The sequence below is a fragment of the Mangrovicoccus sp. HB161399 genome, assembly GCF_013184745.1.
Lineage (GTDB): Bacteria > Pseudomonadota > Alphaproteobacteria > Rhodobacterales > Rhodobacteraceae > Mangrovicoccus.
Map to the genome: position 1 here is coordinate 1 of NZ_JAATVU010000044.1, position 47,774 is coordinate 47,774.

51 protein-coding genes, 1 tRNA gene and 1 pseudogene are annotated in these 47,774 nt (G+C 68.0%); 14 read left to right on the top strand and 39 right to left on the bottom strand.

The window, feature by feature from the left end:
* Positions 1-442: 442 nt before the first annotated feature.
* The 27 genes from HCC78_RS20850 to alr all read right to left on the bottom strand — a co-directional run bounded on the left by HCC78_RS20850 (position 443) and on the right by alr (position 25,309).
* Entirely contained in the window at positions 443-772 is a 330-nt protein-coding gene (locus HCC78_RS20850) for a transposase (RefSeq protein WP_216671243.1), read from the bottom strand.
* Between the two features lie 410 nt (positions 773-1,182).
* A complete protein-coding gene (locus tag HCC78_RS20855; RefSeq protein WP_172330731.1) occupies positions 1,183-2,853 on the bottom strand; it encodes a ribonuclease J in 1,671 nt (556 codons plus the stop codon).
* Positions 2,850-3,653, bottom strand: a complete 804-nt coding sequence (locus tag HCC78_RS20860) for a type III pantothenate kinase (RefSeq protein WP_172330732.1) — start codon at positions 3,651-3,653, stop codon at positions 2,850-2,852. The genes HCC78_RS20855 and HCC78_RS20860 overlap by 4 nt, the downstream gene beginning before the upstream one ends.
* An 18-nt stretch (positions 3,654-3,671) precedes the next feature.
* Positions 3,672-4,433: a biotin--[acetyl-CoA-carboxylase] ligase gene (locus HCC78_RS20865; RefSeq protein ID WP_253949284.1), complete on the bottom strand. Its 762-nt coding sequence runs from the start codon at positions 4,431-4,433 to the stop codon at positions 3,672-3,674.
* Positions 4,423-5,862 (bottom strand): NADH-quinone oxidoreductase subunit NuoN, encoded by a 1,440-nt coding sequence (gene nuoN, locus HCC78_RS20870; RefSeq protein ID WP_172330733.1) that lies wholly within the window; start codon positions 5,860-5,862, stop codon positions 4,423-4,425. Before nuoN ends, HCC78_RS20865 begins: the two co-directional genes overlap by 11 nt.
* 12 nt (positions 5,863-5,874) lie before the next feature.
* The gene (locus HCC78_RS20875; RefSeq protein ID WP_172330734.1) at positions 5,875-7,446 is read right to left on the bottom strand and encodes an NADH-quinone oxidoreductase subunit M; all 1,572 of its coding nucleotides are present in this window, start codon (positions 7,444-7,446) and stop codon (positions 5,875-5,877) included.
* Positions 7,446-9,500, bottom strand: a complete 2,055-nt coding sequence (gene nuoL / locus HCC78_RS20880; protein ID WP_172330735.1) for an NADH-quinone oxidoreductase subunit L — start codon at positions 9,498-9,500, stop codon at positions 7,446-7,448. Before nuoL ends, HCC78_RS20875 begins: the two co-directional genes overlap by 1 nt.
* A 5-nt stretch (positions 9,501-9,505) precedes the next feature.
* Positions 9,506-9,811: an NADH-quinone oxidoreductase subunit NuoK gene (gene nuoK, locus HCC78_RS20885; RefSeq protein ID WP_172330736.1), complete on the bottom strand. Its 306-nt coding sequence runs from the start codon at positions 9,809-9,811 to the stop codon at positions 9,506-9,508.
* A gap of 136 nt (positions 9,812-9,947) precedes the next feature.
* On the bottom strand, positions 9,948-10,556 hold the full coding sequence (locus HCC78_RS20890) for an NADH-quinone oxidoreductase subunit J (RefSeq protein WP_172330737.1): 609 nt from the start codon (positions 10,554-10,556) through the stop codon (positions 9,948-9,950).
* Positions 10,557-10,577: 21 nt separating this feature from the next.
* Positions 10,578-11,072: an NADH-quinone oxidoreductase subunit NuoI gene (gene nuoI, locus HCC78_RS20895; protein ID WP_172330738.1), complete on the bottom strand. Its 495-nt coding sequence runs from the start codon at positions 11,070-11,072 to the stop codon at positions 10,578-10,580.
* Between the two features lies 1 nt (position 11,073).
* Complete coding sequence (nuoH, locus tag HCC78_RS20900; protein ID WP_172330739.1) at positions 11,074-12,111, bottom strand: NADH-quinone oxidoreductase subunit NuoH; 1,038 nt, start codon at positions 12,109-12,111, stop codon at positions 11,074-11,076.
* Positions 12,112-12,264: 153 nt separating this feature from the next.
* On the bottom strand, positions 12,265-14,286 hold the full coding sequence (gene nuoG, locus HCC78_RS20905) for an NADH-quinone oxidoreductase subunit NuoG (protein ID WP_172330740.1): 2,022 nt from the start codon (positions 14,284-14,286) through the stop codon (positions 12,265-12,267).
* A 4-nt stretch (positions 14,287-14,290) separates the two neighbouring features.
* On the bottom strand, positions 14,291-14,797 hold the full coding sequence (locus HCC78_RS20910; protein ID WP_172330741.1) for a DUF3291 domain-containing protein: 507 nt from the start codon (positions 14,795-14,797) through the stop codon (positions 14,291-14,293).
* Positions 14,794-15,312: a hypothetical protein gene (locus HCC78_RS20915; protein WP_172330742.1), complete on the bottom strand. Its 519-nt coding sequence runs from the start codon at positions 15,310-15,312 to the stop codon at positions 14,794-14,796. Before HCC78_RS20915 ends, HCC78_RS20910 begins: the two co-directional genes overlap by 4 nt.
* A complete protein-coding gene (locus tag HCC78_RS20920; RefSeq protein ID WP_172330743.1) occupies positions 15,309-15,731 on the bottom strand; it encodes a DUF5333 family protein in 423 nt (140 codons plus the stop codon). Before HCC78_RS20920 ends, HCC78_RS20915 begins: the two co-directional genes overlap by 4 nt.
* A complete protein-coding gene (locus tag HCC78_RS20925; protein ID WP_172330744.1) occupies positions 15,728-16,180 on the bottom strand; it encodes a hypothetical protein in 453 nt (150 codons plus the stop codon). The genes HCC78_RS20920 and HCC78_RS20925 overlap by 4 nt, the downstream gene beginning before the upstream one ends.
* Positions 16,177-17,475 (bottom strand): NADH-quinone oxidoreductase subunit NuoF, encoded by a 1,299-nt coding sequence (gene nuoF / locus HCC78_RS20930; protein WP_172330745.1) that lies wholly within the window; start codon positions 17,473-17,475, stop codon positions 16,177-16,179. Before nuoF ends, HCC78_RS20925 begins: the two co-directional genes overlap by 4 nt.
* A 3-nt stretch (positions 17,476-17,478) precedes the next feature.
* Positions 17,479-17,727, bottom strand: coding sequence for a DUF5337 domain-containing protein (locus tag HCC78_RS20935; protein ID WP_172330746.1), 249 nt, complete (start codon positions 17,725-17,727; stop codon positions 17,479-17,481).
* Between the two features lie 3 nt (positions 17,728-17,730).
* Positions 17,731-18,861, bottom strand: coding sequence for an NADH-quinone oxidoreductase subunit E (locus HCC78_RS20940; protein ID WP_172330747.1), 1,131 nt, complete (start codon positions 18,859-18,861; stop codon positions 17,731-17,733).
* A 287-nt stretch (positions 18,862-19,148) separates the two neighbouring features.
* Positions 19,149-19,718: a hypothetical protein gene (locus HCC78_RS20945; RefSeq protein ID WP_172330748.1), complete on the bottom strand. Its 570-nt coding sequence runs from the start codon at positions 19,716-19,718 to the stop codon at positions 19,149-19,151.
* Between the two features lie 115 nt (positions 19,719-19,833).
* On the bottom strand, positions 19,834-21,051 hold the full coding sequence (locus HCC78_RS20950) for an NADH-quinone oxidoreductase subunit D (protein WP_172330779.1): 1,218 nt from the start codon (positions 21,049-21,051) through the stop codon (positions 19,834-19,836).
* Complete coding sequence (locus HCC78_RS20955) at positions 21,051-22,064, bottom strand: sulfotransferase (protein WP_172330749.1); 1,014 nt, start codon at positions 22,062-22,064, stop codon at positions 21,051-21,053. Before HCC78_RS20955 ends, HCC78_RS20950 begins: the two co-directional genes overlap by 1 nt.
* Positions 22,061-22,480, bottom strand: a complete 420-nt coding sequence (locus HCC78_RS20960; protein ID WP_172330750.1) for a thioesterase family protein — start codon at positions 22,478-22,480, stop codon at positions 22,061-22,063. The genes HCC78_RS20955 and HCC78_RS20960 overlap by 4 nt, the downstream gene beginning before the upstream one ends.
* 3 nt (positions 22,481-22,483) lie before the next feature.
* The gene (locus HCC78_RS20965) at positions 22,484-23,086 is read right to left on the bottom strand and encodes an NADH-quinone oxidoreductase subunit C (protein ID WP_172330751.1); all 603 of its coding nucleotides are present in this window, start codon (positions 23,084-23,086) and stop codon (positions 22,484-22,486) included.
* Positions 23,087-23,095: 9 nt separating this feature from the next.
* On the bottom strand, positions 23,096-23,629 hold the full coding sequence (locus HCC78_RS20970; RefSeq protein WP_172330752.1) for an NADH-quinone oxidoreductase subunit B family protein: 534 nt from the start codon (positions 23,627-23,629) through the stop codon (positions 23,096-23,098).
* Positions 23,620-23,985 carry an NADH-quinone oxidoreductase subunit A gene (locus HCC78_RS20975; protein ID WP_172330753.1) on the bottom strand — a complete coding sequence of 122 codons (366 nt, stop codon included), beginning with the start codon at positions 23,983-23,985 and terminating at the stop codon, positions 23,620-23,622. Before HCC78_RS20975 ends, HCC78_RS20970 begins: the two co-directional genes overlap by 10 nt.
* A gap of 280 nt (positions 23,986-24,265) precedes the next feature.
* Positions 24,266-25,309 carry an alanine racemase gene (alr, locus tag HCC78_RS20980; protein WP_172330754.1) on the bottom strand — a complete coding sequence of 348 codons (1,044 nt, stop codon included), beginning with the start codon at positions 25,307-25,309 and terminating at the stop codon, positions 24,266-24,268.
* Positions 25,310-25,468: 159 nt separating this feature from the next.
* Between alr and HCC78_RS20985 the strand changes: the two genes are divergently transcribed.
* On the top strand, positions 25,469-26,299 hold the full coding sequence (locus tag HCC78_RS20985; protein ID WP_172330755.1) for a hypothetical protein: 831 nt from the start codon (positions 25,469-25,471) through the stop codon (positions 26,297-26,299).
* A 36-nt stretch (positions 26,300-26,335) separates the two neighbouring features.
* On the opposite strand, the gene HCC78_RS20990 is transcribed toward HCC78_RS20985, so the two are convergent.
* Positions 26,336-27,514, bottom strand: coding sequence for a MalY/PatB family protein (locus tag HCC78_RS20990; RefSeq protein ID WP_172330756.1), 1,179 nt, complete (start codon positions 27,512-27,514; stop codon positions 26,336-26,338).
* Between the two features lie 148 nt (positions 27,515-27,662).
* On the opposite strand from HCC78_RS20990, the gene def (HCC78_RS20995) reads away from it, so the two are divergent.
* The 4 genes from def (HCC78_RS20995) to HCC78_RS21010 all read left to right on the top strand — a co-directional run bounded on the left by def (HCC78_RS20995) (position 27,663) and on the right by HCC78_RS21010 (position 31,465).
* Entirely contained in the window at positions 27,663-28,190 is a 528-nt protein-coding gene (gene def, locus HCC78_RS20995) for a peptide deformylase (RefSeq protein ID WP_172330757.1), read from the top strand.
* Positions 28,187-28,681, top strand: coding sequence for a peptide deformylase (gene def / locus HCC78_RS21000; protein ID WP_172330758.1), 495 nt, complete (start codon positions 28,187-28,189; stop codon positions 28,679-28,681). Before def (HCC78_RS20995) ends, def (HCC78_RS21000) begins: the two co-directional genes overlap by 4 nt.
* Before the next feature lie 877 nt (positions 28,682-29,558).
* Positions 29,559-30,458: a methionyl-tRNA formyltransferase gene (gene fmt / locus HCC78_RS21005; RefSeq protein ID WP_172330759.1), complete on the top strand. Its 900-nt coding sequence runs from the start codon at positions 29,559-29,561 to the stop codon at positions 30,456-30,458.
* Positions 30,459-30,556: 98 nt separating this feature from the next.
* Positions 30,557-31,465 carry a DMT family transporter gene (locus HCC78_RS21010; RefSeq protein ID WP_172330760.1) on the top strand — a complete coding sequence of 303 codons (909 nt, stop codon included), beginning with the start codon at positions 30,557-30,559 and terminating at the stop codon, positions 31,463-31,465.
* A gap of 1,151 nt (positions 31,466-32,616) precedes the next feature.
* On the opposite strand, the gene rplT is transcribed toward HCC78_RS21010, so the two are convergent.
* Together rplT and rpmI are read right to left on the bottom strand one after the other, a co-directional pair.
* Positions 32,617-32,979 carry a 50S ribosomal protein L20 gene (gene rplT, locus HCC78_RS21015; protein ID WP_172330761.1) on the bottom strand — a complete coding sequence of 121 codons (363 nt, stop codon included), beginning with the start codon at positions 32,977-32,979 and terminating at the stop codon, positions 32,617-32,619.
* 12 nt (positions 32,980-32,991) lie between these two features.
* A complete protein-coding gene (gene rpmI, locus HCC78_RS21020) occupies positions 32,992-33,192 on the bottom strand; it encodes a 50S ribosomal protein L35 (protein WP_108259693.1) in 201 nt (66 codons plus the stop codon).
* Positions 33,193-33,443: 251 nt separating this feature from the next.
* On the opposite strand from rpmI, the gene HCC78_RS21025 reads away from it, so the two are divergent.
* Positions 33,444-34,211, top strand: coding sequence for a MauE/DoxX family redox-associated membrane protein (locus HCC78_RS21025; RefSeq protein WP_172330762.1), 768 nt, complete (start codon positions 33,444-33,446; stop codon positions 34,209-34,211).
* Positions 34,212-34,246: 35 nt separating this feature from the next.
* Here the strand turns inward: HCC78_RS21025 and HCC78_RS21030 are convergent, their stop codons facing one another.
* A complete protein-coding gene (locus HCC78_RS21030; RefSeq protein ID WP_172330763.1) occupies positions 34,247-34,783 on the bottom strand; it encodes a DUF1269 domain-containing protein in 537 nt (178 codons plus the stop codon).
* A 92-nt stretch (positions 34,784-34,875) separates the two neighbouring features.
* Positions 34,876-36,321 (bottom strand): pyruvate kinase, encoded by a 1,446-nt coding sequence (gene pyk / locus HCC78_RS21035; RefSeq protein WP_172330764.1) that lies wholly within the window; start codon positions 36,319-36,321, stop codon positions 34,876-34,878.
* A gap of 91 nt (positions 36,322-36,412) precedes the next feature.
* On the opposite strand from pyk, the gene HCC78_RS21040 reads away from it, so the two are divergent.
* Together HCC78_RS21040 and HCC78_RS21045 are read left to right on the top strand one after the other, a co-directional pair.
* Positions 36,413-37,201: an N-formylglutamate amidohydrolase gene (locus HCC78_RS21040; protein WP_172330765.1), complete on the top strand. Its 789-nt coding sequence runs from the start codon at positions 36,413-36,415 to the stop codon at positions 37,199-37,201.
* A 69-nt stretch (positions 37,202-37,270) separates the two neighbouring features.
* Positions 37,271-37,585, top strand: coding sequence for a DUF1244 domain-containing protein (locus HCC78_RS21045; RefSeq protein ID WP_216671245.1), 315 nt, complete (start codon positions 37,271-37,273; stop codon positions 37,583-37,585).
* Between the two features lie 15 nt (positions 37,586-37,600).
* Here the strand turns inward: HCC78_RS21045 and HCC78_RS21050 are convergent, their stop codons facing one another.
* Positions 37,601-37,828: a DUF6732 family protein gene (locus HCC78_RS21050; RefSeq protein WP_172330766.1), complete on the bottom strand. Its 228-nt coding sequence runs from the start codon at positions 37,826-37,828 to the stop codon at positions 37,601-37,603.
* Between the two features lie 82 nt (positions 37,829-37,910).
* Complete coding sequence (locus HCC78_RS21055) at positions 37,911-38,270, bottom strand: hypothetical protein (RefSeq protein WP_172330767.1); 360 nt, start codon at positions 38,268-38,270, stop codon at positions 37,911-37,913.
* A 335-nt stretch (positions 38,271-38,605) separates the two neighbouring features.
* On the opposite strand from HCC78_RS21055, the gene cbiB reads away from it, so the two are divergent.
* Positions 38,606-39,541 carry an adenosylcobinamide-phosphate synthase CbiB gene (gene cbiB, locus HCC78_RS21060; RefSeq protein ID WP_172330768.1) on the top strand — a complete coding sequence of 312 codons (936 nt, stop codon included), beginning with the start codon at positions 38,606-38,608 and terminating at the stop codon, positions 39,539-39,541.
* Positions 39,542-39,595: 54 nt separating this feature from the next.
* Complete coding sequence (locus HCC78_RS21065) at positions 39,596-40,759, top strand: lytic murein transglycosylase (RefSeq protein WP_172330769.1); 1,164 nt, start codon at positions 39,596-39,598, stop codon at positions 40,757-40,759.
* 417 nt (positions 40,760-41,176) lie between these two features.
* Here HCC78_RS21065 and HCC78_RS21070 read toward each other — a convergent pair.
* Positions 41,177-41,252: transfer RNA gene (locus tag HCC78_RS21070), tRNA-Lys, on the bottom strand.
* Positions 41,253-41,341: 89 nt separating this feature from the next.
* Positions 41,342-42,460 (bottom strand): anhydro-N-acetylmuramic acid kinase, encoded by a 1,119-nt coding sequence (locus HCC78_RS21075; RefSeq protein ID WP_172330770.1) that lies wholly within the window; start codon positions 42,458-42,460, stop codon positions 41,342-41,344.
* A 42-nt stretch (positions 42,461-42,502) separates the two neighbouring features.
* Between HCC78_RS21075 and tyrS the strand changes: the two genes are divergently transcribed.
* The gene (gene tyrS, locus HCC78_RS21080; RefSeq protein WP_172330771.1) at positions 42,503-43,780 is read left to right on the top strand and encodes a tyrosine--tRNA ligase; all 1,278 of its coding nucleotides are present in this window, start codon (positions 42,503-42,505) and stop codon (positions 43,778-43,780) included.
* 49 nt (positions 43,781-43,829) lie between these two features.
* Here tyrS and HCC78_RS21085 read toward each other — a convergent pair whose 3' ends face one another.
* Complete coding sequence (locus HCC78_RS21085) at positions 43,830-44,456, bottom strand: LysE family translocator (RefSeq protein WP_172330772.1); 627 nt, start codon at positions 44,454-44,456, stop codon at positions 43,830-43,832.
* Between the two features lie 229 nt (positions 44,457-44,685).
* Here HCC78_RS21085 and HCC78_RS21090 point away from each other — a divergent pair, with 229 nt between their 5' ends.
* On the top strand, positions 44,686-45,330 hold the full coding sequence (locus HCC78_RS21090; protein ID WP_172330773.1) for a MarC family protein: 645 nt from the start codon (positions 44,686-44,688) through the stop codon (positions 45,328-45,330).
* Positions 45,327-45,947 carry a class I SAM-dependent methyltransferase gene (locus HCC78_RS21095; protein WP_172330774.1) on the top strand — a complete coding sequence of 207 codons (621 nt, stop codon included), beginning with the start codon at positions 45,327-45,329 and terminating at the stop codon, positions 45,945-45,947. Before HCC78_RS21090 ends, HCC78_RS21095 begins: the two co-directional genes overlap by 4 nt.
* 229 nt (positions 45,948-46,176) lie before the next feature.
* On the opposite strand, the gene HCC78_RS21100 is transcribed toward HCC78_RS21095, so the two are convergent.
* Positions 46,177-47,097 carry a glycine--tRNA ligase subunit alpha gene (locus tag HCC78_RS21100; RefSeq protein WP_172330775.1) on the bottom strand — a complete coding sequence of 307 codons (921 nt, stop codon included), beginning with the start codon at positions 47,095-47,097 and terminating at the stop codon, positions 46,177-46,179.
* 190 nt (positions 47,098-47,287) lie between these two features.
* On the opposite strand from HCC78_RS21100, the pseudogene HCC78_RS33880 reads away from it, so the two are divergent.
* Positions 47,288-47,555 (top strand): annotated as a pseudogene (locus HCC78_RS33880) (transposase); the annotation flags it as partial.
* A 26-nt stretch (positions 47,556-47,581) separates the two neighbouring features.
* Here the strand turns inward: HCC78_RS33880 and HCC78_RS21110 are convergent.
* On the bottom strand, positions 47,582-47,774 hold a 193-nt coding region (locus HCC78_RS21110), incomplete at its 5' end, for a transposase (RefSeq protein WP_172330777.1).

Sequence of the window (47,774 nt, forward strand, 5' to 3'; positions counted from 1 at the left end):
TCTGCGCCTCCGGATCATCCGGCCCGCTGGCGCGGACCAGCTAGACCCCGAGATCGTGCCGGCTGTCCGTCGTCCGCGGAACGCGGCAGCCCCGGTGCAGCGGACGGATAGCGCCCGCCGGTGCCCCCGGAGCTGCCCATTGCGGCGCCATCGGTCCGAGCCCGATGGGCGGCGGCGCCGCGATGGCGGCTGCGCTGCGCGCCATAACGCCGATGGCTGGCCTCGAAGATCGCCCGCATCCCGGGAAGAAGGCCGTCCCGCGCGGCCTGGCGCGCCACGGCTGGAACCGGCCCGGGCGCACGGAAAGTACCCGGCACAGTGCGCCCCCGAGCGCGACCCATCCGGGCGGGCGGGCCGCACGAGGATGGGGTGGTCGGCGACGTGGGCGGGGATGGAGGCGAGCGTGTCCTTCACGGCTTCGCCGCCCGCTGCGCGGCGCCGGTCAGGTCGCGCAGCCGCCCATCGGGTTCGGACCGGTGGCGCCGCGATGGGCAGCTCCGAGGGACCTGGCCGACGCCGATGCCGTCCGCATGACCGCCGCCTCTTCTTTCGGGCGGCGGAGGTCGGACAGCTCGGCAGCCCCGGCCTGCTGCCTGCGGATCGCCCCGGCCGGGCCCGCGGCAGCGAGTTCGGGCCGCCAGCCCTTCAGCTGCGAAGCGGATACGCCGAGCTCGCGCGCGACGCCGGCCTGCGTGGCGCCCGGTCCGGACAGGCGCGCGACGGCCTGCTCCCTGAACCCGGCGGCGAAGCGGCGGCGGGGCTGGCGGCTCATGTAGGGTCCCTCTTTCTGGGAATCTGGGAAAAATGTAACTCCCAGTCCGGAAGCCGGGCGCAAGCTCTGGCATTTCTGTGAAGCACATCCCGATACGCGCTTCATGGACGCAACGGTAAAGCTTGTTGCCGTCCCCGCCACTGCGCGCATGACGGAAGAGTCGACCCTGGCGCAGGCCCGGCGCGGCAACCGCGCGGTTGCGCATCCCGGCGAAATGCCCCCCCGGGATCCGCGCGCGGCTCGAAAGCGAAACCGGCACGCCGCTCCCCGACGTGCCGGACATGTTTGCCTCTGCCCTGTCCGCCGACTCTGGCGGCGTACCAGCAGAGCCGGGGCTCGCCCGGACCGGCCTGCCGGATCAGTCCACGCTGAACGCGCTGTTTCCCTGACCGGCCGGGATCGGCCGCCCGTCATTCTGACAGGCGGCTGATCACCACGGTGACCTCGGGCTTCTTGCCGATCTCGTTCTGCGCGCTGTTGCGCACCGTGCGCCGCATGATCTCGGTCAGCTTGTCGTCGTCGATCAGCACGTCATCATCGGCCCGGCCCAGAACCTGGGCAAGATCGTCTTCAAGCACCTCGGCCAGCGGCGCGCGCGAACGTCCGTTCGCCGGAAGGCCCATGATCTCGCACCAGGGCTCGCCCAGCGGATCGTCGTTCTCGTCGATGATCAGCGTCACCAGCACATGGCCGTTCAGCGCCATGCGGATCCGGTCCCGCACCACGCCGTCCATCGCGCCTATCAGCGACGAGCCGTCCAGGTAGGTTCGGCCGGTCTCGACATAGCCGACGACCTTGGGCTCGTTTCCGGTCAGCTGCACCATCGTGCCGTTCGGCGCCAGGATGCCCTTCAGGCCGTTCTGCGCAGCCAGCTTGACATGCTCGCGCAGGTGGCGGTGTTCGCCATGCATCGGCACGACCAGCTGCGGCCGCACCAGGTTGTGGATCTCGGCGAGGTCCGGACGATTCGCATGCCCCGAGACGTGGTACAGCCCCGAATTGTCGTCGATGACGTCGATGCCCATCTCGGAGAACTGGTTCACGATGCGGAAGACGCCGCGTTCATTGCCCGGGATGATCTTCGAGGAGAACAGGAACGTGTCGCCCGGCTTCATCTCGATGCCCAGGTACTTGCCGCGCGCCAGCTGCGCCGAGGCAGCGCGCCGCTCGCCCTGGCTGCCGGTGACCAGCAGCATCAGGTTCTCGCGCGGGATCTGCGAGGCGTCCTCGACCGCGACGGTGGAGGGGAAGTCCTTCAGCACGCCGGTCTCGACCGCTTCCTGCACCATGCGCCGCATGGCCCGGCCGAGCAGCACGACCGAGCGGCCTGCATCGCGGCCGGCTTCGGCCAGGGTCTTGAGCCGCGCGATGTTCGACGCGAAGGTGGTCGCCACGACCATGCCGCTGCAGCCCTCCACCAGCTTGCGGATCTCGGGTCCCACCAGAACCTCGGACCGCCCGGGATTCGGGTTGAATACGTTGGTGGAATCGCAGGCCAGCGCCAGGACGCCCGGCGCGGCCACCTCGGCCCAGAGCTCGGGATCGTAGGGCTCGCCCACCCCGGGCTCGCGGTCGAGCTTGAAGTCGCCGGTATGCAGGATGCGGCCCTTCGGCGTGTCGATCACCAGCGCCGAGCTTTCCGGGATGGAATGGCTCATCGGCAGGTAGGCAACCTCGAACGGGCCGGCCTTGACCATGTGCGGCCAGGGATCGACCGTCGTCACCTCGGTCTCGGGCGCGTCGGCCTCGATCATCTTGCGCCGCGCAACGGCCGCCGTGAACGGCCGGGCATAGACCGGGCATTTCAGCCGCGACCACAGCCGGCCGACACCGCCGACATGGTCCTCGTGGGCATGGGTGACGAAGACCGCCTCGATCCGGTCGCGGCGCTCTTCGAGCCAGGCGATGTCCGGAAAGATCAGGTCGACGCCGGGAGTCGAATCCATGTCCGGAAAGGCGACGCCCAGATCGATCACGATCAGCCGCTCCCTGTCCTTCGGCCCGTAGCCGTAGACATAGCAATTCATTCCGATCTCGCCTGCCCCGCCGAGGGGCAGGTAGATCACTTCATCCGTACTCATTCCGGTACCGCCATTTCATCCGGACCGCCGACGCGATCCTTGTTGTAATTGTAGATGACGGTCAGCCCGTGCATCGTCAGATCTTCTTCGAAAACGTCGAATAGCTCATCGCCCTGCTGAAACAAAGGGGCCAGCCCGCCCGTGCCGATGACTTTCATGGGACGGCCGCGCTCCGCCTTGATCTGGCTAACGATCCCCGCGACCAGCCCGACATAGCCCCAGAACACGCCGGACTGCATGCAGGCCACCGTATTCGTGCCGATCACCTTCTCTGGCTTGGTCACGTCGACATGCGGCAGCGCCGCCGCCGCCTGGTGCAGCGCCTCGAGGCTGAGGTTCACGCCAGGCGCGATCACGCCGCCGATATAGGCCCCGTCCTCGCCCACCACGTCGAAGGTCGTGGCCGTGCCGAAGTCCACCACGATCAGGTCGCCGCCATAGAGGTCGTAGCCCGCCACGGTGTTGACCAGCCGGTCGGGACCGACCTGGGTGCCGGGATCGACCCGCGGCTCGACCGGCAGGTCGCAGCCCGGCTTGCCCACCACCATCGGGCGGCAGTTGAAATAGCGGTTCGCCAGGACGCGCAGGTTGAAGACCACGCGCGGCACGGTGGAGGAGATGATCACCGCGTTGATCGGAGCATCGAGCTTCTCGTGCAGCAGCAGCGTCGACAGCCAGACATGGTATTCGTCCGCGGTCCGGCTGTGATTGGTGGAGATCCGCCATCGGCCGAGCAGCTGGCGCCCGTCCCAGATGGCGAAGACGGTGTTGGTGTTCCCGCAGTCGATGGCAAGCAGCATGGTGGCGTCCGGTCAGAATCAGAAGAAAACGTCGGCGGCGGAAATGCGGTGCAGCCCGTCGCTGCAGCGCAGCAGGAGGTGCCCTGTCCCGTCCACTGTATCGAATGTGCCGTGAAAGGTCTCGCGTGCCGTGCGGGCGCGGATCGGTTCGCCCAGGCGCGCCGCCTGCGACAGCCAGCGTTCCCGGATCGGCGCGAAGCCCTCGGCGCGGAACTCCGCCTCGCGCGCGGCATAGGCGCGGGCCAGCGCCAGCAGCATGTCGTCGCGGTCCAGCTTGCGCCCCAGCACCTCGGCCAGCGAGATCGGCAGCGTGGCACCCGCCTCCACGGCCGCCAGATCGGGCGCCGAGGCGAGGTTGATGCCGATGCCGATGGCCAGATGGTCGAGCCGTCCGGCCTGCCCCGCGCTTTCCAGCAGGATGCCCGCGGCCTTGCAGTCGTAGAGCAGCACGTCGTTCGGCCATTTCAGAGAGATCGCGCGGGGCTCCACGCCGACCGCCTGGAACGCCTCGGCCAGCGCCACGGCGGCGACGAAGCTGCGCAGGGCGGCGGTTTCGGGCGGTTCTTCCGGCTTCAGCAGCAGCGTGGCGGCCAGCGCGCCCTCCGGGCTGGCCCAGGCGCGGCCGCGGCGCCCGCGTCCGGCCGTCTGGCGCAGGGCCGTTATCCAGACCGGCGCATGGCAAGAGGCGGCCATGCGGGCCGCCTCGGCATTCGTGCTGTCGGTTTCCGGGAGGCTGCGCAGGCCGTAACCCTGCGGCCAGCCCCCGCCGTCACGGGACAAGCGCCATCGCAGCCGAAGCCGCGAGCGAGTCGACGCCGAAGAAGTTGAAGATGCCGACGATCATCACCAGCGCGGTGGCAACGACGAAGCTGCGCAGCACCGGCGCGCGGTCGGCATCGAGCGGCTCGATCGGCGCGCCGAAATACATCAGGTAGACGATCCGGATGTAGTAGTAGGCCGCGACCACCGACGTGATGACGCCGGCGATGGCCAGCCAGTAGAGCCCGGCCTGCACCGCAGAGAACAGCACGCCCCACTTGGCGAAGAAGCCCAGCATCGGCGGCACGCCCGCCATGGAGAACAGCAGCACCATGAAGGCCATCGCCCGCACCGGATCGCGCGCCGACAGCATCGACAGCGACGCGATGTCGAGCACCGGACGGCCGTCCCGCTCCATCGACATGATGAAGGCGAAGCTGCCCAGGTTCATGGTGATGTAGATCGACATGTAGAGCAGCATCGACTGCACGCCGTCCGCCGTCCCCGCCGCCAGGCCCATCAGGGCAAAGCCCATGTGGGTGATGGAGGAATAGGCCATCAGCCGCTTGATGTTGGTCTGGGTGATCGCGGCGACCGAACCGATGGCCATGGAGGCAATCGAGATCAGCTGCAGCACCTGCTGCCAGTCCGCGATCGAGTTGCCGAAGGCGCCGTGCAGCACCCGCGCGAACAGCGCCATGGCGGCCACTTTCGGCGCGGTGGCGAAGAAGGTCGTGACCGGCGTCGGCGAGCCCTCGTAGACGTCCGGCGTCCACATGTGGAAGGGTGCCGCCGAGACCTTGAAGGCCAGGCCCGCGCAGATGAAGGCGAGACCGAAGACCAGGCCGATCGGCGCGCGCTCCTCGCCCACTGCGGACATCAGCCCGGCAAAGTCTGTGGTCCCGGCAAAGCCGTAGGCCAGCGAGCAGCCATAGAGCAGCATCCCCGAGCTCAGCGACCCCAGGACGAAGTATTTCAGGCCGGCCTCGGTCGATTTCACGCTGTCGCGCCGCAGCGAGGCGATGATGTAGAGCGCCAGCGACTGCAGTTCGAGCCCCAGGTAGAGCGACATCAGGTTGCCCGCGGAGACCATGATCATCATGCCGACCACCGACAGGGTGATCAGCACCGGGTATTCGAAGCGCAGGAGGTCGCGCCGCTCCATGTAGGCCTCGGACATGACCAGCACGGCCGCGGCCGAGAGCAGGATCATCACCTTGGCAAAGCGCGCGAAGCCGTCATCGACGACCATGCCGCCGAAGCCCGGCGTGGTGCCGCCGCCGTTCAGACCGATCCAGAAGGCTATGAGCGTGAAGATGGCCGCCGTCACCCAGGTCAGCACCGGGGCGTAGCGGTCCTTGCCGGTATAGACCACCGCGACCAGCGCCAGGAGGGCGAAGAGCGCCAGCACGAATTCCGGCAGGACGGTGGACAGATCGGATGCCGTCATCTCGGTCGCTCCTCAGTGGCTTGCATTTTCGGCGACCTCGACCCCGGGCGCGAAATTGGCCTGGGCGGCAAGGTTCTCGGCCACCAGCGCCTCGACCGAGGGACCGGTGATGTCGGTGACCAGCCCCGGGAAGATGCCGAGGATCAGGGTCAGCGCGACGAGCGGGGCGAAGATCGCCTTCTCGCGCGTGTTCATGTCGGAAATCGTCTTCAGGCTTTCCTTGATCAGGTCGCCCAGCATCACCCGCTTGTAGAGCCAGAGCCCGTAGCTGGCCGAGAGGATCACCCCGGTCGCGGCGACGAAGGCCACCCAGGTGCTGTCCTCGAAGATGCCGATCAGCGTCAGGAACTCGCCGATGAAGCCGCTGGTGCCCGGCAGGCCGGCATTGGCCATGGTGAAGAACATGAAGACGATCGCATAGCCCGGCATCCGGTTGATCAGACCGCCATAGGCGGCGATGTCGCGGGTATGCATCCGGTCGTAGACCACGCCGACGCAGAGGAAGAGCGCGCCGGAGATGAAGCCGTGGCTGAGCATCTGGAAGATCGCGCCGTCGACGCCCTGCTGGTTCGCCGCGAAGATCCCCATCGTGGCATAGCCCATGTGCGCGACCGAGGAATAGGCGATCACCTTCTTCATGTCGGTCTGCACCAGCGCCACCAGCGAGGTGTACACGATGGCGATGGCCGATATCCAGAAGACCAGCGGCTCCATCATCTTGGTCCCGATCGGGAACATCGGCAGCGAGAAGCGCAGGAAGCCGTAGCCGCCCATCTTCAGCAGCACCGCCGCCAGCACGATCGATCCCCCCGTGGGCGCCTGGACGTGCGCGTCGGGGAGCCAGGTATGCACCGGCCACATCGGCATCTTCACCGCGAAGGAGATGAAGAACGCGAGCCAGAGCAGCGTCTGCATGCCGCCGATCACATGGGTGCCGAGCACGGTGATGGTCGAGCTGGAGAACTCGTGGTGCAGCAGCCCCGTCACGTCCGGCCCGCAGGCCGCGATGCAGGTGGTCCCGGCGTCGATGTACATCGCCACCATGCCGACCAGCATGAAGACCGAGCCGAAGAAGGTGTAGAGGAAGAACTTGAAGGCCGCATAGACCCGCCGGTCCCCGCCCCAGATCCCGATGATCAGGAACATCGGGATCAGCGCGCCCTCGAAGAACAGGTAGAACAGCACCATGTCCAGCGCGCAGAACACGCCGGTCATCAGCGTTTCCAGCACGAGGAAGGCGATCATGTATTCCTTGGTGCGGTGCGTCACGTTCCAGCAGCTGAGGATCACCAGCGGCATCAGGAAGGTGTTGAGCATCACGAACAGCACCGACAGCCCGTCGACGCCCATCCGGTACTGCAGGCCCAGCACCCAGTCGCGCTCTTCCACGAACTGGAAGCTGGGGTCGGACGCGTCGAAGCCGGTCAGCAGGAACAGCGACAGCAGGAATGTCACCCCGGAGGCGATCAACGCGACCCATTTGGCATTGCGCTGCGCTGCCTCGTCGTCGCCGCGCAGGAAGACGGCCAGGATGACCGCTGCCAGCGTCGGCATGAAAGTGACGATGGAAAGCAGGTTATCCATTATTCGGCGCCTCCGCTGAGGACCAGCCAGGTCATGAGCACGGCAATGCCGAGCACCATGGCGAAGGCGTAGTGGAACAGGTAGCCGGACTGCGCGCGTCCCGCCAGCCTGCTGAGGAAGGGGATGAAGGCGGTGGCAAGCCCGCGCACCGTGCCGTCGATGACGGTCCGGTCGCCGCGGTTCCAGAGGAACCGGCCGAATTTCATGGTCGGGCGGACCACCGCATGTTCGTAGCATTCATCGAAATACCACTTGTTCAGCAGGAACTGGTACATCGGCGCCTGGTTCTTGGCGAGCTTCGCGGGCAGGTCCGGACGGCGCACGTACATCTGCCAGGCCAGGCCGAAGCCGAGCAGCATCGCGACGAAGGGCGAGAGCTTCACCCAGACCGGCGCGGCATGGGCATCCTCCAGCACCGTGTTGTCCGGCCCGAAGAAGACAGCGCCGCGTTCCGCCGCGCCATGGGCTGCCGGGGCGGCATGGGCATCGCCCTCCGCCGCAGACGCCTCGACCTGGTGCGGCATGCCGAAGAAGCTGGCCACCTTGTCGTGGTCGCCGAAGAAGGAGCCGTACCAGACCATGCCCGCGAAGACCGCGCCGAGGCCGAGCACGCCCAGCGGGATGGTCATCACCGACGGGCTTTCCTTGGCATGGTCATGCGCGTGGCGGTCGCCGCGCGGCGATCCGTAGAAGGTCAGGAACATCAGCCGCCAGGAATAGAAGCTGGTCATGGCCGCGGCGAAGACCAGCATCCAGAAGGCGTAGGAGGCCATCGAGTTGGACCCGGCCCAGGCGCTCTCGACGATGGCGTCCTTCGACAGGAAGCCGGCGAAGCCGATATGGGTCAGCGGGATGCCGACGCCGGTGATTGCCAGCGTGCCGACCATCATCGCGGCGAAGGTCAGCGGCAGCTTCCTGCGCAGCCCGCCGTAGTTCATCATGTCCTGCTCGTGATGCATCGCGGTGATGACCGAGCCGGCGCCGAGGAACAACATCGCCTTGAAGAAGGCGTGGGTGAAGAGGTGGAACATCGCCGCCGGATACATGCCGACGCCCGCGGCCACGAACATGTAGCCCAGCTGCGAACAGGTCGAATAGGCGATGACGCGCTTGATGTCGGTCTGCACCAGGCCCACGGTCGCGGCGAAGAAGGCCGTCGAGGCGCCGATGAAGGTGACGAAGGCCATGGTCTCGGGCGCGTACTCCATCAGCGGCGACATGCGGCAGACGAGGAAAACGCCCGCGGTCACCATGGTCGCGGCGTGGATCAGGGCCGAGACCGGCGTCGGACCTTCCATCGCATCCGGAAGCCAGGTGTGCAGGAAGAGCTGCGCCGATTTCCCCATCGCGCCGACGAAGAGCAGGAAGGCACAGAGGTTCGCGGCGTTCCAGCTGCCCCAGAGAAAGCTGATCTCGGTCTGCGCCAGCTCGGGCGCCTGGTCGAAGATCACGCCGAACTGCAGGCTGTCGGTCAGGAAGAACAGCGCGAAGATGCCCAGGAGGAAGCCGAAATCGCCGATCCGGTTGACGATGAAGGCCTTCATCGCCGCCGCGCCGGCCGACGGCTTGCGGTAGTAGAAGCCGATCAGCAGGTACGAGGCGAGGCCGACGCCCTCCCAGCCGAAGAACAGCTGCACGATGTTGTCGGCAGTCACCAGCATCAGCATCGCGAAGGTGAAGAGCGACAGGAAGGAGAAGAAGCGCGGGCGGTAGCTTTCCTCGCCCTCGCGGAAATTCTCGTCATGCGCCATGTAGCCGAAGCTGTAGAGATGGACGAGCGCCGAGACCGTGGTGACCACGACCAGCATGATCGCCGTCAGCCGGTCGACCATCACCGTCCAGTCGATCACCAGCGAGCCGCTCTCGATCCAGCGGGCGATCTCCACCGTGTAGGCGGTGCCGTCGAAGCTGAAGAACACGATCCAGGAGAAGAAGCAGGACAGGAACAGGAGCCCGGTCGAGATCCACTTGGCCGCGCGCTCTCCCATCGGCTTCCACAGGAAGCCCGCGATCAGGCTGCCGGCCAGCGGTGCGAAGAGGATGATGCTTTCCACTGCGTTCAGCCTTTCATGTTGTTGACGTCTTCCACCGCGATCGTGCCGCGGTTGCGGAAGAAGCAGACCAGGATCGCCAGTCCGATGGCAGCCTCGGCGGCGGCGACGGTCAGCACGAAGAGCGTGAAGATCTGGCCCTGCAGGTCGCCCAGGAAGCTGGAGAAGGCCACGAAGTTGATGTTGACCGACAGGAGGATCAGCTCGATCGACATCAGGATGATGATCACGTTCTTGCGGTTCAGGAACAGCCCGAAGATGCCGATCACGAAGAGCGCTGCCGCCACGCCCAGAAAATGCTCAAGTCCGATCATCCATGTCCCTCCGGGTCGTCTGCCCGTCGTTTTGGTCTTGCTGGGTCCCGCCCCGGACACGGCCCGGGGCCTTCCCTCTTTCTCGGTTCCGCCGCGACCGGCGGGGCCCAGGATCAGGTCCGGGGCCGGACAGGCCTCAGAGCCCCTGCCCCGGCTTCACGTCCTTCAGTTCCATCGCCTTGGCCGGATCGCGGTACATCTGCGCCAGCACGTCCTGTCGCTTGACATCCGCGCGGTGGCGCAGCGTCAGCACGATCGCGCCGATCATCGCCACCAGCAGCACGAGCCCGGCAAGCTGGAACAGGATCAGGTAGCGGTCGTAGAGCAGCATGCCGATCGCCGCGGTGTTGCTGGCCTCGGCCAGATCCGGGGTCGGCGCGCCGCGCAGCAGCTGCGCGCGGTCGGAGAACTGCCAGACGCCGATGCCCATGCCCAGCTCGGTCAGGATGATCACCCCGATCACCAGCGCCAGCGGAACGCCCTTGGCGACCTCGGCGCGCAGCTCGGCGAAATCCACGTCGAGCATCATCACCACGAAGAGGAAGAGCACCGCGACCGCGCCGACATAGACGATGACCAGCAGCATCGCGACGAATTCCGCGCCCAGCAGCACGAAGAGCCCGGCCGAGCTGAGGAAGGCCAGGATCAGCCACAGCACCGAGTGCACCGGATTGCGCGACAGCACCGTGAACAGCCCCCCGGCGATGACGCCGAGCGCGAAGGCATAGAAGGCGATGGTTGCCATGATGTTCGGGCCTCCTTCAGCTCACCGGTAGGGCGCGTCGATTTCTAGGTTGCGGGCGATCTCGGCCTCCCAGCGTTCGCCGTTCGAGAGCAGCTTCTCCTTGGAGTAGTAGAGCTCTTCGCGGGTCTCGGTGGAGAATTCGAAATTGGGTCCTTCGACGATCGCATCCACCGGGCAGGCCTCCTGGCAGAAGCCGCAATAGATGCATTTCGTCATGTCGATGTCGTAGCGCGTCGTGCGGCGCGAGCCGTCCTCTCGCGGTTCGGCATCGATGGTGATGGCCTGGGCCGGGCAGATCGCCTCGCAGAGCTTGCAGGCGATGCAGCGTTCCTCGCCGTTCGGATAGCGGCGCAGCGCGTGCTCGCCGCGGAAGCGCGGGGAAAGCGGCCCCTTCTCGTGCGGATAGTTCACCGTCGCCTTGGGGGCCAGGAAGTATTTCATCCCCAGCTTCAGCCCCGCCCAGACATCCTGCAGCAGGAAGTACTTTACTGCGCGGTTCCAGTCGATTGCGGTCATGTCAGCCCCCTACGGCCCAGCGGGCATAGGCCCCGCCGAAGACTTCGAATTTCGCCAGGAACGCCACCAGAACCACCCAGATCAGCGACATCGGCAGGAAGACCTTCCAGCCCAGCCGCATCAGCTGGTCGTAGCGGTAGCGCGGGGTGATCGCCTTCACCATGGCGAAGAGGAAAAAGAACACCGCCATCTTCGCCACCATCCAGAGCGCCCCGTCGGGCAGGCCCGGGATCGGGCTGAGCCAGCCGCCGAAGAACAGCAGCGTCGTCAGCGCGCACATCAGGAAGATCGCGATGTATTCGCCGGCCATGAACAGCAGGAACGGCGTCGAGGAATATTCCACCTGGTACCCCGCCACCAGTTCCGACTCTGCCTCCGGCAGGTCGAAGGGCGGGCGGTTGGTCTCGGCCAGCGCCGAGATGAAGAACAGGAAGACCATCGGGAAATGCGGCAGCCAGTACCAGTTGAACAGGCCGAAATGGCCATCCTGCGCGCGCACGATGTCGGAGAAGTTCATCGAGCCCGTGGAGATGATCACGCCGATGATGATCAAGCCGATCGACACCTCGTAGGAGATCATCTGCGCCGCGGAGCGCAGCGAGCCCAGGAACGGGTATTTCGAGTTCGACGCCCAGCCGCCCATGATCACGCCGTAGACCTCCAGCGAGGAGACGGCGAAGACATAGAGGATGGCGACGTTGATGTCGGCCAGCACCCAGCCGTCGGAGAACGGGATCACCGCCCAGGCGACCATGGCGAGCACGAAGGAGGCCATCGGCGCCAGCAGGAAGACAGGCTTGTCGGCCCCCGCCGGGATGACGATTTCCTTGACCACGTATTTCAGCGCGTCGGCCACCGTCTGCAGCAGGCCGAAGACCCCGACCACGTTCGGGCCGCGGCGCATCTGCACGGCCGCCCAGATCTTGCGGTCGCCATAGACGAGGAACAGCAGCGAGATCATCACGAAGGCCAGCACGGCCAGACATTGCGCGATGATGATCACCGCGATCCCCGCAGGCGTTGCGAAGAAATCAGCCATGAACGGTATCCTCCCAGGTCAGCGCGGCCGCGGCCCCGAGGGTCGTGGCGGCTTGCTCCGACATGTCGCTGTAAAGCGCGTTTTGGTTGCCAAATCCAGAACCGATGCAAGCCGTTGTGCGTGTATGTCGCGGAAACTTCGCCATCGACCGCCTCACTCCGCCGCCATGGCCGGGCTGCGCCGGGCCTTGGCCTGCGCGGAAAGCTCCGCCATCAGCTGCGAGGCGCGCGCGATCGGGTTGGTCAGGTAGTAGTCCTTCACGGCGGGCACGAAATCCGCCCCCGCCTTCGGCTCGGCGGGCACGAGCGGCGTCCACTCGTTCTCCGCCACCTCGTCGACCCGCGCCAGGTGCGGCACGTCCTTGACCAGCTTGCGGCGCAGCGCGGCGAGGCTGTCATAGGGCAGCTTTTCCCCGGTCAGCGCGGAGAGCGCGCGCAGGATCGCCCAGTTCTCCTTCGCCTCGCCCGGCGGGAAGCCCGCGCGGTTGGCGATCTGCGGACGGCCCTCGGTATTGACGAAGAGCCCCGATTCCTCGGTCCAGGCCGCGGCAGGCAGGATCACGTCGGCGCGGTGCGCGCCGCGGTCGCCATGGCTGCCCTGGTAGATCACGAACGGGCCCTCGGCGATCTCCACCTCGTCGGCGCCGAGGCTGTAGACGACCTCGGCCCCCTCCAGCGCGGCGGCCATGCCGCCCTCGGTGACGGCTCCGGCATCCATCGCGCCGACGCGCGAGGCGGCGGTGTGCAGCACCATCAGCTTGGCACCTGCCGCGCCGGCGGCCTTCATGACCTGGCTCAGCACTGCCTCGCCATCGGCCTCGCGCAGCGCGCCCTGCCCGACGATCACGACGCCGGGGATGTCCGCCTTGCCGGAATGGTCCATCGCGGCGAGCTTCACCAGCGCGTCGCGGCCGGTGCCGATCTCGGAAACGTCATAGGTCAGATCCGCGGGCGCGCCGATCCGCGCCACATTGGCGCCGCGCAGCCAGGCCTTGCGGATGCGCGCGTTCAGCACCGGCGCCTCGGTGCGGGGATTGGTGCCGACCAGCAGGATCATCTCGGCCGCGTCGATATCCTCGATCGCCGCCGTGCCGACATAGCCCGAGCGGTTGCCCGCAGGCAGCCGCGCGCCGTCGGTGCGGCATTCGACCTTGCCGCCCAGCCCCTCGACCAGTTCCTTCAGCGCGAAGGCCGCCTCGACCGGGGCGAGATCGCCGACCAGGCCCGCGACCGTCTTGCCCTTCATCGCCGCCGCAGCCGCGGCCAGCGCCTCCGTCCAGCTTGCGGGCTTCAGCTTGCCGTCGACGCGGACATAGGGCTTGTCCAGCCGCTGGCGGCGCAGCCCGTCCCAGACGAAGCGGGACTTGTCGCCCAGCCATTCCTCGTTCACGCCGTCATGGTTGCGCGGCAGGAAGCGCATCACCTCGCGCCCCTTGGTATCGACCCGGGTGTTGGAGCCGAGCGCGTCCATCACGTCGATCGACTCGGTCTTGGTCAGTTCCCAGGGCCGAGCCGTGAAGGCGTAGGGCTTCGACACCAGCGCGCCGACCGGGCAGAGGTCGATGATGTTGCCCTGCATCTCGCTGTCGAGCGTGCGGTTCAGATAGGACGTGATCTCGGCATCCTCGCCGCGCCCGGTCTGGCCCATCTGGGTGATCCCGGCCACCTCGGTGGTGAAGCGGACGCAGCGCGTGCAGGAGATGCAGCGCGTCATGTGGGTCTCGACCAGCGGGCCCAGGTTGATGTCGATCGAGGCGCGCTTGGGCTCGCGGTAGCGCGAGAAGTCGACGCCATAGGCCATCGCCTGGTCCTGCAGGTCGCATTCGCCGCCCTGGTCGCAGATCGGGCAGTCGAGCGGATGGTTGATCAGCAGGAACTCCATCACGCCCTCGCGGGCCTTCTTGACCATCGGCGAGTTGGTCTTGATTTCCGGCGGCTCGCCGTTGCGGCCCGGGCGCAGGTCGCGGATCTGCATGGCGCAGGACGCGGCGGGCTTGGGCGGGCCGCCCACGACCTCGACCAGGCACATCCGGCAGTTCCCGGCGATCGACAGGCGCTCGTGGTAGCAGAAGCGCGGGATCTCCACCCCCGCCTGCTCGCAGGCCTGGATCAGCGTCAGGGCCGGGTCGACCTCGACCTCGGTGCCGTCGATGATGATGGTGCGCAGATCCGACATGGCTTTACTCCGCTGCGATTGGGGTGCAGGCCTTGGTCTTCCAAAGCTGCGCCTGTTTCAGGTGGGACCAGCCGAAGGCATGGTCCGTGTTCCCGTGCGCCTCCAGATGCGCCAGCCGCTCCAGCGCCTCCTCCAGCGAGGGGCGGTGTCCCTCCGGCACGAACCACATCGCGAAATGCGGCCGTCCGAGAAGCTCGAACCAGGCGGCGCGGCGGTCGTAGAACCGCTTGTGCACGGTGTTGTAGACGAAATTTTCCAGCGACCCGACATCTTCCCAGAGGGTCAGGTTCGACACGAATTGCGGGTCGCCGCCGATCTTGGCCCCGGTGTTGCCGGTGCCGGGCTCGCCCGAACCCTCCATCATCCAGACAAAGCCCGGGCTGCGCTTGCCGATGCCGTTCACCAGGTCGAGCGCAGCCATGAACTCGGCGACGCGCGGGTCGTCGGTCGGCGCCAGCAGGCGGCCGACATTGAGCTGGGCCAGATGGGTTCCGGGCGGCTGGATCGTCATGTCAGGAAGCTCCCGATGCGGCTGTTTCCGGCGCGGGCGCGGCTGCCGAAGCTGCAGAGCTCGTCGCGATTGACCAGATAGGCGCCCTCCGGCACGTCCGAGGGGAAGATCAGCAGCCCGCCCTCGGCGGGAAGCTGCCCGGTCCGGCGCGCCTCCCTGCCGTCGATCACCTGTGCCGCGACGCCGTTGGCGCGCAACCCGGCGGCCAGCGCCTCCATGACCGACACATTGTGCAGCCGCGCGCCGAAGCCCGCGAACTGTTCCTCGCCATAGCCCTGCTCCAGCAGCTGGCGGACGAGTTCGTCCTCGGCCTTCTCCGCTGCCGCCTCGTCGAAGCCGATGCCCGGGCACATGCTGGCCACCAGATCGGCGGTGCGTTCGTCCAGGCTCAGGCGCATCAGCGGCTCGGGCACGGGCCCGGCGGCACCGCCCGCGCTGCACCCGGCCAGCATCGCGGCCGCGACTGCCGTGGGCAGGCGGCGCGACGTCGCGTTCCGGGGCGGCGCCAAGGTCATGACAGGACCCTACCGAGGATGCTGCCGGAGGATTTCTCCTCCTCGCCGAAGCTGCAGGCGGCGGCGGGATCGGGATCGGCCGGGTCCACCCCGCCCTCCTCCAGCCGCTGCGCCACCGCGGGGCCGAGTTCCTGCTTCTCGAAGCTGTCGGTCCGCGCCTCGATCGCCTCCGGATCCGCACCCTGCGCGACGAGGTTCCTGTAGGCATTGGAGATGAAGGCCTTGGCCTTCGCCGTGTCGAAGCCCAGCGTCGGGCAATTGTCGCCGACGAACTGCGCCGTCGCGACATCGACCAGGACGCGCTGCATCACCGGCACGACCACCGGCGTCGCCACCGCGCAGGAAGCGAGCCCGAGGGCCAGCGCGGCCGGAGCGATCCGGGCCGCGGGATGGAAGATATGGCGGGCCGGACGGCTCAAGATGCGGGGTCCTCCAGCATCAGCAATGCACCGGTCAGGGTCCCGGCCTCGATTTCCTGCCGCGCGATCGGACAGCCGATCGGCGGATCCTTCAGGTCGACCGGGTCGACGCCATGGGCCTTCGAGAAATCCTCGATCGCCTGCTGCAGCGCCGCGGTCTCGATGTCGCCGCCGGTGCGCTTGAACTGGGTCAGCTTCGACTCGGCAAGCTTCCCGAAGGTCTCGTCGATCTCGATGCCCGGGCATTGCGAGGCGAAGAGCACGCCGACCAGCAGCTGGCCCACCGCCTGGCCCGGCGGCATCTCAAGCGCGGCGTCATAGGCGCGCTGCTTGGCGGGCGGCAGCGAGGCATAGAGCGCCTCGGTGCGCGACGGCGACAGCTCGTGCGAACAGGCCGAGGCCAGCAGCACGGCAAGGGCGGCGGGGACGGAGAGGCGGATCAGGCTCATTCCGCTGCCACCGCGCTGAGCTTGCCGGATTTCTGCGCCTTGATGCGGTCCTCGATCTCGTCGCGGAAATTGCGGATCAGGCCCTGGATCGGCCAGGCCGCGGCATCGCCGAGCGCGCAGATCGTATGGCCTTCGACCTGCTTGGTGACCGAGAACAGCATGTCGATCTCCTCGATCTCGGCCTCGCCCTTCACCAGGCGTTCCATCACCCGCATCATCCAGCCGGTGCCTTCGCGGCAGGGCGTGCACTGGCCGCAGCTTTCGTGCTTGTAGAAGGCCGAAAGCCGCCAGATCGCCTTCACCATGTCCACGGACTGGTCCATGACCATCACCGCCGCGGTGCCGAGGCCCGATCCCAGCTCGCTGCGGAGATAGTCGTAGTCCATCACCGCATCGCGCATGTTCTCGCCGCGCACGCAGGGCACCGAGGCGCCGCCGGGAATGACCGCCTTGAGGTTGCTCCAGCCGCCGCGGATGCCGCCGCAATGCTTGTCGATCAGCTCCTCGAAGGAGATCGACATCTCCTCCTCGACGACGCAGGGGCGGTTCACGTGGCCCGAGATCGCGAACAGCTTGGTGCCCGCGTTGTTCGGACGGCCGAAACCGGCGAACCAGTCGGCGCCGCGGCGCAGGATGGTCGGCGCCACCGCAATGGATTCGACGTTGTTCACCGTGGTCGGGCAGCCATAGAGCCCCGCGCCCGCCGGAAACGGCGGCTTCATCCGCGGCATGCCCTTCTTGCCCTCGAGGCTTTCGAGCAGCGCGGTTTCCTCGCCGCAGATATAGGCGCCCGCGCCGTGATGCAGGTAGAGGTCGAAATCCCAGCCCGAGCCGCAGGCATTCCGGCCCAGCAGGCCGTCATCGTAGCATTCGTCGATCGCTGCCTGCAGCGCCTCCCGCTCGCGGATGTATTCCCCGCGGATGTAGATATAGGCGGCATGCGCCCCCATCGCGAAGCTCGCCAGCAGGCAACCCTCGACCAGCGTGTGCGGGTCGTGGCGCATGATCTCGCGGTCCTTGCAGGTGCCCGGCTCGGATTCGTCGGCATTGACCACCAGGTAATGCGGACGGCCGTCGCTCTCCTTCGGCATGAAGGACCATTTCAGGCCGGTCGGGAAGCCCGCCCCGCCGCGGCCGCGCAGGCCGGATTTCTTCATCTCCTCGACGATCCAGTCGCGGCCCTTGGCGATGATGTCTGCGGTCCCGTCCCAGCGGCCGAGCTTCTTCGCCCCGGCAAGGGAGCGGTCATGCATGCCGTAGATGTTGAGGAAGATGCGATCTTCGTCCTTCAGCATGGGCTATCCTCCATTGGGGGGCCGCGTGGATCCGCGCGCCTGCCAGAGTTGGTAGGTGACGACCAGGGCCCAGACGAAGGCCGCGATCGCCGCAAAGTCGAAGAGGAACGCGATCCGCACCGGCAGGCCGAATGCCGCGCCCGCCAGCTGGACCCCGAACCACAGCACCATGGTCGCCGCCACGACGAGCGCCACCTTGCGCCCCTTGCGCGCGAGACGGACCTCGTCCTCGGTGGGCTGGAGCCGGGTCATGCCTCATTCCTTCTTCATCAGATCCCCGGCCTGGCTCACCCAGTCGTCGCGGGTGATCCGGCCTTTCGGGCCGTCGATATTCTCGTCGATCCAGGCAATTTCCGCCGGGCCCCAGGACGCGATCTGCGCATAGGTGTAGACGCCGGCCGCATGCAGCGCCTCTTCCAGCTTCGGGCCGATCCCGGTGATCTGGCGCAGGTCGTCGGTCCTTTCCGGCGCTTCGGCGAACAGCTCGGGCTTCGCCATCGGCGCCGCTCCATCCGGGGTGCCCGCCTTGTCCGCCGGGGCTTCCTGCTTGGTCGCGCCGCTCGCATCGGCCGGGCGGCCCTCCGAGCGGTCCGCATCGTCCGCCTTCGGCGCGGGCTTGGCCTTCGGCTTGGCCGCGGGCCTCGCCACGCCGCTCTTCTCCAGCAGCGCCGCCTCGCCCTCGCCCAGCCAGGGCGCGCGCAGCGGCACTTCGGTGCCGTCGATCCGCTTGACCGTGTCGCCCAGTTCCACCGCGCGGGTCACCGAGCCGTTCATCGGCATCCGGTCCTTGTCATGCGCGGTCAGCGTGGTCAGCCCGCCCAGCGGCTCGGCGCCGTGGCGGCCGTTCTGCGGGCCGGGCACCGGGACCTTGCCCGCGGCCAGCTCGTCGAGGATCTCGACGAACCGTTCCGAGGTCAGGTCCTCGTAGTAGTCCTTGCCGATCTGGACCATCGGCGCGTTGGTGCAGGAGCCGAGGCATTCCACCTCTTCCCAGGAAAACTTGCCATCCGCCGACAGGGCGTGCGGCTTCTTCGCGATCTTCTCGCGGCAGATGCCGATCAGGTCCTCGGCGCCGCAGATCATGCAGCTGAGCGTTCCGCAGACCTGGACATGCGCGACCGAGCCCACCGGTTGCAACTGGAACATGAAATAGAAGGTCGCGACCTCGAGCGCGCGGATATAGGGCATGCCCAGCATGTCGGCGACATGCTCGATCGCGGGACGGGTCAGCCAGCCCTCCTGCTCCTGCGCGCGCCACAGGATCGGGATGATCGCCGAGGCCTGGCGGCCCTCGGGATAGCGCGTCATCTGCGCCTCTGCCCAGGCGCGGTTCGCAGGCGTGAAGGCGAAGCTCTCGGGCTGTTCGGGGTGGAGGCGACGCAACATTCAGGCTTTCCCTTCTGCTACCCGGAGCCGCACGGCCGGCGCACGGCGCGCCACGGGCAAATTGCTCGGCGCGGGGCGGTCCGCGCGGGTTCTGCTGTCCATCCTGTCCTCCCGTGGCCGCAGCGGCGCAAGCGGCCCGCGGCATCCGCGGATGCCTGCAAGCCCTTGACCCTGCTGGGCGCGGCGGCTTGCGCCCCTGCCCTGACTCGCGGCCTCATGACCGCCGCTTTCGCAGGAAACCTGCCGCGGCACAACGCCATTCTGGCGGCCCGCGCACGGGAACCGCCTCATTGCTCGCACTCCACCAGACGCGCGACGCGCGTCGCGCGGTCAAAGGTGATCTGGCGCTTGCGCAGCAGCCGCTCCAGCGTCTGGGTGAAGAGATCGTCGGTCAGCCGCATCATTCCCGGCTGCAGCTCGTCCGGGATCCCGAGCGCCGCGGCGAAGGCCGGCAGCACGTCCGCGGACAGCGCCGCCGAGCGGCCGAGATCGACCTGGCAGCCCTGCTCCGACAGGGTGCGGCGCCCGGCACGCTCGAATTCCGCCTCGGGCAGCGCCAGCACGCGGCTGCGCTCGTCGGCCACCGCCTGCTGGCGGTCGGATTGCGCCTTCGCCGTGGCATAGGCCTCCATCTGCCCGGCCGTCAGCACCGGCCGGCAGTTCTTCAGCAGGACGACATTGGCGATGTCGGTATCGCACAGGAAGGCCGGACCGCGCCGGTCCTGGACCAGAAGACCGCCCTCGTAGGGGCCGATGACCGCATAGCCCGCGGTCCCGTCGAAAACCGGCAGCCCGTCCGACGCCGCTGCCGCGGTGCCGCAGGCCGCCATTGCCAGCGCAGCCGCGAGGGCGCGCATTTGCCTTGCATCCGGATGCATCCGCATCCCTTTCCGTCCGTTGCCCGCGGGACGCCGGGCTTTCCGGGGATGCCGGTGCATCCCGGTGCCGGTCTCCGCCCCGCCTCGAAACATCCTAGCGGTCGACCTCGCCGAAGACGATGTCCATGGTCCCGATCAGCGCCGAGACATCCGCCAGCTGGTGGCCCTTGGCCACATGGTCCATCGCCTGAAGGTGCAGGTAGCCCGGCGCGCGGATCTTGGCGCGGTAGGGCTTGTTGGTGCCGTCCGATTTCAGGAACACGCCGAATTCGCCCTTTGGCGCCTCGACCGCGCAATAGACTTCGCCCTCGGGGACGTGGAAGCCCTCGGTATAGAGCTTGAAGTGATGGATCAGGGCTTCCATCGAGGTCTTCATGTCGCCGCGCGAGGGCGGGGTGATCTTGCCGCGCGCAAGCACGTCGCCCTGGTTCTCCGGCGCCTGCAGCTTGGCGCAGGCCTGGCGGATGATCTTCACGCTCTCGCGCATCTCGGCCATGCGGCAGAGATAGCGGTCGTAGCAGTCGCCGTTCTTGCCCACCGGGATCTGGAAGTCGAACTCGTCATAGCATTCGTAGGGCTGCGCGCGGCGCAGGTCCCAGGCCAGGCCCGAGCCGCGGACCATGATGCCCGAGAAGCTCCAGTCCAGGATCTCCTGCTCGCTGACCACGCCGATGAAGGCGTTGCGCTGCTTGAAGATGCGGTTCTCGGTCAAGAGCCCGTCGATGTCGTCGAGCACCTTGGGGAACTCGACCGCCCAGGCGTCGATATCCTCGATCAGCTTCGGCGGCAGGTCCTGGTGCACCCCGCCGGGCCGGAAATAGGCCGCGTGGAGGCGCGCGCCGCAGGCCCGCTCGTAGAAGATCATCAGCTTCTCGCGCTCCTCGAAGCCCCAGAGCGGCGGCGTCAGCGCGCCGACGTCCATGGCCTGCGTGGTCACGTTGAGAAGGTGGTTCAGCACCCGGCCGATCTCGCAGAACAGCACCCGGATCAGCGAGGCGCGGCGCGGCACCTCGGTGCCGGTCAGCTTCTCGATCGCCAGGCACCAGGCATGCTCCTGGTTCATCGGCGCCACGTAGTCGAGGCGGTCGAAATAGGGCAGGTTCTGCAGGTAGGTGCGGCTCTCCATCAGCTTCTCGGTGCCGCGGTGCAGCAGCCCGATATGCGGATCGCAGCGCTCGACGATCTCGCCGTCGAGCTCCAGCACCATGCGCAGCACGCCATGCGCCGCCGGGTGCTGCGGCCCGAAGTTGATGTTGAAGTTCCGGATCTTCTGTTCGCCGGTCAGAGCGTCGTCGAAATTCGCGCCGTCCATCATGCTCTTCCCCCTTCGCTCCGAGCGGGATTGCCGCCGGACATGGTATCCTCTCGGGCCGCGCCCTCCGGCGCCGCCTCCGTGCCGCGCGCCGCCCCCGCCGGGTCCTGCCATGCGGCCGGGACCTCGCTGCCGAAGCGGTCGCGGATGAAATCGTACTGCACCTGGAGTCCCTCCCCCAGCAACTTCCGGACCGAGCCGGGCATGTCGAGCCCGGTGCCCTCGTTGGAGCGGTGCCCGAAATCTGCCGGAACGAAGTCGATCCCGGCGAAATCGCAGAATTTCCGCACCGCGTCGTCGGTGAAGAGCGTCTCGTAGAACAGGTACTGGATGCGGTCGCGCGGCACCGCCGCCTCGAGCTCGGCGATCGTGCGCATGTAGTTCGAGCGCGGCAGCGTCGCCGCCTGGTAGTTGCCCAGGTAGTGCTTCAGAGCCCGGTGCGCCGCCTTCTCGAAATCCGCGCCGTCATTGCGGTTGAGGATGTTCTTCGAGGCCATCCGCGCCTGCGACCACAGCCGGTCGATCGGGTCGCGCATGATGAAGACGAAGCGGGCATTGTCCGCGAGGCTGTCCATGAAGCCGAAGACCGTCCGGTCGCAGGTCGCGTAGGACGGCGTGAAATCGCACAGATGCGTCGCCGCGCCCGCGCGCGCGGTCAGCAGCCGCAGATAGGCGGCCAGCCCGCGGTCGTCCGGCGCGAAGAGTTCGGCCCGCTGCACCGCGGCCTGCAGCTCCAGCAGCTTCTCGCCGAAACGGAAATTGTCCGTCCCCAGCATCGAGGTCAGGTGCCGCTTCATGTTGTTGATCGCCACCTTGCGCGCCTGCATGTCGAAGCCGTAGCGCGTGTCGAAGAAATGGCATTCCTTCATCGGCGGCAGGTAGCATTGCGGATGCCCGGCCACATAGTCGCCTAGCCAGGTGGTCCCGCCCTTCTGCGCGCCGACGCAGTAGATCACGGTCTTGTCCGAAGGGAAGCGCATCGAATTCACCGAAAAACTGGTAATGTTACTCATGCTGACACCCGCTTGCGCTCCACGCGCGCCTTGAACCTGTCCCACTGCACCACCGCACGCTGGTGGCGGCCTTCGCCGATCACGTCCGCGCCGTCATGGCCGCGCACCTTGAACCAGACGAACTTGCCGTCGAAGGACTCGATCTCGGTCTCCACGGTCACGGTCAGGCCGGGCGGCGTGGGCGCAACATGGGTCATCTCGAAACCGGTGCCCAGCGAGCCCTCGCCCTCCTCGTAGAAGGGCGCGATTTGCTCCACGCAGGCCCATTCGAACAGCCCGATCATGTAGGCCGAGGCGAACACATGCGGCATCGGATCCATCACCCGGGCATCGGGAAAAAGCAGGGGCACGACCTCCTCGGGACGGACCACGCGCGAAAACGTGGCGCGGTCGCCTATGGAGAGCCCCGGCTTCACGCGTCAGGCCCCTTTCTTCTCGTCGCCGGGAAGGATGTATTCGGCACCCTCCCAGGGCGACATGAAGTCGAACTGCCGGTATTCCTGGACGAGCTTCACCGGCTCGTAGACGACCCGCTTCTCGACCTCGTCATAGCGCACCTCGGTATAGCCCGTGGTCGGGAAGTCCTTGCGCAGCGGATGGCCGCGGAAGCCGTAGTCGGTGAGAATCCGGCGCAGGTCCGGATGGCCCTTGAAGAGGATGCCGAACATGTCGAACACTTCGCGCTCGAACCAGTTGGCGGCGGGGAGTATCGAGACGAGGCTGGGCACCATCTCGTCCTCGCGCACCTGCACGCGCAGCCGGATCCGCTGGTTCTGGTACATCGACAGGAAGTGGTAGATCACGTCGAAGCGCTTCTCGCGCTGCGGATAGTCCACCGCGGTGATGTCGATCAGCGTGGAGAAGCGGCAGGTCGGCTCGGTGCGGATGTAGTCGGCGAAGCCCGGCAGCCGCACCGGCGCCACGTTCACGTTCAGCTCGCCATGGGCGATCTCGGTCGACAGCACGCAGTCCGGGCGCTTCAGCTCCAGCGTCGCGGCGAGTTCCTCGAGTTCCTGGGTCATGGGCTTCCCTCAGCGGACGATGGTGCCGGTGCGGCGGATCTTCCGCTGCAGCTGCATGATGCCGTAGAGCAGCGCCTCGGCCGTGGGCGGGCAGCCCGGCACGTAGATGTCGACCGGCACGATCCGGTCGCAGCCGCGCACCACGGAATAGCTGTAATGGTAGTAGCCGCCGCCATTGGCGCAGGAGCCCATCGAGATGACGTAGCGCGGCTCGGGCATCTGGTCGTAGACCTTGCGCAGCGCCGGGGCCATCTTGTTGGTCAGCGTGCCCGCGACGATCATGAGGTCGGACTGGCGCGGAGAGGCGCGCGGCGCGGTCCCGAAGCGTTCCAGGTCGTAGCGCGGCATCGAGGTGTGCATCATCTCGACGGCGCAGCAGGCGAGGCCGAAGGTCATCCAGTGCAGCGATCCGGTGCGCGCCCAGTTGACGATGTCCTCCACCGAGGTCAGCAGGAAGCCCTTGTCCTGCAGTTCGCGGTTGAGGGTCTGGGTCGCCACCTCGCGGTCGGGACCGGCGGAATAGGCGGTGGTAGTCACTGCCATTCGAGCGCCCCTTTCTTCCATTCATAGGCGAAGCCCACGGTCAGCACGCCGAGGAACACCATCATCGACCAGAAGCCGGTCATCGAGATGTCCTTGAAGGCGACTGCCCAGGGAAACAGGAAGGCGATCTCCAGGTCGAAGATGATGAACAGGATCGAGACCAGGTAGAACCGCACGTCGAATTTCATCCGCGCATCGTCGAAGGCGTTGAAACCGCACTCGTAGGCGCTGACCTTTTCCGGGTCGGGATTGCGCACCGCGGCGATGCCTGCGGCGGCGATCAGGATCACCCCCAGCGCGACGGCGATCCCGAGGAAGACGAGGATGGGAAGGTACTCTCTCAAAAGCTCGTCCACGGTCACCTCCTCCTGAGCAGCGTGCCTTGACTGGCTAGTTATCGTGGATAAGCCCGTCAAGATTTCCGGTCAACCAACGGAAGGTTAATTCGGCCCGGATAAATGCAATTGCGCACAAGACTTTACCGCTGGAAAGCCAGCGAGAGCGCGCTAATGACGCAGCAACCGCCGCTGTCGGCGGCAGGCGCGGCGCAGCCATGCCGGAACCGCCGCGGGCGGGACCTGCAGCGGTAAACGGAACGTGAAGGAAACCGGCCCGCCGGGGCGGGCCGCAGCCGGGTCAGCCGCCGGCATAGCTGCGCGCGTAGCGGCGGCTGAGCGAGGTGAACAGCTCGTAGCCGATCGTGCCGGCCTCGTCGGCCAGCTCGTCGACGCCGTGCGCGGCATTCACCAGGTCCAGCGACTCGGGGTCGTGATCCAGCGCCGAGACGTCGATCGTCAGCAGGTCCATTGACACCCGCCCGACCAGCGGGCAGGCCACGTCGCCCGCCCACAGGATGGCGCGGTTCGACAGGACGCGCAGGATGCCGTCGGCATAGCCGGCCGAAACCGTCGCGATCCGAACGGGCTTGGTGGCGCCCCAGGTCCAGCCGTAGCCCACCGCCTCGTCCTTCTCGACGGTGCGCACCTGGATCACCGGCAGGCTCAGCGTGACCACCGGCGCGGCGGCCTCGAAGGGACGGCCGCCATAGAGGCCGATGCCCGGGCGGACGAGCTCGTAATGGTAGTCCGGGCCGAGCAGCACGCCGCCGGTCGCGGCCAGCGAGCGCGGCACGCCGGTGCCTTCGGTCATCGCGTCGAAGGCGCGCTTCTGCGACAGGTTCGCCTCGTGCGCTGGCTCGTCGGCGCAGGCCAGGTGCGACATCAGCAGTTCCGGCTTCGCCGCCAGCAGGCTGTCGCGCAAGCCCTGCCATTCGGCGGGCTCCATGCCCAGCCGGTTCATGCCGCTGTCGAGCTGAACGCCGAAGGGATGGCCGGGAAGCGCCTCCATGTGGCGCTTCGCCTGTTCCGCGCTGTTGAGCATCGGCACCAGGTCATTCTGGCGGATCAGCTCGGCATCCCCGGCCATGTGGCCCGAGAACACGCCGATCCAGAAATCGGGACCGAGCGCGGCCCTGAGCGCAACGCCCTCCTCGGCGGCGGCGACGAAGAACTTCCGCGCGCCCGCGCCGGCAAGCGCGCCCGCGATCCGCTCCACGCCCAGGCCGTAGCCATTGGCCTTGACGGTCGCGGCAGTCGTCGTGCCCTGCGCGGTCATTGCATTGAGGGCCCGCCAGTTGCGTGCCACTGAGTCGAGATCGATGGTAAGATGTCCGGTAGCCATGGCCGGGCAATTGCGCCCAACGGAAAGCCGCGTCAAGACGGTATCGGATTCCGCCATGGCGCTGCCGAGGGGGTCGCATCGCGGCCGCGCATCCCCTATGTCTCGGGACACGCCATCCGGCGCCGCGCCCGGCGGTGCCTGACCCCCGAGGAGGAGACGATGCGCAACTTCCTGATCCCGGCCCTGCTGGCCGTTTCGGCCGCGGCGGCCCCCGCCTTCGCCCAGACCGCATCCGACGATGCGGCGATCCATGTCGCCGTCGGCCAGCAGGGGCGCGGCTACGAGAAGCGCGGCCAGGAGATCGCCCAGCGGCTGACCCAGCGCGGCTACGAGGTCTGGATCGACAATTACGAAGGTTCCGACGCGATCTCGCTGGCGCTCTGCGGCGACCGCGCGACCGTCGGCATCATGCAGATCGACGCCATCTTCGCGCGCGAGCAGGAGGGCTGCCAGCTGAAGACCGTGGCCAATTACGGCAACGAATACGCCTTCATCCTGTTTCCCCCGGACAGCCGGATGGACGAGCTGAGCGATCTCGGCGAAGGCGACAGGATCCTGGTCGACACGATCGGCTCGGGGACGGAGCTGTTCTGGCGCACCATCGTGGGCATCGAGACCGGCGACATGGGCAACAAGTCGGACTGGTCCAAGGCAACGCCCGTGCATGACCTGACGCTGCTGGCGCCTACCCTGGCGGAGCAGGGCGACATCGACGCGATGCTGATGGTCGGGGTCGCGGGCAATGACGAGGTGACCAAGCTGCTGGAGAACGGCTGGGAACTGGGCGAGCTCTACGACAAGGACATCAACGACATGGAGTTCCGCGGCAAGAGCCTCTACGCCCGCGAGAACGTCAAGATGGAAGTGCCCGGCCATTTTTTCGACGAGAAGAACGACGCCTATGTCGTGCCGTCCTACATCGTCATCGGCGCCGGGCTGCAGACCGCGGACCGAAAGCTCTACGGCGACGTGGTCGCGGCCTCGCAGTGACGGCAGGGGGCAGGGCCCGCGCCCTGCCCCGCCATCTCACTGCAGATCGGCAAAGGCGCCCTGCAGCCGCGACACCGCGTCCTCGATCCGCGACCGCTGGGTGCCCAGATTGAAGCGCACGAAGCTCTCGCCGCCCGTCCCGAAGGTCGCGCCGAGATTCCCCGCGATCTTCGCCTTGTTCTGCACCCGGTCGAGGATCTCGGCGGTTTCCATGCCGGTGCCGGAGAAATCCACCCAGGCCAGGTAGGTCGCCTCCAGCTGCATGGAGCGGACGCCCGGGATGGCGTTCACCCCGTCGTCGAAGACGCGGCGGTTGCCGTCCAGATAGGCCTGCAGCGCATCCACCCACTCCGCACCTTCGGGCGAATAGGCGGCCCGCGTCGCCTCCAGGCTGACCGAGCTCGGCGCCAGCGCCAGCGCCTGCATCCGCGCCGCGAAGGTGCTGCGCAGCTCCGCATCGGGGATGATCACCTGGCCGCAATGCATGCCCGCGGTGTTGAAGGTCTTCGACGGCGCGTTCAGCACGATCGTGCGCGGCGCCGCCTCCGGCGCGGCCTTGAGGAAGGGCACATGGGTGGCGCCGGGATAGGTCAGGTCCTGGTGGATCTCGTCTGAGATGACCAGCAGGCCGTGCTTCTCCGCGAAGGCAGCCAAGGCCTTCTGCTCTTCGGCGGACCAGACCCGGCCGCCGGGATTGTGCGGCGAGCAGAGGATGACCGCCTTCTCCCGGCCCGTCATCTGCGCATCCCAGGCCTCCAGATCCATGTCGTAGCGGCCGTTTGCGCATTTCAGCGGCCGTTCGGCCACGACGCGACCGGCATTGCGGATCGTCTTGGCGAAGGCATGGTAGACCGGGGCCATCAGCACGATCTCGTCGCCCGGCGCGGTATAGGCATCCAGCACCAGCGCCACCGCATTGCACAGCCCGTTGGTGGTGAAGACCGACTCCGGCTCCACGTGCCAGCCATGCCTGGTGCGCATCCACCAGCGGACGGCCTCGCGGTACTCGGCATCCGACGCGATGTAGCCGAAGACGCCGTGATCGGCCATGGCGCGCAGGGCGTCGCTCACTGCCGGGGCGGTGGCGAAATCCATGTCCGCGACCCACATGGCCAGCCCGTCCTCGGCGGGAACGCCATAGAGCTTCTCCATGTTGTCCCACTTGCCGCAATTGCTGCCGCGCCGCTCGATCACGCGGTCGAAATCAAACACCATCTCGGAGCACTCCTGAACCAGTCACCGGGAAGCTAGGGCAGCACCGTGCGGGATGCCACCCGGACGCAGGGGAAAGCGTGTCACGGGGAGTTGAATTTTGCCGCTCCAGGCAATTGCGCAGACCGCCGGCTTGTCCTAGATGATCGCAATGGCCATCCTTCCGATCCTCATCCATCCCGACCCGCGTCTGAAGACGGTCTGCGAGCCCGTCCCGGACATGTCCGACGAGCTGCGCACGCTTGCGGACGACATGCTGCTGACCATGTACGACGCGCCCGGCATCGGGCTCGCGGCGCCGCAGATCGGCGTGCTGCAACGGGTCATCGTGATGGATTGCGTCAAGGAGGAAGGCGCCGAGCCGAAGCCGGTGGCGATGTTCAACCCGGAGGTGACCGCCTCCTCGGACATCACCAATGTCTACGAGGAGGGCTGCCTGTCGATCCCCGAGCAATATGCCGAGGTGACCCGGCCGAAGCTGGTGCAGGTCCGCTGGATGGACCGCGACGGCAAGCTGCAGGAGCAGGAGTTCGACGGGCTCTGGGCGACCTGCGTGCAGCACGAGATCGACCATCTCGACGGCAAGCTGTTCATCGACTACCTCAAGCCGCTGCGCCGCCAGATGATCACCCGGAAGATGCAGAAGCTGAAGCGCGAACGGGCGCGCAAGGCGCTGTGACCGTCCGTCCCTTCGTGATGTGGCCGGACAAGCGGCTGCGGACCCGCTGCGACGAGGTCGGCTCCGTGGATGACGAGGTGCGCGCGATCTGGGCCGACATGGTCGAGACGATGGATGCGATGCCGGGCGTGGGGCTCGCCGCCTGCCAGATCGGGGTGATGCGGCGGCTTGCCGTGGTCGATGCCTCCGACGAGCGCGGCAAGGCGGTGAAGATGGCCAATCCCGAGATCCTGCACAGCTCGATCGAGCCGCGCGACCATGAGGAAGCCAGCCCCAACCTGCCCGGCCTCTCGGCACGGGTGACCCGGCCGCGGGCCGTCACGGTGCGGTTCCTCAACGAGGCGGGCGGAACCGAAGAGCGCGACTTCGTCGGCCTCTGGGCGACGAGCGTGCAGCACCAGGTGGATCATCTCGACGGCAAGATGTATTTCGACCGGCTGAGCAAAGTGAAGCGCGACATGCTGCTGCGCAAGGCAGCCAAGCTGCGCTGAAGCGCCCCGTTCCGCCGGATTGCGGCGGGGCGCTCCCGCCCGTCATCGCCGCCCCGCTGCGCGGGCCATCTCTTCCCGTTGGGCCGGGCCGCGCTGGCGCGCGGCGGCGCGGCTCCGATGGCTGAGCTCCGCTCGGCAGGACAATAGCGGCGTGACGGGCCTGGCGAGGCAGGTGCCCGGCGACCTCGCATCATTGCAGCATCCACGGCACAGGATCGGGACCGGGATTGGAACGCATCCGATTGGCTGCAGGGGTTTTGCCCGCGTTCGACGGGGCCGGCCCGCTTGCCGCCAAGGACGCCCTGGATGCCCCGCGCGTGCAAAGGGTTTCGCGAGGTGACGGTCTGGATGCCCCGATCCCGCGCTGGGTTCGCCTCGACTGGACGGCAGGTCCGGGCGAAGGCAGGCCGGGAACCGGCCAAGGGCCGGCGTCCGCAGGCACCATCCCGAGGCAATCCGCGAACATGTCCAGCGATCCCGCGGACGGGCCCTTCGGACCACGCCCCCACTCGGCCGATCCTGCTCCGGCAGCGTCCTGCGCCGGTCCGATGCCCTGAGTATGGCGCCACAGCCTGCGTCAGGCAGGACAGGACCGCAATCCGCCGCGTCCGGCTGCGGGAGGGACGGATCGGCACTCCAGCGCCGCACGCAGTACGGCGGTCCGCATCCCCTGCATATCCATCGGCAGATATCTCCCGGCGCCGCGCAGCGGCCCGGCCCAACGGGAGGCGCTGCGCGCCAGCCCGGCAACGACGGGCGGGAGCGCCCCGGTTCAACCTCCCGCGCGGCGCAGGGGACCGGGTGGCGGCAAAGCCGGTGGCGCCCTGCCGCCGCGGCGTCTATATCGCGCGCAGGACAGGACCGGCAGGAGGGCATCATGCGCGTCATCTTCATGGGAACACCGGATTTCTCGGTTCCGGCGCTCGACGCGCTGGTCGCCGCGGGCCACGAGATCGCCTGCGTCTACACCCAGCCGCCCCGCCCCGCCGGGCGCGGCAAGAAGGACCGCCCGACCCCGGTCCATGCCCGCGCCGAGGCGCTCGGCCTTCCGGTGCGCCACCCCGCCAGGCTGAAGGCGCCGGAAGACCAGGCGGCCTTCGCCGCGCTGAAGGCCGATGTCGCCGTCGTGGTGGCCTACGGGCTGATCCTGCCGCAGCCGGTGCTCGACGCGCCGGAACATGGCTGCCTCAACATCCATGCCTCGCTGCTGCCGCGCTGGCGCGGCGCTGCTCCCATCCACCGCGCCATCATGGCCGGCGATGCCGAGAGCGGCATCTGCATCATGCAGATGGAAGCCGGGCTCGACACCGGTCCCGTCCTGCTGCGCGAGGCGACGCCGATCGGGGCGGAGGAGACCACGGACCAGCTGCATGACCGGCTGTCGGCCATGGGCGCGCGGCTCATCGCCGAGGCGCTTGACCGGCTCGGCAGCCTGGTGCCGCAGCCGCAGCCCGAAGACGGCGTCACCTATGCCTCGAAGATCGACAAGGCCGAGGCGCGGATCGACTGGGCACGTCCGGCGGAAGAGGTCGACCGGCTGATCCGCGGGCTCTCGCCCTTCCCCGGCGCCTGGTGCGAGGCGGCGGGAGAGCGCATCAAGCTTCTGGCCTCGCGCACCGTGCCCGGGTCGGGCGCCCCGGGCGAGGTGCTCGGCGGGCTGCGCATCGCCTGCGGCCGCGGCGCGGTTGAGATCGCCCTGGCGCAGAGGCCGGGCAAGCGGCCCATGGAGGCCGAGGAACTGCTGCGCGGCTGGCAGCTGCCGGCCGTGCTGGACTGATGCATGACCTGGACGCATGGCCGCCATGCACACAGGTGAGACGGGTTTTCACATGTGAGTGACCGGTCTAGGCATGAGGGGTCCCAAGCGAGTCTCCCATGTCCCCCATCACCGGCATCCTGCTGAAAATCGCCTCCGTCTTCCTGATGACGGCGATGTCCGCGCTCATCAAATACGCCTCCGCCACCGTCCCGCCGGGAGAGACCGTGTTCTTCCGCTCGCTCTTCGCCTTCCCGCCGCTGCTGGCCTGGCTGGCCATGCGCGGCGAACTGGGCGTGGGGCTGCGCACCGAGCGGCCCTTCGGCCATCTCTGGCGCGGGCTGGTCGGCGGCATGGCGATGGGACTGATGTTCCTCGGACTCACCTTCCTGCCGCTGCCCGAGGTCACCGCGATCTTCTATGCCACGCCGATCTTCGTGACGATCTTCGCGGCGATGTTCCTGGGCGAGCCCGTTCGGATCTTCCGCGTGGTGACGATCCTGGTCGGGCTGGCCGGAGTGCTGGTGGTGATGCAGCCGCGGCTGACCGCGCTGGACGGCGGCGGCGACATCGCGATGGCGCTCGGCGCGCTCTCGGTCTTCACCGCTACCGTCTTCGCCGCGATGGCGCAGATCACCGTGCGGCACCTGACGAAGACCGAGCACATTGCCGCCATCGTCTTCTACTTCACCGCCACGACCACGGTCCTGTCGCTGCTGACCCTGCCCTTCGGCTGGGTGCTGCCGCAGGCACCGGTGCTCTGGGCGCTGATCGGCGCGGGACTTCTCGGCGGAGCCGGGCAGATCCTGCTGACTGCCAGCTACCGCCATGCCGATGCCGCGGTGATCGCGAGCTTCGAGTTCATCTCGATCGTTCTGGCCATCATCGTCGGCTACATGGTCTTCGCCGAGGTGCCCACCTGGCAGATGATCACCGGCGCGACGCTGGTCGTGCTGTCCGGTCTCGCCCTGGCCTGGCGGGAGCACCGGCTGAAGATAGCCCAGGCGAAGGTGAAGCTGGTCCGCTAGGATCTGCGGACGCTTGGCGTTCCCGGGGCCGCCGAAGGATCGTTCATCCTCCCCATGACAGGGAGCTTCTCCATGCGTGCCCTGGAGCTGCCGATCTTGCCGGATGGACAGCGGGAGCGGTTGGCATCGCATGCCATCGGCGCTGCCTGCGGCTTGGCCTGCGCGGCAAGTGGATGGCCGCCGAAGCGGTTCTTCGGATCCTTGGTACGGGAACCTGGCGCGATCTTCCGGCATGCATCCAGCTGTCGGACTCCGGCGCTCCGCAGGCTCGCCCGCTGCACCTGCCAGGGGGTCTGGCCGCGCATTGTCGCGGCAATGCCGGCCGATCCCGGTTCCGAACTCCCCAATCACCGACGGAAAATTCGTCCGCACCCGCCAGCAAGCTTCCTGTGCAAGAATAGCGCCGAAGATCGGCCCAGCGGCGGGCGGCGCACGTCACGGCACATGGTTGTCCGCGGGCGCGGCTCCCCGGCGCGCGTTGCGATGACCGCCGAACAGGAGCGGGACTCTCCTCAGGCGAGGGAGCGGATGGCCGGACCGCCCGCCGCGGCAGCCATGGCCGACGCCGCATAAGACCGCGACACGCTGCGGCCGCCCCGAACAATCCATGGCGGAGCCCCAATCATCCGCTGGACCGGCAGGTCTGCGCGCAGTGGCCCTCTGAGCCATTTCGGTTCCGCCCCGCAGGATCCCGCTGCGAGAAAGCCGCAGGATCCTGCCTCGCGGCCGCAGCAATCGCCGCCGTCTTCTTGTGGAGGAGGCAAGTGTCCACAGGCCTGAGGCGGCCCGCAGCTGCGCGGTTCCCGGAGCAGGGAGCGCTGCGACCTGCCCGCGCTCTTTCCCGCCTGCCTTGCCCGGGCGGATCCCTTCGGCCGGACGGCGGCCAGGCACTCCCGCCCGCATCGATTCCCTGCTGCGCAGGGCCTCTCTTCCCGTTGGGCCGGGCCGCGCTGGCGCGCGGCGGTTCCGCGAGACCGGCTGCCGCTGCGCCCCGTTCCGCCGCGCAGCGGCGGCCACGCCCAACGGGAGGCCTCGCGGAACCGCCGTGCGCCAGCGCGGCAACGACGGGCGGGAGCACCCGTCCTTCCCGCAAACGGAAAAGCCCCGGCGCTTCCGCGCCGGGGCTTCGCAATCCAGGGTCTCGCCGCCTGTCAGGCGAGAGCGGCCTTTGCCTTGGTCACGATGGCGCCGAAGGCTGCCGGCTCGTGAACGGCCAGATCGGCCAGAACCTTGCGGTCCACTTCGATCCCGGCCTTGTTCAGGCCGTCGATGAAGCGGGAATAGGTCAGGGTTGCATCCTCGGCGCGCACGGCGGCGTTGATGCGCTGGATCCACAGCGCGCGGAAGTTCCGCTTGCGCGCCTTGCGGTCGCGGGTTGCGTACTGGTTCGCCTTGTCGACGGCCTGGGTGGCGGTCTTGAAGGCGGTGCTGCGGCGGCCATAATAGCCTTTTGCAGCGTCCAGAATCTTCTTGTGGCGACGGTGGGTGACGACTCCGCCTTTGACTCGGGGCATGTGTCTAACTCCTTAGCGGGCGTACGGCATGTAGGTCTTGACGATCTTCTCGTCCGGCTTGCTCAGGACCGTGGTGCCCCGTGCGTTCCGGATGAACTTGGTCGTCCGCTTGATCATCCCGTGGCGCTTGCCCGCCTGGGCGACCTTGATGCGCCCGGTGGCCGTCACCTTGAAGCGCTTTTTGGCGCCCGATTTGGTCTTCATCTTCGGCATTTTCTCGCTCCTGTCTGGAGGTGATCGCCCGACTCGGCATGCCAGTTCACCGGACGGACGGGTAGAGCCGCGGTCTCTACTGTCCCGGCGGGGGATTGGCAAGCGCTATCTGCACCTGTCCTGCACCCTTCCGCCGGAGGCCGCGCTCCCGCCGCATCGCATGCCGCCGCACGGACCGCAAGCCCCTCGCGTCCCTGTCGGAACAGTCGCGCCGCCGGCCCGTTGTCTCCCCAACCCGGAAGGAGACCAACATGCCCCGCGACAGCTATGACGCGACCGGCAAGGCCGTGCTATGGCGCATGGCGACGCCGGACCACCTCTGCCCCTTCGGCCTGAAATCGAAGGCCCTGCTGGAACGCCACGGATACGAGGTCGAGGACCATCTGCTGGCCAGCCGCGAGGAGGTCGAGCGGTTCAAGCGCGACCACGCGGTCAAGACGACGCCGATCACCTGGATCGGCAGCGAGATGATCGGCGGCCATGACGACCTGCGCGCCCATTTCGGCGATCCCCTGCCCGATCCCGATGCAGCCAGCTACCGGCCGGTGCTGGCGATCTTCGCCGTGGCGGCGCTGGCCGCGCTGGCGCTCAGCATCGGGGTCTTCGGCACGCCGCTGACGCTGCGCGCCGCCGAATGGTTCGTGGCCTTCTCCATGGCCATGCTCGCCTTGCAGAAGCTGCAGGACGTGGAGAGCTTCTCGACCATGTTCCTGGGCTACGACCTGCTGGCGCGCCGCAAGGTCGGCTACGCCTATCTCTACCCCTATCTGGAGGCAGGAGCCGCAGTGCTGATGATCGGCGGCGTGCTCACCTGGCTCTCGGCGCCCGTGGCGCTGGCGATCGGCAGCATCGGCGCGCTCTCGGTCGCCAAGGCCGTCTGGATCGACAAGCGGGAGCTGAAATGCGCCTGCGCGGGCGGGAACTCGAACGTGCCGCTGGGCTTCGTCTCGCTCAGCGAGAACCTCGCCATGATGGCGATGGGCCTGTGGATGCCGCTGCGCGCACTCGGCATGGTCTGAAGCGGCGGGCGGGGACGTGCCCCGCCCGGCCCGGCTCAGACCGGCGCGACAGGCGCCGCAGGCGTCTCCGCCGCGGACAGGTCGTTGTCCTCGATCAGCGCCCGCAGGCTGGCCTCGTCGGTCTTGGTCAGGGAGGTCTGGATCACCTTGCCCTTTGCGCGGAAGCCCTCGAGCCGTTCCAGCACCTTGTCGCCGGTGGCGCGGCGCACCAGCACGAAGACCAGCGACCCGCCGGGCTGCAGGCTGCCGCCCATCTCCTTCATGAACTTGTCGTTCACGCCGAGATCCGTCAGTGCGCCCGACAGCGCCCCGGCCCCCGCCCCGGCGGCCACCCCGAGCAGCGGATTGAGGAAGACCACGCCGATCAGCAGCCCCCAGAAGGCGCCGCCCACCGCGCCCGCGGCGGTCAGGTTCACTTCCTGGTGCAGCTTCACGTCGCCGGCGGCGTCGCGGGTGACCACGACCGCATCCTCGATTTCCAGGAGATACTCCTTCTGGAGCTTGATGAGTTCGGCGCGCAGCTCGAACCCCGTTGCCTCGTCGTCGAAACCCAGGACGATCAGATCGGACATGGAAACCCCTCCTCAAGAATGAACGCCGCCCCGGAAGGAGCGGCGTGCACAAGAGGTCGGCATCCGGGGACGCGAGGTCAAGCCCCCGCGGATCAACCCGGCTCGATCGAGAAGATCAGCCGCTCCTCGCAGGGGGCGACGCGCAGGATGTTCGTGGTGCCCGACTGGTTGAACGGCACGCCCGCGGTGACGATGATGCTGTCCTTCGAGTCGGCGATGCCCAGCTGCCGCGCAGCGCGGGCCGCGTTGACCACCGCCATCTTGAAGCGGTCGACCTCGCCGGTGGTGGCGCAGGTCACGCCCCAGTAGAGGCAGAGCCGGCGCGCGGTGGAGATCAGCGGCGTCAGCGCCACGACCGGCACACGGGGCCGCTCGCGCGAGACCAGCGCCGCGGTGGTGCCCGAATGGGTGAAGCAGCAGATCGCCTTCACGTCGGCGGTCTCGGCCAGGTTGCGCGCCGCCAGGACGATGCCGTCGGCAACGGTGCGCCGTTCGATATGGCGCGAGGCATCGAGGATCTGGTGGTAGTTCGTGTCGCTTTCCACCGAGATCGCCACGTTGTTCATCGTGGTGACGGCCTCGACCGGATACTTGCCGGCCGCGGATTCCGCCGAGAGCATCACCGCATCGGCGCCCTCGTAGATCGCGGTCGCCACGTCCGAGACCTCGGCGCGGGTCGGCATCGGGCTCTCGATCATCGATTCGAGCATCTGAGTCGCCACGATCACCGGCTTGGCGGCAGCCCGGCAGGCGCGGATCAGGCGCTTCTGGACGGGGGGCACCGAATGCACCGGCAGTTCGACGCCAAGGTCGCCGCGGGCGACCATGATGCCGTCGGAGGCCGCGAGGATGTCGTCGAAGCTCTTCAGCGCGGCCGGCTTCTCGATCTTGGCGATGATCGCGGCGCGGCCGCGGGCCAGAAGGCGGGCTTCGGCCACGTCCTCGGCGCGCTGCACGAAGCTCAGCGCCAGCCAGTCCACGCCCAGATCGCAGACGAAGGCCAGATCCTTGCGGTCCTTCTCGGACAGCGCGGCGAGCGGCAGAACCACGTCGGGCACATTGACGCCCTTGCGGTTGGAGATCTCGCCGCCGATGACCACGGTGCAATCCGCGAAATCGGGGCCGCATTTCTCGACCTTCAGGCGGATCTTGCCGTCATTGACCAGGAGCATCGAGCCCGGCTTCAGCGCGGCGAAGATTTCCGGATGCGGCAGGCGCACGCGGCTGGCATCGCCGTCGGCCTCGTCGAGATCGAGGCGGAAGGACGCGCCCTCCTCCAGCATCTCGGAGTTCCCGGCGAAGGTTCCGACGCGCAGCTTCGGCCCCTGCAGGTCGGCGAGAATGGTTATGGGCGAGTTCAGGTCGGCCTCGACCTGGCGGATGATCCGGTGGCGTTCGGCGATCTCATCATGGCTTCCATGGCTCATGTTGAGGCGGAACACGTCGGCCCCCGCCTCGTGGAGCGCCCGGATCCGCTCGTAAGTGGAGGACGAGGGGCCGAGCGTGGCCACGATCTTTGTGTTGCGTTGGCGTTTCACTTGCAGCCTCCCTTTCGCTACACGGACGCTAATGAAGCAAAACGATGTTAGCGGCAACAGTCCAGTAGCGCGCAGGCGGGAGAGTATGGAAATGGCCAGGGCTTTCGAAGTGACCGGAGCGGAGCGCAGCGGGACCTGGGTGGTCAGCTGCGACCATGCGACGAATATCGTCCCCGCCTCGGTGAACGGCGGCGATCTGGGCCTGCCGCCGCGGGACATGGAGCGCCACATCGCCTATGACGTCGGCGCGCTCGGGGTGGCGCTGGCGCTCGGCGAGGCGCTGGAGGCGCCGGTCGCCGCCTCGCGATTCTCGCGGCTGGTGATCGACCCGAACCGCGGCGAGGACGACCCGACCCTGCTGATGCGGATCTATGACGGCTCGATCATCCCGGCGAACCGCCATGCCGATTCTTCCGAGACCGCCCGGCGGCTGGACGCCTTCTACCGGCCCTATCACGGCGCGCTGGCGGAGCTGATGAGCGCGCGGGCCGATCCGGTGCTGGTCTCGGTGCATTCCTTCACGCGGCAGCTGGCCGGGCGGCCGCCCCGCCCCTGGCAGGTCGGCATCCTGTCGGCGGCGGACCGGCGGCTGAGCGAAGCCTTCATCGCCGCGCTCTCGGCGCCCGATTTCGCGGACTGGGTGGAAGAGGTGTCCGGCGCGCCGCTGGAGATCGGCGACAACCAGCCCTATTCCGGCCACCTGCCGGGCGACGCGGTCGACCGCCATGCGCTGCGCCAGGGGCACCTGAACACGCTGATCGAGATCCGCAACGACCTGATCGCCACCCCCGCCCAGCAGGCCGCCTGGGGCGCGCGGCTGGCGCCGCTGCTGCGCCGCGCGCTGCACGATGCCCGCGAGGCGCGCGATCCGCTGAGTTGATCGCGGCGCCTCTGGACCCTGCCCGCAAGCCGCGCCAGACTGGGCCCGACCCTAAGAGGAGACTGGGACATGAGCCTGCCCGACATCGACCCGCAGACGCAGACCGAGCTCGAGGCCGCCGCCTTCCGCCGCCTGCGCGACCATCTGGCGGCGCGCACAGACGTGCAGAACATCGACATGATGACGCTGGCAGGCTTCTGCCGGAACTGCCTGAGCCAGTGGTACCAGGAGGCAGCCAACGCGCGCGGCATCGAGATGGACAAGGCGCAGGGCCGCGAGGCCTTCTACGGCATGCCCTATTCCGAGTGGCGGGAGAAGCACCAGACCGAGGCGACGGCCGAGCAGAAGGCCGCCTACGAGGTCGCGCACAAGGCCCACGGCTGAACCGAGGGCAGCCGGTCAGGCGGCGTCGGCCTCGGGCTGGGCGCCGTCCTGCTCCTCGGTCTCGGCCTCTTCCTTGCGGCCGCGGCCCTTCAGCCCGGCCCAGAGGCCGACCAGGATCGCCGCGCCGACCGCGGCACCGGCCACCCAGTGGTTGTGCCCCGCCAGATCGGCCAGATGCCCGGGATGGGCCAGAGCGGCGCCGGGCGCCAGGACGAAAGCGGCGCCAGTCAGGATGCGTGTCATGGGGAGAACCTCACCTTGCTGCGCCGCGACACTAGGCCAGCGGCAAGGGGGCTTCAATCGCTTTCCCGGCCGCAGCCGCCGCTCAGGAGGTGCCGTAGTGATCCAGCACCGCGTCGAGATCCTCTGGCAGCGTGTCATGGCTCAGCATGGCACAGGCATTGCTGGCATGGCGGAAGATCGAGCCGTCGGAAAAGAAGCTCTGCCGGGTGACGAAGACCACCTTCATGTCCGGCCAGCGGTAGCCGGCAACATCGGCCACCGCGAAGGGGCTGCCCTCTTCGAGCAGGGCGTCGAGCACGAGAATCGAGAAGCTGCGGCGGTTCAACTCGTCCACTGCCTGCTCCTGGCTGTGGACCAGCGTGACCTCCTTGCCGGTGCGTTCCAGGTGGCGCCGCCATACCCGGCCCAGCTCGGTGTCGCTTTCCACGATGAGGACGTGCATCCAGTTTCCCGCTCCTCTTTCTTCCATGCCTTCAAGCCGTCGGCGAAGACCTTCGGACCCTTATCCCCCAGCTTCCAGATGCCGCCGAAAGAATTACCAAAATCTTAAATTATCCAAGTTTACGTTAACGGAAGCCCTTTGGATCCGACATTTTTTCTGCACTGCGGCACCCTGGCGCGGATCATAATGCGCCTGCAGCATGAGTCGATTTGGAACCAAAAACCAGTTCTTCTCCGGAATACCCCACTCGACGGGGCGCAGCGAATCGGCTGGACAGCGGGGTCCGGGCAGCCGATCACGCAGCCCGACCCGAAGCCACGCCGGATCATGTAGGCATGATAACGACTCACGCCGCCTGCCTTGCTGCAGCGCTGATAATTGACGCCCTGCTCGGTGAACCCGACTTCCTCTGGCGCCGCCTGCCCCATCCGGCCGTGCTGATGGGCCGGGCCGTGTCCGCGCTCGACCGCGGCTGGAACCGCGGCAGCGCCCGCCGGATCAAGGGGGTGGCCGCGCTCCTCGTCCTCGTCACCGGCGCCTTCGGGCTCGGACTGGCGATCGAGGCCCTGCCCCTCGGGCCGGTCTGGTCGGTGCTCTGCGCCGCGGTGCTGCTGGCGCAGAAGAGCCTCTGCCAGCATGTCGCTGCGGTTGCCGCCGCGCTGCGGCAGGGGCTCCCCGAGGGACGGCAGGCCGTGGCGATGATCGTCGGCCGCGACACGCGCGACATGGATGCCTCCGCCATCGGCCGCGGCGCGATCGAGAGCGCGGCGGAGAACCTCTCGGACGGCGTCGTCGCCCCCGCCTTCTGGTACCTGCTGCTCGGCCTGCCGGGCATCCTCGCCTACAAGGCCGTGAACACCGCCGACAGCATGATCGGCTACCGCACGCCCCGCCACGAGGCCTTCGGCTGGGCCGCCGCGCGCTTCGACGATCTCGTCAACCTCGTCCCGGCGCGGCTGACCGCGCTGATCATCGCCGCGCTCTGGTCGCTCTGGGGCGCGGCGGGCGCGATCATTGCCGAGGCGCGGCGCCACCGCTCGCCCAATGCCGGCTGGCCCGAGGCCGCCGCCTCCCGGGCGCTCGGCATCGCGCTCTCGGGACCGCGCAGCTATGACGGGGTGATGCGCGACTATCCCTACGTGAATCCGGAGGGCAAGCGCGAGATCGGCGCCGCGGAAATCGACGCCTCGGTCGGGCTGCTCTGGCGCGTCTGGGCGGCGCTGCTCGGCCTGGCCTTGCTCATCGCGGCAATCGCCCCAGCTATCCGGTGACGCCCCCGGCCGCCGCATGGTAGACGGGGGCAGAGCCGGATCCAGGAGCCTCCCATGCGCCACGCCCTCTCTTCCCTATGCCTCGTGCTCGCGGCCGGAACCGCCCAGGCCCAGTGCGGCGGCAGCTTTTCCTCGTTCCTTTCAGGCTTCAAGCAGGAGGCCGTCGCCCGCGGGCATTCCGCCGCCAATGTCGACCGCTTCCTCGCCAATGCGCGCCAGGATCAGAAGGTGCTGAATGCCGACCGCGCGCAGGGCATCTTCCGGATGAACTTCACCGATTTCGCGCGGCGGGTGATCAGCGCCAACCGCATGCAGAACGGCCAGCGCAACGCGCAGAAATACGCCTCCACCTTCGCTTCGATCCAGCGGCAATACGGCGTGCCCAAGGGCATCCTTCTGGCCTTCTGGGCGCTGGAAACCGATTACGGCCAGGTGCAGGGCGACTTCAACACGCTCAACGCGCTGCTGACGCTGGCTCATGACTGCCGCCGCCCCGAGCTGTTCCGCCCGCAGGCCTTCGCCGCGCTGACGCTGTACGAGCGCGGCGATTTCGACCCCGTCCGCACCACCGGCGCCTGGGCGGGCGAGATCGGCCAGGTGCAGATGCTGCCCGCCGACATCCTGGAAAACGGCGTCGACGGCGACGGCAACGGCCATGTTGACCTGAAGGGCTCCTCGGTGGATGCGCTCCATTCCGGTGCGAAGATGCTGCGCTCGCTGGGCTGGCGGCCGAACGAGCCATGGCTGCAGGAGGTCACCGTGCCGTCGAACCTCGACTGGTCCAAGTCCGGGCTCGACCACCAGCTTTCCACCCGCGACTGGGCCAGGATGGGCGTGAAGCCGCGCCAGGGCGACCTCGCCGGGCTCCCGGCCTCGCTGCTGCTGCCCGAGGGACGCAACGGACCGGCCTTCCTCGCCTATCCGAATTTCCGCGTGCTATTCGAATGGAACCAGAGCTTCGTCTACGTGACCACCGCGGCCTATTTCGCCACCCGTCTGGAGGGCGCGCCGGTCTTCGCCGCCGGAAACCCCTCGCCGCCGCTCTCCGGCAACGAGATGGTGGCCCTGCAGAAGAAGCTTGCCGCGCGCGGCCACGATGTCGGCGGCATTGACGGCATCCTCGGCGAGAAGACCCGCGAGGCGGTGCAGAAGGAGCAGATCCGGCTGGGCTTGCCGGCGGATGCATGGCCGACGCGCGACCTGCTGAACCGGCTCTGAGCCAGTTGCGGCGGCAGCCCCGGGAGGATGACGGGCGCAACGGCGGATGACCGCGTGGCGCCAGCCGCTGCAAGCGTACCGACCTGCGCGGCACATCGGCCGGCGCCGCGCCTGCGGCGGAAACCGGAACCCGGAGTGCAGGCAGCCGCACGCGATCCTGCCGGGCATGCCGTTCGACGCTGCTGCCGGCAGAAAATGCATGGATTGGCCCCGCCCGCCGCCGACTCCGCATGCCGACGGGCTTGTGGAAGGGCAGAGATCCCATTGCCCATGGGCAGCGGACAGGCACCGGCATTTGGCGCCTTGCCGCGGAAACGCGGCCCAGGTCCGGCAGTCCGCCTGCCGGACCAGCGGCAGCTGCCACCGGCGGCCGCACCCCCGAGGGGGATGCATCGCTGTTTTCTTCTGGGAATACAGTGGTGAGCCGTACAGGATTCGAACCTGTGACCCACTGATTAAAAGTCAGTTGCTCTACCAACTGAGCTAACGGCCCACTGTGTCCGGGCTCTCTAAGGATGCCTGCCGGCCCCGTCAAGCGGGTTCATGACGGTTCTGCGAAAAATCCCCGAAGCTTGCGCAACGTCAGCCCTCCGGCGTGCCAGGCCAGGAAATGCGCCCGCCCGGAACCGGCTCCGGCGCACCGGTCGTGCCCGGCCCCGACAGCGGCAGGCCGTGCAGCGCGCGCACCGCCAGATAGGCGAAGGCCTGCGCCTCCAGCATGTCGCCGTCGAGCCCGACTGCCTCCACCGGCACCACCTCGCAGGGCAGGAGCTCCGCCAGAGCCGCCATCATCGCCGCGTTGTGGCGCCCGCCACCGGTCACCAGCAGCTGCGCCGGTACGGACGGGCACCAGACCATCCCGGCCGCCACCGACTCGGCGACGAACCGGACCAGCGTGGCGGCGGCATCGGCATCGCTCATCCCCATCACCCGCTCGGCGAGATCCGGGAAGGCGTCGCGGTCGAGGCTCTTCGGCGGCGGCCGCTGGAAGAAGCGGTGCGCCAGCATGTCGACCACCGTGTTGACATGCGCCCGGCCCGAGGCCGCAAGCGCGCCGCCGCGGTCCTGCGTCCAGCCCAGCCGCCGTTCCACCAGGTCGTTGACCGGCGCATTGGCGGGCCCGGTGTCGAACGCCAGCAGCGCGCCCGGCGCGAAGGGATCCTCCGCCGCCGGATTCACCCAGGTGAGATTGCCGACGCCGCCGAGATTGAGGAAGGCAACCGGCGCCTCCGCCTTGATCCAGCGCGCCAGCGCCCAGTGGAAGACCGGCGCCAGCGGCGCGCCCTCCCCGCCCGCGCGGATATCGGCCGAACGGAAATCCCAGACCACCGGCCGCCCGGTGGCATCGGCAATCGCCTGTCCGTCCCCGGCCTGGTGGGTGCCCCGCCCGCGCGGCTCGTGCGCGAAGGTCTGGCCGTGGAATCCGATCAGCTCCGCATCGGCAAATGTCCTGAGCAGGTCGACATGCGCCGCCGTCACCAGCTCCGCCGCCGACTCCACGCCCTCTTCGCCGGGCCAGCGCCCCAGCGCCGCGCGCAGCACGGCCGCCTCGTTCGCGCCGTAGGCGCGGTACCCGGTCTGCCCGAATCCGCGGATCTCCACGCCGTCCGTGACCAGCACCGCAGCATCGACCCCGTCCAGCGATGTCCCCGACATCGTGCCGAGCGCCCGCACCGCGCCAGAGGCCTTTTCCTCTTCCATCGAACCCCCTATACCCCGCCCATCCGAAAAAGGGCGACAACGATGACCTATACTCCCAGATCCGAGTTTCTCAATGTCATGCAGTCGCGCGGCTACATGGCGGACTGCACCGACCTGCAGGGGCTTGACGACGCGCTGACCAAGGGAGTGGTCACCGCCTATATCGGATATGACGCAACGGCAGCCTCGCTGCATGTCGGCCACCTGCTGAACATCATGATGCTGCGCTGGCTGCAGAAGACCGGGCACCGCCCGCTGACCCTGATGGGCGGCGGCACCACCAAGGTGGGCGATCCGTCCTTCCGCTCCGACGAGCGGCCGCTCCTGGGCCCCGAGCAGATCGAGGCGAACATCCGCGGCATGCAGAAGGTCTTCGCGCGCTACCTGGAGTACAACGACAAGGCGGGCACCCCGGTCGCCTCTGGCGGCAACAAGGCGCTGATGCGCAACAATGCCGAGTGGCTGGACAGCCTGAACTACCTCGACTTCCTGCGCGACATCGGCCGCCATTTCTCGGTCAACCGCATGCTGAGCTTCGAGTCGGTGAAATCGCGCCTCGACCGCGAGCAGTCGCTGTCGTTCCTCGAATTCAACTACATGATCCTGCAGGCCTACGACTTCCTGGAGCTGAACCGCCGCTACGGCTGCGTGCTGCAGATGGGCGGGTCCGACCAGTGGGGCAACATCGTCAACGGCATCGACCTGACCCGCCGCGTTCTCGACCGCGAGATCTACGGCCTGACCTCGCCGCTGCTGACCACCTCGGACGGGCGCAAGATGGGCAAGTCCGCGGGCGGCGCGGTCTGGCTGAACGGCGAGATGCTGTCGCCCTACGAATTCTGGCAGTTCTGGCGCAACACGACCGATGCCGATGTCGGCCGCTTCCTGAAGCTCTATACCGAGCTGCCGGTCGACGAATGCGACCGCCTGGGCGCGCTGGCCGGGTCCGAGATCAACGAGGGCAAGATCATCCTCGCCAACGAGGTGACGACGCTGCTGCACGGCGCCGAGGCGGCGGCGGCGGCCGAGGCCACCGCGCGCGAGGTGTTCGAGAAGGGCGGCGTCGGCGACGACCTGCCGACGCTGGAACTGTCGGCCGAGGAGGTCGGCGGCGGCATCTCGATCGTGCAGCTGATCGTGCGCACCGGGCTGGCGAAATCCGGCAAGGAGGCCAAGCGCCTGATCACCGACAACGGCGCGCGGCTGAACGACGAGCCGCTGACCGATGCCGGGCTGATGCTCGACGCGGCCGCGCTGTCGGCCCCGGTCAAGCTCTCGGCCGGCAAGAAGCGCCACGCGCTGGTGACCCTCGCGGTCTGATGCTGTCCCAGGGCGGGGCCGCAGGGCTCCGCCCGTCCCCCGCGGCGGCTCAGCCGCGGGCCAGAAGCAGGCGCAGCCCGCCATAGCCGAAGACCGCCGCCAGGCCGCCTTCGATCCAGCGCCGCGCCCGGGCATAGGCCCGCGCCATCGGCGGGGCCGAGAATGCCGCCGCATATCCTGAAAAGACGGCCAGCCCCAGCAGGGCGCAGCCGCCCACCATCGCCTGCAGCGCATGGGGCGGCGCCTCCGGCCGCAGGCCCAGCGACAGGATGGCCGCCCAGCCGAGCACCGATTTGGGATTCGCCAGGTGCAGGAGCAGGCCCTTGCGGTAGAGCGCGCGCCGCGGCTCCGGGGCCGCCGCCATCCGCATCTCCCCCGGCGCCAGCGCGGCCAACGCCGATTTGCGCGCCAGCCAGAGCAGGTAGAGCCCGCCGCCGATCCGCACGGCATGCAGCGCCCCGGGATGTGCGGCAAGGACCGTCGAGATCCCGCAGGCGGCCAGCGCCGCCCAGGCCATGCTGCCGGTCATCACGCCGAGGACCAGCACCATCGCGGCCGCCCGGCCCTGGGTCATGGCCGTGCCGATGATCGCCATGTTGCTCGGCCCCGGACTCGCAGCCGCGATCAGGTAGGTGCCGTAGACCGGCAGAAGCAGCTGGAGGAAGTCGGATGTCATGGCGGGCTCCGGTCGGCGGGGTCTGCCGCCAGACTTGCCGCGGGACGGCCGCCGGTCGAGCGGAAACTGCCCCCGGCCCGCCTGAAATCCTGCCGACGCGGAGGGAACGGGTAGCCGGCCTCCCGCGCGGGCGGCAAGGCGCCGCCGCGAAACCCGGCGCAGCGACAGTCCGCCCGTTGACCGGAAGCCCCCGGACCCGCAGGAATGGGGCCGGCGAAGGGATCGGGGCATGGACCACATTTCTGCAATCAAGTTTTTCGGCGCGCTATTCGCGATCATGAATCCCTTCGTGAACCTGCCGGTGTTTCTCGGGCTGACCGACGGCTTCACCAAGAGCCTGCGCCGCTCGGTCGCGCTGCGGCTGGGGCTCTATTCCGCGGTGATGTGCGCCGCAACAGCGCTCGCCGGGTCGCCGATCCTGCGGCTCTTCGGCATTTCGGTCGACGATTTCCGCGTGGCCGGCGGGCTCGTGCTGCTGCTGATCGCGCTCAACATGCTGCATGGCGAGGAAAGCAGCACCCATCACGGCAGCGAGGATGAACAGGACGGCTTCGCCCGCGCCAAGGAACTGGCCTTCTATCCGCTCACCTTCCCGATCATCGTCGGGCCGGGCACGATCACCACGCTGATCGTGTTCTCCGGGCAGGTGAAGACCCCGCTCGACATCGCGCTCTATGCCGGGGTTCTGGCCGCGGTGCTGGCGCTTCTGTGCACCGTTCTGCTCTTCGCCGGGCCGCTTGGCGCGCTGCTGGGCCAGACCGCGCGGGCGATCATGTCCCGCCTGATGGGCATGATCCTGGCCGCCATCGCCGTCAGCATGATCGCCGCCGGGCTACGGTCGCTTCTGCCCGGACTGGCCGGGGCGGCGTCGTGAGGGACCCCCTCAAGTTCTGGAACAAGCTGGCCAAGCGCTATGCCGCCACGCCGGTGCGCGACGAGGCCGCCTACCGCGAGAAGCTGCGCCGCACGCGAAAATACCTGTCGGCGGACTCGCATCTGCTGGAGGCCGGCTGCGGCACCGGATCGACCGCGCTCGCCCATGCGCCCCATGTCTCCCATGTCGAGGCCACGGATTTCTCGCCGAACATGATCGAGATCGCGGAGCGAAAGCGCGCGGCTGCCGGGATCGTCAATGTCGCCTTCCGGACCGCCTGGTGGGACGAGCTGTCGGGCGAGTACGACGCGGTTCTGGCGCTGAACCTGTTCCATGTCCTGCCCCATCCGGACGCGGCGGTGGCGCATCTGGCCTCGCTGGTGAAGCCCGGCGGGGTGCTGGTCACCTCGACCACCTGCGTGGCGGACAACTCTGTCATCGCGCGGAAGCTGGCGCCGGTCTTCGCGATGATAGGGGTCTTCCCGCCGATCTCGGTCTTCGGCCGCGACACCTATCTCGGCTGGCTCGAAGCCGCCGGGCTGGAGCCCGTCGAAAGCTGGCATCCCGGCCGCATGGCCGCCTGGTTCGACATCGCACGCCGCCCTGGAGCGGCCTGACCGCTGCCACGCTCAGGAGAGACGGGACGGCCCTGCACTTGATGCGGCCCCGGACCCGCCCATCGGCAGCCATTCCGCGCACGGTCCCGTCCGCATCAGGCCGGCCGGGAGCCTGTCCCCCTCCAAGCCACGACGGCAATGCCCTGCCGCACTCCGCATCGCGGCGGATGCCCGGCGAGCAGACGGCGCCCGAGGCGACCCGCCGCCCCGCCTGCAGACAGCGGCCAGGTCAGCCCGCGAAACCGCCCGCCTCGGTCTGCACGAAGGCGTCGGCGCACATCTTGGCCAGCGCCCGCACCCGGCCGATATAGGCCTGCCGCTCGGTGACCGAGATCACGCCGCGCGCGTCGAGCAGGTTGAACAGGTGGCTGGCCTTTATGCACTGGTCATAGGCCGGATGCGCCATCACGATGCGCTTGCCGGTCTTGGGATCGTCATATGGCGCGGCAAGGATCGACTGGCACTCGGCCTCGGCATCCTCGAAATGCTGCAGCAGCTTCTCGGTGTCGGCCTGATCGAAGTTGAACCGGCTGTATTCGCCTTCGGTCTGGCGGAACACGTCGCCATAGGTCAGCGGCTGCGGCGATTGCGGATCGTTGAACGGCATGTCCATCACGTGGTCGATGTTCAGCACGTACATGGCGAGGCGCTCCAGCCCGTAGGTCAGCTCGCCCGAGACCGGCTTGCAGTCATGGCCGCCGACCTGCTGGAAATAGGTGAACTGGCTGACTTCCATGCCGTCGCACCAGACCTCCCAGCCAAGCCCCCAGGCGCCCAGGGTCGGGCTCTCCCAGTCGTCCTCGACAAAGCGGATATCGTGCAGATCCATCTCGATGCCGATGGCTTCCAGAGAGCCGAGGTACAGCTCCTGCAGGTTCGCGGGCGACGGCTTGATGAGCACCTGATACTGATAATAGTGCTGCAGCCGGTTCGGGTTCTCGCCGTAGCGCCCGTCGGTCGGCCGCCGCGACGGCTGCACATAGGCCGCCGCCCAGGGCTTCGAGCCGAGCGCCCGCAGCGTGGTCGCCGGATGGAAGGTGCCCGCACCGACCTCCATGTCATAGGGCTGCAGCACGGCGCAGCCCTGGCGCGCCCAATAGGCCTGGAGGCGCATCAGGATATCCTGGAAGCAGGTGGGGCGGTCGGTCATGGCGGGCCTCTTTTCTCGTCGCAGGCGGTGTAGGCAAAGCGCGGCCCGCGGTCAATCCAGCCGGAAGGGCCGCCAGCGCTTGACACCGCGCTGCCGGGGCGGCGAGCTTGGCCAAACTTGAACGATAGAGGTGGTCGCGGGATTTCGGACCAGGTGTTAAGCTGTAGCGCCTGACGAAGACTGACCCGAGATGACGAAACGAAAACGCTATTCAGCGGAGTTCAAAGCGAACGTGGCCTTCGAGGCCATCCGCGAGGAACTGACGACGGCCGAGCTGGCTAAAAGGTACGCTGTCCACCCCACCATGATCAATCAGCGGGTGGAAACGGACGGCGATTGACAACATGGAGTCGGCCTTCGGCGCTCAGGCGACAGCCGATCCGACGATATCGGCCGCCGAGGTCGAGAGGCTGCACGCCAAGATTGGGCAGCTGGTCGTGGAACGGGATTTTTTGTCGGAAGCCTCTAGGGTCAGGACTCATGGTCAGTAGATGACGATCGCGGGGGGAGTGATGGCAGGGAAGAATGTCCTGGGGCATCTGTCGTATCTGGTCGCTACGCGCCTCCAGTCTTTAAGCCTGCCGAACATGATCTCGATACGCTTGCGTCGTTTGCAGCGGCGCTTGTCGTGTTTGACTTGGGTTTTGCGTTGCTTCCGGCCCGGAATGCAGGCGCGC

Coding starts and splice junctions, on each gene's coding strand:
- HCC78_RS20985 (WP_172330755.1), top strand. CDS start 25,469: ATGCGCAACTTCCTGATCCCGGCCCTGCTGGCCGTTTCGGCCGCGGCG.
- HCC78_RS20910 (WP_172330741.1), bottom strand. CDS start 14,797: ATGACGATCCAGCCGCCCGGAACCCATCTGGCCCAGCTCAATGTCGGC.
- HCC78_RS20915 (WP_172330742.1), bottom strand. CDS start 15,312: ATGACCTTGGCGCCGCCCCGGAACGCGACGTCGCGCCGCCTGCCCACG.
- nuoI (WP_172330738.1), bottom strand. CDS start 11,072: ATGACCGCAATCGACTGGAACCGCGCAGTAAAGTACTTCCTGCTGCAG.
- HCC78_RS21085 (WP_172330772.1), bottom strand. CDS start 44,456: ATGACATCCGACTTCCTCCAGCTGCTTCTGCCGGTCTACGGCACCTAC.
- HCC78_RS21090 (WP_172330773.1), top strand. CDS start 44,686: ATGGACCACATTTCTGCAATCAAGTTTTTCGGCGCGCTATTCGCGATC.
- nuoN (WP_172330733.1), bottom strand. CDS start 5,862: ATGACGGCATCCGATCTGTCCACCGTCCTGCCGGAATTCGTGCTGGCG.
- HCC78_RS20970 (WP_172330752.1), bottom strand. CDS start 23,629: ATGGCAGTGACTACCACCGCCTATTCCGCCGGTCCCGACCGCGAGGTG.
- HCC78_RS21075 (WP_172330770.1), bottom strand. CDS start 42,460: ATGGAAGAGGAAAAGGCCTCTGGCGCGGTGCGGGCGCTCGGCACGATG.
- nuoK (WP_172330736.1), bottom strand. CDS start 9,811: ATGATCGGACTTGAGCATTTTCTGGGCGTGGCGGCAGCGCTCTTCGTG.
- alr (WP_172330754.1), bottom strand. CDS start 25,309: ATGGCTACCGGACATCTTACCATCGATCTCGACTCAGTGGCACGCAAC.
- HCC78_RS21040 (WP_172330765.1), top strand. CDS start 36,413: ATGGCCAGGGCTTTCGAAGTGACCGGAGCGGAGCGCAGCGGGACCTGG.
- HCC78_RS20940 (WP_172330747.1), bottom strand. CDS start 18,861: ATGTTGCGTCGCCTCCACCCCGAACAGCCCGAGAGCTTCGCCTTCACG.
- HCC78_RS21045 (WP_216671245.1), top strand. CDS start 37,271: ATGAGCCTGCCCGACATCGACCCGCAGACGCAGACCGAGCTCGAGGCC.
- HCC78_RS20935 (WP_172330746.1), bottom strand. CDS start 17,727: ATGACCCGGCTCCAGCCCACCGAGGACGAGGTCCGTCTCGCGCGCAAG.
- HCC78_RS20850 (WP_216671243.1), bottom strand. CDS start 772: ATGAGCCGCCAGCCCCGCCGCCGCTTCGCCGCCGGGTTCAGGGAGCAG.
- HCC78_RS21100 (WP_172330775.1), bottom strand. CDS start 47,097: ATGACCGACCGCCCCACCTGCTTCCAGGATATCCTGATGCGCCTCCAG.
- nuoH (WP_172330739.1), bottom strand. CDS start 12,111: ATGGCTGATTTCTTCGCAACGCCTGCGGGGATCGCGGTGATCATCATC.
- rplT (WP_172330761.1), bottom strand. CDS start 32,979: ATGCCCCGAGTCAAAGGCGGAGTCGTCACCCACCGTCGCCACAAGAAG.
- HCC78_RS20945 (WP_172330748.1), bottom strand. CDS start 19,718: ATGCGCGCCCTCGCGGCTGCGCTGGCAATGGCGGCCTGCGGCACCGCG.
- HCC78_RS20990 (WP_172330756.1), bottom strand. CDS start 27,514: ATGGTGTTTGATTTCGACCGCGTGATCGAGCGGCGCGGCAGCAATTGC.
- HCC78_RS20890 (WP_172330737.1), bottom strand. CDS start 10,556: ATGGCAACCATCGCCTTCTATGCCTTCGCGCTCGGCGTCATCGCCGGG.
- HCC78_RS20955 (WP_172330749.1), bottom strand. CDS start 22,064: ATGAGTAACATTACCAGTTTTTCGGTGAATTCGATGCGCTTCCCTTCG.
- HCC78_RS21065 (WP_172330769.1), top strand. CDS start 39,596: ATGCGCCACGCCCTCTCTTCCCTATGCCTCGTGCTCGCGGCCGGAACC.
- HCC78_RS20965 (WP_172330751.1), bottom strand. CDS start 23,086: ATGACCCAGGAACTCGAGGAACTCGCCGCGACGCTGGAGCTGAAGCGC.
- HCC78_RS21050 (WP_172330766.1), bottom strand. CDS start 37,828: ATGACACGCATCCTGACTGGCGCCGCTTTCGTCCTGGCGCCCGGCGCC.
- nuoG (WP_172330740.1), bottom strand. CDS start 14,286: ATGTCGGATCTGCGCACCATCATCATCGACGGCACCGAGGTCGAGGTC.
- HCC78_RS20875 (WP_172330734.1), bottom strand. CDS start 7,446: ATGGATAACCTGCTTTCCATCGTCACTTTCATGCCGACGCTGGCAGCG.
- HCC78_RS21030 (WP_172330763.1), bottom strand. CDS start 34,783: ATGTCCGATCTGATCGTCCTGGGTTTCGACGACGAGGCAACGGGGTTC.
- nuoF (WP_172330745.1), bottom strand. CDS start 17,475: ATGCTGAAGGACGAAGATCGCATCTTCCTCAACATCTACGGCATGCAT.
- def (WP_172330757.1), top strand. CDS start 27,663: ATGGCCATCCTTCCGATCCTCATCCATCCCGACCCGCGTCTGAAGACG.
- HCC78_RS21010 (WP_172330760.1), top strand. CDS start 30,557: ATGTCCCCCATCACCGGCATCCTGCTGAAAATCGCCTCCGTCTTCCTG.
- rpmI (WP_108259693.1), bottom strand. CDS start 33,192: ATGCCGAAGATGAAGACCAAATCGGGCGCCAAAAAGCGCTTCAAGGTG.
- HCC78_RS20855 (WP_172330731.1), bottom strand. CDS start 2,853: ATGAGTACGGATGAAGTGATCTACCTGCCCCTCGGCGGGGCAGGCGAG.
- HCC78_RS21055 (WP_172330767.1), bottom strand. CDS start 38,270: ATGCACGTCCTCATCGTGGAAAGCGACACCGAGCTGGGCCGGGTATGG.
- cbiB (WP_172330768.1), top strand. CDS start 38,606: ATGATAACGACTCACGCCGCCTGCCTTGCTGCAGCGCTGATAATTGAC.
- HCC78_RS20860 (WP_172330732.1), bottom strand. CDS start 3,653: ATGCTGCTTGCCATCGACTGCGGGAACACCAACACCGTCTTCGCCATC.
- HCC78_RS21025 (WP_172330762.1), top strand. CDS start 33,444: ATGCCCCGCGACAGCTATGACGCGACCGGCAAGGCCGTGCTATGGCGC.
- tyrS (WP_172330771.1), top strand. CDS start 42,503: ATGACCTATACTCCCAGATCCGAGTTTCTCAATGTCATGCAGTCGCGC.
- HCC78_RS20925 (WP_172330744.1), bottom strand. CDS start 16,180: ATGAGCCTGATCCGCCTCTCCGTCCCCGCCGCCCTTGCCGTGCTGCTG.
- fmt (WP_172330759.1), top strand. CDS start 29,559: ATGCGCGTCATCTTCATGGGAACACCGGATTTCTCGGTTCCGGCGCTC.
- HCC78_RS20950 (WP_172330779.1), bottom strand. CDS start 21,051: ATGGACGGCGCGAATTTCGACGACGCTCTGACCGGCGAACAGAAGATC.